Annotated in this window: 45 protein-coding genes and 1 pseudogene (2 of these 46 running past the window's edge); 35 read left to right on the top strand and 11 right to left on the bottom strand. The window is 53.9% G+C overall.

What is annotated here, in order from left to right; genetic code table 11:
* The 3 genes from sseA to AB6731_RS20400 form a co-directional block, all read right to left on the bottom strand.
* Nucleotides 1-252: the 5' end (the start) of a 3-mercaptopyruvate sulfurtransferase gene (gene sseA / locus AB6731_RS20390; RefSeq protein ID WP_050737167.1), read on the bottom strand. The gene continues 597 nt to the left of window position 1, outside the view; only the first 252 of its 849 coding nucleotides appear in the window; it begins with the start codon at nucleotides 250-252; its stop codon lies off the left edge, out of view.
* Between the two features lie 90 nt (nucleotides 253-342).
* Entirely contained in the window at nucleotides 343-1,710 is a 1,368-nt protein-coding gene (locus AB6731_RS20395; protein WP_014171173.1) for a 6-phospho-alpha-glucosidase, read from the bottom strand.
* Nucleotides 1,711-1,722: 12 nt separating this feature from the next.
* Nucleotides 1,723-3,267 (bottom strand): PTS transporter subunit EIIC, encoded by a 1,545-nt coding sequence (locus AB6731_RS20400; RefSeq protein ID WP_371006739.1) that lies wholly within the window; start codon nucleotides 3,265-3,267, stop codon nucleotides 1,723-1,725.
* 285 nt (nucleotides 3,268-3,552) lie between these two features.
* On the opposite strand from AB6731_RS20400, the gene AB6731_RS20405 reads away from it, so the two are divergent.
* The 13 genes and pseudogenes from AB6731_RS20405 (at nucleotide 3,553) to AB6731_RS20465 (ending at nucleotide 23,189) form a co-directional block, all read left to right on the top strand.
* Nucleotides 3,553-8,505, top strand: coding sequence for an alpha-2-macroglobulin (locus AB6731_RS20405; RefSeq protein WP_371006740.1), 4,953 nt, complete (start codon nucleotides 3,553-3,555; stop codon nucleotides 8,503-8,505).
* A gap of 1 nt (nucleotide 8,506) precedes the next feature.
* Entirely contained in the window at nucleotides 8,507-10,831 is a 2,325-nt protein-coding gene (gene pbpC, locus AB6731_RS20410; RefSeq protein WP_032678687.1) for a peptidoglycan glycosyltransferase PbpC, read from the top strand.
* Between the two features lie 156 nt (nucleotides 10,832-10,987).
* Entirely contained in the window at nucleotides 10,988-11,419 is a 432-nt protein-coding gene (gene ndk / locus AB6731_RS20415; RefSeq protein WP_003860625.1) for a nucleoside-diphosphate kinase, read from the top strand.
* A 169-nt stretch (nucleotides 11,420-11,588) separates the two neighbouring features.
* On the top strand, nucleotides 11,589-12,755 hold the full coding sequence (locus AB6731_RS20420; protein ID WP_014171168.1) for a bifunctional tRNA (adenosine(37)-C2)-methyltransferase TrmG/ribosomal RNA large subunit methyltransferase RlmN: 1,167 nt from the start codon (nucleotides 11,589-11,591) through the stop codon (nucleotides 12,753-12,755).
* 293 nt (nucleotides 12,756-13,048) lie between these two features.
* Nucleotides 13,049-14,065, top strand: a complete 1,017-nt coding sequence (gene rodZ, locus AB6731_RS20425) for a cytoskeleton protein RodZ (RefSeq protein ID WP_138278305.1) — start codon at nucleotides 13,049-13,051, stop codon at nucleotides 14,063-14,065.
* Between the two features lie 26 nt (nucleotides 14,066-14,091).
* Nucleotides 14,092-15,210, top strand: a complete 1,119-nt coding sequence (gene ispG, locus AB6731_RS20430) for a flavodoxin-dependent (E)-4-hydroxy-3-methylbut-2-enyl-diphosphate synthase (protein ID WP_014171166.1) — start codon at nucleotides 14,092-14,094, stop codon at nucleotides 15,208-15,210.
* Nucleotides 15,211-15,291: 81 nt separating this feature from the next.
* The gene (gene hisS, locus AB6731_RS20435; RefSeq protein ID WP_020883031.1) at nucleotides 15,292-16,566 is read left to right on the top strand and encodes a histidine--tRNA ligase; all 1,275 of its coding nucleotides are present in this window, start codon (nucleotides 15,292-15,294) and stop codon (nucleotides 16,564-16,566) included.
* Nucleotides 16,567-16,579: 13 nt separating this feature from the next.
* Entirely contained in the window at nucleotides 16,580-17,200 is a 621-nt protein-coding gene (locus AB6731_RS20440; protein WP_020883032.1) for a YfgM family protein, read from the top strand.
* 10 nt (nucleotides 17,201-17,210) lie between these two features.
* On the top strand, nucleotides 17,211-18,389 hold the full coding sequence (bamB, locus tag AB6731_RS20445) for an outer membrane protein assembly factor BamB (protein ID WP_014171163.1): 1,179 nt from the start codon (nucleotides 17,211-17,213) through the stop codon (nucleotides 18,387-18,389).
* A gap of 112 nt (nucleotides 18,390-18,501) precedes the next feature.
* Nucleotides 18,502-19,974, top strand: a complete 1,473-nt coding sequence (gene der, locus AB6731_RS20450; RefSeq protein WP_020883033.1) for a ribosome biogenesis GTPase Der — start codon at nucleotides 18,502-18,504, stop codon at nucleotides 19,972-19,974.
* Between the two features lie 300 nt (nucleotides 19,975-20,274).
* Entirely contained in the window at nucleotides 20,275-21,816 is a 1,542-nt protein-coding gene (locus AB6731_RS20455) for a peptide MFS transporter (RefSeq protein WP_025203468.1), read from the top strand.
* Between the two features lie 65 nt (nucleotides 21,817-21,881).
* Nucleotides 21,882-22,915 (top strand): annotated as a pseudogene (locus tag AB6731_RS20460) (oxidoreductase).
* A 52-nt stretch (nucleotides 22,916-22,967) separates the two neighbouring features.
* On the top strand, nucleotides 22,968-23,189 hold the full coding sequence (locus AB6731_RS20465) for a zinc ribbon domain-containing protein (protein ID WP_025203470.1): 222 nt from the start codon (nucleotides 22,968-22,970) through the stop codon (nucleotides 23,187-23,189).
* Here the strand turns inward: AB6731_RS20465 and AB6731_RS20470 are convergent.
* The 3 genes from AB6731_RS20470 to xseA form a co-directional block, all read right to left on the bottom strand.
* Nucleotides 23,186-23,536, bottom strand: a complete 351-nt coding sequence (locus AB6731_RS20470; RefSeq protein ID WP_020883037.1) for a protealysin inhibitor emfourin — start codon at nucleotides 23,534-23,536, stop codon at nucleotides 23,186-23,188. The genes AB6731_RS20465 and AB6731_RS20470 overlap by 4 nt on opposite strands.
* A complete protein-coding gene (locus tag AB6731_RS20475) occupies nucleotides 23,537-24,556 on the bottom strand; it encodes a M4 family metallopeptidase (RefSeq protein WP_014171157.1) in 1,020 nt (339 codons plus the stop codon). It abuts the gene before it with no gap.
* A 72-nt stretch (nucleotides 24,557-24,628) separates the two neighbouring features.
* Nucleotides 24,629-26,002, bottom strand: coding sequence for an exodeoxyribonuclease VII large subunit (gene xseA, locus AB6731_RS20480; RefSeq protein WP_371006742.1), 1,374 nt, complete (start codon nucleotides 26,000-26,002; stop codon nucleotides 24,629-24,631).
* A 162-nt stretch (nucleotides 26,003-26,164) separates the two neighbouring features.
* On the opposite strand from xseA, the gene guaB reads away from it, so the two are divergent.
* From guaB to AB6731_RS20500, 4 genes are all read left to right on the top strand, one after another.
* Nucleotides 26,165-27,631 (top strand): IMP dehydrogenase, encoded by a 1,467-nt coding sequence (gene guaB, locus AB6731_RS20485; RefSeq protein ID WP_020883040.1) that lies wholly within the window; start codon nucleotides 26,165-26,167, stop codon nucleotides 27,629-27,631.
* Between the two features lie 67 nt (nucleotides 27,632-27,698).
* Nucleotides 27,699-29,276, top strand: a complete 1,578-nt coding sequence (guaA, locus tag AB6731_RS20490; protein WP_014171154.1) for a glutamine-hydrolyzing GMP synthase — start codon at nucleotides 27,699-27,701, stop codon at nucleotides 29,274-29,276.
* 307 nt (nucleotides 29,277-29,583) lie between these two features.
* Nucleotides 29,584-30,774 carry a site-specific integrase gene (locus AB6731_RS20495; protein ID WP_032652999.1) on the top strand — a complete coding sequence of 397 codons (1,191 nt, stop codon included), beginning with the start codon at nucleotides 29,584-29,586 and terminating at the stop codon, nucleotides 30,772-30,774.
* 123 nt (nucleotides 30,775-30,897) lie between these two features.
* Entirely contained in the window at nucleotides 30,898-31,527 is a 630-nt protein-coding gene (locus AB6731_RS20500; RefSeq protein WP_371006743.1) for a hypothetical protein, read from the top strand.
* Nucleotides 31,528-32,104: 577 nt separating this feature from the next.
* Here the strand turns inward: AB6731_RS20500 and AB6731_RS20505 are convergent.
* Nucleotides 32,105-33,076 carry a LuxR family transcriptional regulator gene (locus AB6731_RS20505; RefSeq protein WP_371006768.1) on the bottom strand — a complete coding sequence of 324 codons (972 nt, stop codon included), beginning with the start codon at nucleotides 33,074-33,076 and terminating at the stop codon, nucleotides 32,105-32,107.
* A 77-nt stretch (nucleotides 33,077-33,153) separates the two neighbouring features.
* Between AB6731_RS20505 and AB6731_RS20510 the strand changes: the two genes are divergently transcribed.
* From AB6731_RS20510 to AB6731_RS20545, 8 genes are all read left to right on the top strand, one after another.
* The gene (locus AB6731_RS20510; RefSeq protein WP_023308174.1) at nucleotides 33,154-33,384 is read left to right on the top strand and encodes an AlpA family transcriptional regulator; all 231 of its coding nucleotides are present in this window, start codon (nucleotides 33,154-33,156) and stop codon (nucleotides 33,382-33,384) included.
* 5 nt (nucleotides 33,385-33,389) lie between these two features.
* Nucleotides 33,390-34,247 carry a helicase RepA family protein gene (locus AB6731_RS20515; RefSeq protein WP_371006745.1) on the top strand — a complete coding sequence of 286 codons (858 nt, stop codon included), beginning with the start codon at nucleotides 33,390-33,392 and terminating at the stop codon, nucleotides 34,245-34,247.
* Nucleotides 34,234-34,995, top strand: coding sequence for an ABC transporter ATPase (locus tag AB6731_RS20520; protein ID WP_105680506.1), 762 nt, complete (start codon nucleotides 34,234-34,236; stop codon nucleotides 34,993-34,995). The genes AB6731_RS20515 and AB6731_RS20520 overlap by 14 nt, the downstream gene beginning before the upstream one ends.
* Before the next feature lie 689 nt (nucleotides 34,996-35,684).
* On the top strand, nucleotides 35,685-36,038 hold the full coding sequence (traJ, locus tag AB6731_RS20525; RefSeq protein ID WP_110193261.1) for a conjugal transfer transcriptional regulator TraJ: 354 nt from the start codon (nucleotides 35,685-35,687) through the stop codon (nucleotides 36,036-36,038).
* An 80-nt stretch (nucleotides 36,039-36,118) separates the two neighbouring features.
* The gene (gene trbJ / locus AB6731_RS20530) at nucleotides 36,119-36,913 is read left to right on the top strand and encodes a P-type conjugative transfer protein TrbJ (protein WP_320731762.1); all 795 of its coding nucleotides are present in this window, start codon (nucleotides 36,119-36,121) and stop codon (nucleotides 36,911-36,913) included.
* A 187-nt stretch (nucleotides 36,914-37,100) separates the two neighbouring features.
* The gene (trbL, locus tag AB6731_RS20535; RefSeq protein ID WP_371006746.1) at nucleotides 37,101-38,492 is read left to right on the top strand and encodes a P-type conjugative transfer protein TrbL; all 1,392 of its coding nucleotides are present in this window, start codon (nucleotides 37,101-37,103) and stop codon (nucleotides 38,490-38,492) included.
* 81 nt (nucleotides 38,493-38,573) lie between these two features.
* Nucleotides 38,574-39,002, top strand: coding sequence for a HigA family addiction module antitoxin (locus tag AB6731_RS20540; protein ID WP_371006748.1), 429 nt, complete (start codon nucleotides 38,574-38,576; stop codon nucleotides 39,000-39,002).
* 163 nt (nucleotides 39,003-39,165) lie between these two features.
* The gene (locus tag AB6731_RS20545) at nucleotides 39,166-40,161 is read left to right on the top strand and encodes a PIN domain-containing protein (RefSeq protein ID WP_286462399.1); all 996 of its coding nucleotides are present in this window, start codon (nucleotides 39,166-39,168) and stop codon (nucleotides 40,159-40,161) included.
* A gap of 243 nt (nucleotides 40,162-40,404) precedes the next feature.
* Here the strand turns inward: AB6731_RS20545 and AB6731_RS20550 are convergent, their stop codons facing one another.
* From AB6731_RS20550 to AB6731_RS20565, 4 genes are all read right to left on the bottom strand, one after another.
* Nucleotides 40,405-42,126: an ABC-three component system protein gene (locus tag AB6731_RS20550; protein ID WP_286462397.1), complete on the bottom strand. Its 1,722-nt coding sequence runs from the start codon at nucleotides 42,124-42,126 to the stop codon at nucleotides 40,405-40,407.
* Entirely contained in the window at nucleotides 42,123-42,371 is a 249-nt protein-coding gene (locus AB6731_RS20555) for an ABC-three component system middle component 6 (protein WP_353622157.1), read from the bottom strand. Before AB6731_RS20555 ends, AB6731_RS20550 begins: the two co-directional genes overlap by 4 nt.
* The gene (locus AB6731_RS20560; protein ID WP_371006749.1) at nucleotides 42,368-43,288 is read right to left on the bottom strand and encodes an ABC-three component system protein; all 921 of its coding nucleotides are present in this window, start codon (nucleotides 43,286-43,288) and stop codon (nucleotides 42,368-42,370) included. Before AB6731_RS20560 ends, AB6731_RS20555 begins: the two co-directional genes overlap by 4 nt.
* A 698-nt stretch (nucleotides 43,289-43,986) precedes the next feature.
* Complete coding sequence (locus AB6731_RS20565) at nucleotides 43,987-44,817, bottom strand: MurR/RpiR family transcriptional regulator (protein ID WP_032680493.1); 831 nt, start codon at nucleotides 44,815-44,817, stop codon at nucleotides 43,987-43,989.
* Nucleotides 44,818-45,095: 278 nt separating this feature from the next.
* On the opposite strand from AB6731_RS20565, the gene AB6731_RS20570 reads away from it, so the two are divergent.
* From AB6731_RS20570 to iolB, 10 genes are all read left to right on the top strand, one after another.
* The gene (locus AB6731_RS20570) at nucleotides 45,096-46,601 is read left to right on the top strand and encodes a CoA-acylating methylmalonate-semialdehyde dehydrogenase (protein ID WP_270293070.1); all 1,506 of its coding nucleotides are present in this window, start codon (nucleotides 45,096-45,098) and stop codon (nucleotides 46,599-46,601) included.
* Between the two features lie 11 nt (nucleotides 46,602-46,612).
* Nucleotides 46,613-48,538: a 3D-(3,5/4)-trihydroxycyclohexane-1,2-dione acylhydrolase (decyclizing) gene (gene iolD, locus AB6731_RS20575; protein WP_371006750.1), complete on the top strand. Its 1,926-nt coding sequence runs from the start codon at nucleotides 46,613-46,615 to the stop codon at nucleotides 48,536-48,538.
* 300 nt (nucleotides 48,539-48,838) lie between these two features.
* A complete protein-coding gene (gene iolG, locus AB6731_RS20580) occupies nucleotides 48,839-49,825 on the top strand; it encodes an inositol 2-dehydrogenase (protein WP_337253527.1) in 987 nt (328 codons plus the stop codon).
* 31 nt (nucleotides 49,826-49,856) lie between these two features.
* Nucleotides 49,857-50,786, top strand: coding sequence for a substrate-binding domain-containing protein (locus AB6731_RS20585; protein WP_371006751.1), 930 nt, complete (start codon nucleotides 49,857-49,859; stop codon nucleotides 50,784-50,786).
* A 54-nt stretch (nucleotides 50,787-50,840) separates the two neighbouring features.
* Nucleotides 50,841-52,388: a sugar ABC transporter ATP-binding protein gene (locus AB6731_RS20590; protein WP_014171148.1), complete on the top strand. Its 1,548-nt coding sequence runs from the start codon at nucleotides 50,841-50,843 to the stop codon at nucleotides 52,386-52,388.
* 11 nt (nucleotides 52,389-52,399) lie between these two features.
* The gene (locus AB6731_RS20595) at nucleotides 52,400-53,428 is read left to right on the top strand and encodes an ABC transporter permease (protein ID WP_014171147.1); all 1,029 of its coding nucleotides are present in this window, start codon (nucleotides 52,400-52,402) and stop codon (nucleotides 53,426-53,428) included.
* Nucleotides 53,429-53,436: 8 nt separating this feature from the next.
* Nucleotides 53,437-54,570: a Gfo/Idh/MocA family protein gene (locus AB6731_RS20600; protein WP_020883047.1), complete on the top strand. Its 1,134-nt coding sequence runs from the start codon at nucleotides 53,437-53,439 to the stop codon at nucleotides 54,568-54,570.
* Nucleotides 54,571-54,582: 12 nt separating this feature from the next.
* Nucleotides 54,583-56,487 (top strand): 5-dehydro-2-deoxygluconokinase, encoded by a 1,905-nt coding sequence (iolC, locus tag AB6731_RS20605; RefSeq protein ID WP_371006753.1) that lies wholly within the window; start codon nucleotides 54,583-54,585, stop codon nucleotides 56,485-56,487.
* Between the two features lie 14 nt (nucleotides 56,488-56,501).
* Nucleotides 56,502-57,392: a myo-inosose-2 dehydratase gene (iolE, locus tag AB6731_RS20610; RefSeq protein ID WP_073396233.1), complete on the top strand. Its 891-nt coding sequence runs from the start codon at nucleotides 56,502-56,504 to the stop codon at nucleotides 57,390-57,392.
* A gap of 9 nt (nucleotides 57,393-57,401) precedes the next feature.
* Nucleotides 57,402-57,671, top strand: the start of a protein-coding gene (gene iolB / locus AB6731_RS20615) for a 5-deoxy-glucuronate isomerase (protein WP_284942915.1). Its footprint extends 543 nt past the window's final position; the window shows 270 of its 813 coding nt (coding positions 1-270); its start codon is at nucleotides 57,402-57,404; its stop codon lies off the right edge, out of view.

Raw genomic sequence — 57,671 nt, forward strand, 5'->3', positions numbered from 1 at the left:
GCCAAGTTCGCGCATCGCCACGGAGAACGCTTCCGGGCGCGGCAGCATGTGCGGGAGAGGGGAGTTATGGTCGGACAGGGCTTCAATATCAAAAAATACCGCGCCCGGCAAATGCCCTGCGCGGTATTCTGCGACCATATCGCGAAGGTGTTCCTGCCCGGCAGGTGCCATTCGCGCGTCAATAATCTGTACTTCCGGATCGTCACCGTGCTCAATCAGCCAGTCGGCGGCGACAAAATATGAGGTGGACATGGGTTGCCTCCATTCTTTTCCGTAAAAAAGGATTGTCGGTGTTTTTTCTGACACCGACAAGCAAACCACGTTCAACTCGCGAGCACGACCCTATTTTTTCACCGCTTCACCGTTCTGCCAGGCTTTTTGCAGCGCAGGCCAGTAGTCACGGTTGGCGTCAATCATGTCATCGAGAATCGCTTTTGCGTGCTCCATGGTGGGCACGGTACGGTTCAGGGTGAACGCCTGCAGTGCTTTTTCGTAGCTGCCTTCAATGGTCGCTTCCACCAGCAACTGTTCAGAGGCGAGCTGCTGTTGTAGCAGCGTCTGATGGAACAGCGGGACCCGACCCACGCGGATAGGCTCTGGCCCTTCAGAGGTGATGTAGGCCGGGACTTCCACCACCGCGTCGTACGGCAGATTGGTTATCGCCCCGCGGTTTTCCACCATTACCAGATGGCGCTGACGCAGGTTAAATGCCAGCGAGCAGGCGACATCGACAATAAACTCGCCGTGGACGCCCACGTGGAAGGCATCCGGTAAAATCCCGGTACGCTTATACTCTTCTGCGGCGGCAAACAGCTTTTTCTCACGCCCGTTCATCACTTCGTTCGCGCGGGTATAGTCCGGGTTCTGATGCTCCACAATCTGGTTTGGCATCAGGTAGTACTGCAGATAGGGGTTTGGCAGATATTCCGGGAAGTTATCCATGATGGGCTTGATGTTGCGCCAGGTTTTCACCCACGACGGATCCGAGTGCTGCGGATCGGTTTTGGCCGCATCTTCCGTCAGCAGGCCGAACCTCGCGATATGCCGACGCAGTTCCGGCAGCTTGTCCTCGCCGTCCACCCGCACGCGGGTAAACCAGCCGAAGTGGTTCAGACCAAAGTAGTCCACCTCCAGCTTGTGGCGGTCCACACCCAAAATGGCCCCCATGTTACGCATCGCCGCCACTGGCATATCGCAGATATTAAGCACGCGGGCGTCCGGTCGCAGGCGGCGCACCCCTTCCGCAACGATCGCTGCCGGGTTGGAATAGTTCACGATCCAGGCTTTTTCATGCGCGTAGCGATCCACCAGATCGATCAGCTCGACCATCGGCAGGATCGTGCGCAGGCCGTATGCCAGCCCGCCAGGACCGCAGGTTTCCTGGCCCACCACGCCGTGGCGCAGCGGGATCTTCTCATCCTGCTCACGCATCCTGTACTGGCCGACACGCATCTGGGCGAAGACAAAGTGCGCCCCGCTGAACGCGACTTCCGGGTCTGTGGTCACGGTGAAGGTAATGCTCTGGCTATGGTCGCGAATGACCTTCTCCACCACCGGTGCAATGGTGTTCTGGCGTGCTTCGTCGATATCGTAGAGGCGAATCTCGGCCAGCGGGAAGTCCTGCAGGCGTACCATCAGGCTTTTCACGATACCTGGCGTATAGGTGCTGCCGCCACCGGCAATCGACAGAATAAAAGGGGGTGTAAACATCTTTAGCTCCTCTCAGAGAAACGTCTCAACGGCTTCTCGCATTTTTTTGACATGCAGCCCGTAGACCACCTGAACGTTGTTACCTTGTTTGATAATCCCTTTCGCGCCGGTCGCTTTCAGGCGCGGCTCGTCGATGATGGAGACATCCTTCACCGTGACGCGTAAGCGGGTGTAGCAGTTATCCACTACCTCAATGTTTTCCCGGCCTCCCAGCCCCACCACGATGGATTCACCCAGCCCGTCATTGTTCCCCTTCGCCTGATACTCCTGTTTGCTGTACAGGCGCGTCTCCTGATCGTCATCCTCGCGTCCCGGCGTCTTCATGTTGAAGCGCAGGATCAGGAAGCGGAACACCACAAAATAGAGCGCGAACATGATGAGCCCGACCACGATGTACATCGGCCAGTTGGACTTCTCCGTACCGAGCGGCAGGTTATAAAGAATAAAATCGATAATTCCGTCAGCGCCGATGGCATGAACACCGAACAGGGAGAAAAGCATCATGCCGATGCCGGTCAGCACCGCATGTACCACAAACAGTAGCGGAGCGACGAACAGGAACGAAAACTCAATCGGCTCGGTAACGCCCACCAGCAAAGAGGTTAATGCTGCCGGGATCAGGATGGCTTTGGCTGCCGCTTTGCGCTCCGGCCTGGCGGTCATGTACATCGCCAGCGCCGCCGCGGGCAGGCCAAATATTTTGCTGATGCCGCGCGCGTCCCACACTACCGTGCTGCTCAACTGCTTCACTTCCGGACAAGCCATTTCGGCGAAATAGATATTGCGTGCGCCCTGATAAACCGTGCCGCATACCTCTTGCGTACCCCCAAGTTCGGTATACAGGAAGGGGGTATAGACCAGATGATGCAGGCCGGTCGGCACCAGAATGCGTTCCAGGAAGCCGTAAATGGCCACCCCAAAAGGCCCGGAACCTTTGATCGCCAGCGCCAGTGCGCTGATGCCATGCTGGGCAAATGGCCACAGTTCGCTCATCACGACGCCGAGCAGCATTGAGACAGGAAGCATGACGATGGCGACGAAACAGTGGCCGGAATAGATGGCCATCGCGCCGTTAAACTGTACGCCGGAGTACTTGTTGTACAAGTATCCGGACAGCGCCCCTGTCAGGATCCCGGCGAAAACGCCCATCTCCAGCACCTGCACGCCCAGCACCATACTTTGCCCGGCGGCTTTCATCTGGTCAGCGGGGGCCAGTTCGCCCTGGAGCTGCAGCGTAACGTTCATCGCGTTAATGAAAACAACAAAGGTCACCAGGCCAATCAGGGCCGCATAGCCTTTATCACGCGTGGCCAGGCCAATCGGTATCCCGACGGCAAACACCAGCGCCAGGTTAACCAGTACTGACACGGCCGATTTCGCGATAAGCTGACCAACATGCTGAATCAGCGGATGGCCGAGAAACGGCACATACTCTGCGAGGTTACCGTTCCCCAGGACGTTACCGAATGCGATAAACAGACCGACGATCGGTAAGATAAGTACCGGTCCGTACAACGATTTTCCGAAATTTTGTAGGGCGTTCACGGCTCGTTTCATGACTGTCTCTCTTAGTGAACCGCGCACTCGGGGTGCGTCTTGAGCTTAAAGCTAGCAGGCTAAAGGCGAGGTAATCCAGCTATCTTCTTGTTTTAAAAACAAATGACGTAAAAGGTAACATGTGACGTTTGCGACTGTGATCGGCATAGCAGTGCCTGAGTAAAGGCGTCGTCGCTCTGCGAGGTGCTTTCCAGATTCTAAAATTAGACTTTTTGTATTAATGAAACTTGCGGATAATACTTATCCGGAAGACGACCAACAGGCTCCATGGGCCAGGGACAAAGGATGACACCGTTTCGCTTAGCCGCGATTTCTCTCGCGCTGCTTACCACATTTTCGCTTGTCGGCTTTGATAACAGCGACGATAACTCTCAGGTTGCGGCTCCCGCAGCATCCACAGCAACGACACCGAAAGCACCGGAAAAGCCGGACGCTGAAAAGCTGGCAACGCTGGCGGCACAGAGTCAGGGCAAAGCGCTCACCCTGCTGGATACCTCAGAGGTGCAGCTTGATGGCGCGGCCACGCTGGTGCTGACCTTCTCTGTTCCGCTCAATCCCGATCAGGATTTCGCCAAAACAGTGCATGTGGTGGATAAAAAAAGCGGCAAGGTTGACGGGGCGTGGGAACTCGCACCTAACCTGAAAGAGCTACGCCTGCGCCATCTGGAGCCCAACCGCAATCTGGTTGTCACCGTTGAACGTGATTTGCAGGCGCTGAACAAAGCGACATTTGGTATCGATTACGAAAAAGCCCTGACTACCCGGGATGTTGAACCGACGGTCGGTTTTGCCAGCCGTGGCTCGCTGCTGCCGGGCAAGGTGGTGGAAGGTCTGCCGGTAATGGCGCTCAACGTCAACAATGTTGACGTGAATTTCTACCGCGTGAAGCCTGAATCCCTGGCCTCCTTTGTCAGCCAGTGGGAGTACCGTAACTCCCTGACCAATTGGGAGTCCGATAATCTGCTCAAAATGGCGGACCTGGTGTATACCGGCCGGTTTGACCTCAATCCGGCACGCAACACCCGTGAAAAACTGCTGTTGCCGCTGCGGGATATTAAGCCGCTCCAGCAGTCAGGCGTGTACATTGCGGTCATGAATCAGGCCGGGCACTATAACTACAGCAATGCCGCGACGCTCTTTACCTTAAGTGATATTGGGTTGTCCGCTCACCGTTATCATAACCGTCTGGATATTTTCACCCAGAGCCTGGAAGATGGCGCGGCGCAATCCGGCGTTACCGTCACCCTGTTGAATGATAAAGGGCAGACGCTTGCCGAAGCGAACAGCGATGCTGACGGCCACGCAAAACTTGAGACTGACAAAGAAGCCGCGCTGATTCTGGCCAGCAAAGACGGACAGACCACGCTGCTTGACCTCAAGCTTCCGGCCCTCGATCTGGCGGAGTTTGATATCGCAGGTAACCCAGGCTACAGCAAGCAATTCTTTATGTTTGGCCCGCGCGATCTCTATCGCCCTGGCGAAACGGTGATCCTCAATGGTTTGCTGCGCGACAGCGACGGTAAACCGCTTCCTGCCCAGCCGGTTAAACTAGACGTACTGCGCCCGGACGGACAGGTGGCGCGCACGGTTGTCGTCCAGCCTGAGAACGGCCTCTATCGCTTCAATTATTCCCTGGACGGCGGGGCGCAGACCGGTATGTGGCATATCCGCGCCAATACCGGCGATAACCAACAGCGCCTGTGGGATTTCCACGTTGAAGATTTTATGCCGGAGCGTATGGCGCTTAATCTGACGGGACAAAAAGCGCCGGTTTCCACCGAGGATAACGTCGACTTTAACATTGCGGGTTATTACCTGTATGGCGCACCTGCCAACGGAAATTCCCTGCAAGGCCAGCTTTTCCTGCGACCGCTGCGCGAAGCCGTCGCTGCACTGCCGGGCTTCCAGTTCGGTGATATCGCCGAAGAGAACCTGAGCCGCAGCCTGGATGAAGTTCAGCTAACCCTTGATGAACAGGGGCGCGGACAGGTCTCGACCGAAAGCCAGTGGAAAGAGGCGCATTCACCGCTGCAGCTGATCCTGCAGGCCAGCCTTCTGGAGTCGGGCGGTCGCCCGGTGACGCGCCGTGCTGAGCAGGCCATCTGGCCGGCGGCTGAGCTGCCGGGTATCCGTCCTCAGTTTGCCAGTAAGGCCGTTTATGACTACCGCACTGACACCACCGTCAACCAGCCGATCGTGGATGAAAACGGCAATGCCAGCTTTGATATCGTCTATGCCGATGCCAGCGGGGCAAAAAAGGCGGTTTCCGGGTTACAGGTTCGCCTGATCCGTGAGCGCCGTGACTACTACTGGAACTGGTCAGAGAGCGATGGCTGGCAGTCACAGTTTGATCAGAAAGACCTGGTTGAGGGCGAGCAGGAGCTGACCCTTAAGGCCGATGAAACCGGTAAAGTGACCTTCCCGGTGGAGTGGGGCTCGTACCGTCTGGAGGTCAAAGCGCCGGACGATATGGTCAGCAGCGTGCGCTTCTGGGCCGGCTACAGCTGGCAGGATAATAGTGACGGCACCGGTGCTGCTCGCCCTGACCGTGTGACCATGAAACTGGACAAGCCTTCCTATCAGCCGGGAGATACCATCCAGCTGCATATCGCTGCTCCGGCGGCGGGTAAAGGCTATGCGATGATCGAGTCCAGCGAAGGGCCGCTGTGGTGGAAAGAGATCGACGTACCGGCCAACGGGCTCGATCTCTCAATCCCGGTGGATAAGGCCTGGAAACGTCACGATCTCTATCTCAGCACGCTGGTGGTACGCCCTGGCGATAAATCCAAATCAGCGACGCCGAAACGTGCCGTCGGGTTACTGCATCTGCCGATGGGCGATGAGAATCGCCGCCTGAATGTCGCGCTGGAAAATCCGCAGAAAATGCGGCCAAACCAGACGCTGTCCGTGAAGGTGAAGGCCAGCGTCAAAGAAGGCGCCGTTCCGCAGAAAGTGAATGTGCTGATCTCGGCAGTGGACAGCGGCGTGTTGAACATCACCGATTACGTTACCCCGGATCCGTGGGAAGCGTTCTTCGGTCAGAAGCGCTACGGCGCGGATATCTACGATATTTACGATCAGGTCATTGAAGGGCAGGGCCGCATGGCTGCACTGCGCTTTGGTGGTGACGGCGATGAGCTTAAGCGCGGCGGTAAACCACCGGTGAACCACGTGACTATCATTGCCCAGCAGGCGCAGCCGGTCGAGCTCGATGCTAACGGTGAAGGGACCGTGACGCTGCCCATTGGAGACTTCAACGGCGAGCTGCGTCTGATGGCGCAGGCCTGGACGGAAGATGATTTCGGCAGCAGCGAAGGTAAAGTGATTGTCGCCGCCCCAATCATTACCGAACTGAACACGCCGCGCTTCCTGGCAAGCGGCGATACCTCACGCCTGACGCTGGATGTGACCAACCTGACGGACCAGCCGCAAACGCTGAACGTTGCTTTTACCGCTACCGGCAAGCTGTCGCTTGAGGGCGCACAGCCGCAGCCCGTGAAGTTACCGCCGGGCGCGCGCAGCACTCTGTTTATCCCGGTACGTGCGCTGGATGGCTACGGTGACGGTGAAGTGACCGCTCAGGTGACCGGCCTGCAGCTGCCGGGCGAGACTTTCGCTGCACAACAGAAGAGCTGGAAAATCGGCGTTCGTCCGGCATTCCCGGCGCAGACCGTTAACACCGGTGCCATGCTGAATCCTGGTGAGTCGTGGAGTGCACCGGCGCAGCACCTTAATGGCTTCTCTCCTGCCACGCTACAGGGACAATTGCTGCTGAGCGGGAAACCGCCTCTGAATCTGGCGCGCTATATTCGTGAGCTGCAGGCATACCCGTATGGCTGTCTGGAGCAAACCACCAGTGGTCTGTTCCCGTCGCTCTACACCAACGCGGCGCAGTTGACCGCGCTTGGCATCAAAGGGGATACGGATGACAAGCGCCGTGCGGCCATTGATATCGGAATCTCCCGTCTGCTGCAGATGCAGCGTGATGACGGAGGTTTCGCGCTTTGGGATAAAAACGGTCCGGAGGAGTACTGGCTCACCGCCTATGTCACTGACTTCCTGGTTCGTGCAGGCGAGCAGGGCTACAGCGTGCCTGCTGAGGCGGTTAACAACGCCAACAGCCGCTTGCTGCGTTACCTGCAGGACCCGGGCATGATGTCCATCCGCTACAGCGATGATACCCAGGCCAGTAAATTTGCGGTGCAGGCCTATGCCGCGCTGGTGCTGGCTCGCCAGCAAAAGGCCCCGCTTGGTGCGTTGCGTGAAATCTGGGAACGTCACGGACAGGCCGCTTCCGGGCTGCCGCTGATGCAGCTGGGGATGGCGCTAAAATTGATGGGCGACGCACCGCGCAGCCAGCAGGCACTGGGTCTGGCCATCAAAACGCCGCGTAACGACAGCAAAAACTGGATGGCCGATTATGGCAGTGCGCTTCGTGATAATGCGCTGATGCTCTCTCTGCTTGAGGAGTACAAGCTTCTGCCGGATGCGCAAAATACGCTGCTGAACGCCTTGTCGGAACAAGCTTTCAGCCAGCGCTGGCTCTCGACCCAGGAGAGTAACGCCCTGTTCCTGGCCGGACGCTCGCTGCAAACTTTATCCGGCGCATGGCAGGCGCAAACGTCTCTGGCGGATACTGCATCAGGCGGTGATAAAGCCCTGGTACAGAACGTGAACGGCGACCAGCTTGGCGCGCTGCAGGTGACAAATACCGGTAGCACACCGCTGTGGGTACGCCTTGATAGCACCGGTTATCCGGCATCTGCACCTCAGCCATCGTCTAACGTGCTGCAGATTGAGCGCCATATTCTGGCAACCGACGGCAGCACAAAGTCGCTCACGTCACTGAAGAGCGGCGAGCTGGTGCTGGTATGGCTTGAAGTGAAGGCCAGCCAGAACGTGCCGGATGCGCTGGTTGTCGATCTCCTCCCGGCGGGACTGGAACTGGAAAACCAGAACCTGGCGAGCAGCAGCGCCAGCCTGCAGGACAGCGGCAGCGAAGTGCAGAACCTGCTCAGTCAGATGCAGCAGGCGGATATTCAGCATATGGAATTCCGCGACGATCGCTTTGTGGCGGCGGTGCCGGTTAACGAAGGGCAGCCGGTCACGCTGGTTTATCTGGCGCGCGCCGTGACGCCGGGAACCTATGAGGTGCCGGTCCCGATGGTGGAGTCCATGTATGTGCCGCAGTGGCGGGCAACAGGTGCGGCCAGTGACCCGCTGATTGTTGTACCGTAATATGCGGCTTGTACGTCTGATACGCTCCCGCTGGCTGTGGCTGGCGGGAGCGCTTCTCGTTTTATGGGGGCTGATCCTGGCCGCTGATCGCCTGTGGCCGTTGCCTCTGAAAGAGGTCAACCCCGCACGGGTGGTGGTGGACGAAAAGGGCACACCGCTCTGGCGTTTTGCTGACAGCGAAGGGATCTGGCGCTATCCGGTCACTCTCGAAGAGGTTTCTCCCCGCTATCTTGAAGCCTTGATCCAGTATGAAGATCGCTGGTTCTGGGACCATCCAGGCGTGAATCCGTTCTCTGTGCTGCGCGCCGCCTGGCAGGATCTTACCTCCGGGAGGGTTGTCTCAGGCGGCAGCACGCTCACCATGCAGGTGGCGCGCCTGCTGGATCCGCATCCGCGCACTTTTGGTGGCAAAATTCGTCAGCTCTGGCGAGCCATGCAGCTTGAGTGGCACCTCTCTAAGCGCGACATCCTCACGCTTTATCTTAACCGTGCCCCGTTTGGCGGTACGCTGCAGGGGATTGGTGCGGCAAGCTGGACCTATCTCGGCAAACCGCCTTCGCAACTCAGCTATTCCGAAGCGGCGCTGCTCGCCGTATTGCCGCAGGCGCCAAGCCGGTTGCGTCCTGACCGCTGGCCGGAACGTGCAGAAGCGGCACGCAACAAAGTGCTCGACCGGATGGTGACGCAGGGCGTCTGGTCGGCAAGCCAGGTTAAGGAGTCCCGTGAAGAAGCGGTATGGCTGGCGCCCCGGCAAATGCCGCAGCTGGCACCGCTCTTTTCGCGCATGATGCTCAGTAAAAGTCGCGATACTAAAATTGTGACTACCTTAGATGCGTCCCTGCAGAGGCAGCTTGAAGAACTGGCGATGAACTGGAAATCCCGCCTGCCAGCACGCAGTTCGCTGGCAATGATCGTCGTCGATCACACGGATATGAAAGTGCGTGGCTGGGTGGGATCGGTCGACATTAACGATGACACCCGGTTTAGCCATGTGGATATGGTGAATGCGATCCGATCGCCGGGATCGGTGCTCAAACCCTTTATCTACGGTATGGCGCTGGACGACGGTTTGATCCACCCGGCATCGCTGCTCCAGGATGTTCCAAGAAAAACGGGGGATTATCGCCCGGGTAATTTCGACAGTGGGTTTCATGGGCCGGTGAGTATGAGTGAAGCGCTGGTACGCTCTCTTAATCTGCCCGCCGTGCAGGTGCTCGAGGCATACGGACCAAAACGTTTTGCTGCGATGTTGAGTAATGCAGGTTTGCCGCTGATTTTACCTGCTGGCGCACAGCCGAATTTATCGCTGATCCTGGGGGGGGCAGGGGCGCGGCTGGCCGATATCACCGCGGCCTATAGCGCGTTCGCCCGACACGGTAAAGCGGGCCGGCTGCGCTTACAGCCAGGCGATCCCCTGTCAGAGCGGCCGTTGTTATCCCAGGGGGCGGCGTGGATCATTCGCCGTATTCTGGCCAATGAGGCGCAGCCGCTGCCGGACAATGCGCTGCCTCAGGTGGTACCTCTGGCATGGAAAACGGGAACCAGCTATGGCTACCGTGACGCATGGGCGGTAGGGCTGAATGCCCGTTACGTTATTGGGATCTGGACCGGACGACCGGACGGCACGCCTGTGGCGGGTCAGTTTGGGTTTGCGAGCGCGGTACCTCTGCTTAACCAGGTGAATAATGTACTGCAGTCTGGTTCAACGCTCGATCAGGCGCGTCTGCCACGCGACCCGCGTCCTGACGGTGTGGGGCGCGGCGTCATCTGTTGGCCGGGCGGCCAGTCGCTGCCGGAAGGGAGCGAAAATTGCCGTCGTCGCCTGGCGACCTGGCTGCTGGACGGCAGCGAGCCGCCGACGTTGCTCTTACCGGAACAGGAAGGTATTCGCGGGATCCGTTTCCCGGTCTGGCTGGATAAAGAGGGCAAACGCGTGGCGGCAGACTGCCCGGATGCGACCGAGAAAGTTCTGGATGTCTGGCCGCTGCCGCTGGAACCCTGGCTGCCTGCAGCCGAGCGGCGCTCAGCACGGATCCCTTCGCCATCGGCTACCTGTCCGCCCTTGTCGCAGGACTCACCTGCACCGCTGATGTTGACTGGCGTGCGTGAAGGCGCGGTTATCAAGCGTCTGCCGGGGGAATCCCGCGTCTCGTTACCGCTACAGGCCACCGGCAATAGCGGTGAACGCTGGTGGTTTTTGAATGGCGAACCGCTGGCGGTGAAGAGCCGGGTTTACACCTTGCAGCTTGATAAATCAGGCGATTATCAGGTGCTGGTGATGGATGAAGCGGGGCAGGTGGCAACGGTGAATTTCACGCTGCAGTAGCGTTAAACGTCTCTTCTGCTGTGAGCTGTTGCTAATCTTCGTCTCATTTTAAAAAAATGTTACCTGAATCCATAGGCAATGGCGCTATTGCTCATTATAATCCGCGCCACACCATACTCAGGTATGAAAAACAACAGAACATTTACAGAGGTTATCATGGCTATTGAACGTACTTTTTCCATCATCAAACCAAACGCGGTGGCAAAAAACGTTATTGGCAGCATCTTTGCTCGCTTTGAATCAGCAGGGTTCAAAATCGTTGGCACCAAAATGCTGCACCTGACCGTTGAGCAGGCTCGCGGTTTCTACGCTGAGCACGAAGGTCGTCCATTCTTCGACGGCCTGGTTGAGTTCATGACTTCTGGCCCGATCGTTGTATCCGTACTGGAAGGCGAAAACGCAGTACAGCGTCACCGTGACCTGCTGGGTGCGACCAACCCGGATAACGCACTGGCTGGTACCCTGCGCGCTGACTATGCAGACAGCTTCACCGAGAACGGCACCCACGGTTCCGATTCTGTTGAATCTGCCGCTCGTGAAATCGCGTTCTTCTTCGCTGAAGGCGAAGTGTGTCCACGTACCCGTTAATTTAACGGTTTCGTTTACACATTATTTTCGTAAATGCCGCGTGCAGACGTGGCATCCCTGCGCCAGACTTTGTACAATGCAACGCCCCGGACGAGCAGACTGCTTTCCGGGGCGTTTCTTTTCAACCCTCCATGGGCCATAACGTGTAACAACGAGGCCGGAAAAAATTATGTCTGAATTAGTGAATACCTCCGAAGTCGCCATTCCTGCGGTTCCAAATAAAAATGGAAAAATTAACCTGCTGGATCTGAACCGTCAGCAGATGCGCGAGTTCTTTAAAGAGATGGGCGAGAAGCCGTTTCGTGCCGATCAGGTCATGAAATGGATGTACCACTATTGCAGCGACAACTTTGATGACATGACTGACATCAACAAAGTGCTGCGCAATAAGCTCAAAGAAGTGGCTGAAATCCGTGCACCAGAAGTGGTGGAGGAGCAGCGCTCTGCCGATGGCACCATCAAATGGGCGATTGCCGTTGGCGATCAGCGCGTTGAAACCGTCTACATCCCGGAAGAAGACCGCGCCACGCTGTGCGTCTCCTCTCAGGTGGGCTGTGCGCTGGAGTGCAAGTTCTGCTCAACCGCTCAGCAGGGATTCAACCGTAACCTGCGCGTGTCTGAAATTATCGGCCAGGTGTGGCGTGCGGCGAAAATCGTCGGTGCGGCGAAAGTGACCGGGACCCGTCCAATCACCAACGTAGTGATGATGGGCATGGGCGAGCCACTGCTGAACCTGACCAACGTCGTTCCGGCGATGGAAATCATGCTGGATGACTTCGGCTTCGGTCTGTCCAAGCGTCGCGTAACGCTGTCGACGTCAGGCGTAGTGCCTGCACTGGACAAGCTGGGCGACATGATTGACGTTGCGCTGGCGATCTCCCTGCATGCACCGAACGACGAAATCCGTGACGAAATTGTACCCATCAACAAAAAGTACAATATCGAAACTTTCCTCGCCGCCGTGCGTCGCTACCTGGAGAAATCCAACGCGAACCAGGGCCGCGTGACGATCGAGTATGTCATGCTCGATCACGTAAACGACGGTACCGAGCATGCGCATCAGCTGGCTGAACTGTTGAAAGATACGCCGTGCAAAATCAACCTGATTCCATGGAACCCGTTCCCGGGCGCGCCTTATGGCCGTAGCTCGAACAGCCGTATCGACCGTTTCTCCAAGGTGCTGATGGAGTATGGTTTCACCACTATCGTGCGTAAAACCCGTGGTGATGATATCGATGCTGCATGCGGACAGCTGGCAGGTGATGTGATTGACCGTACCAAACGTACCCTGCGTAAACGCATGCAGGGCGAGACGATTGCGGTCAAAGCTGTTTGATTCTTATGCACTCACGGCGCATTATTTGCGCCGTGAAGCATAATCTTACTGAATAATCAGTCAGATTCGTGATGACTGATCAATAATTACGGTGCGTTTCATCCGACTTTCGGGCAGTATGTAACGACGTAACAACAGTTTATCCTGACGGGCAGGGCTGTGCTGTCATCTCCGGGCTGACAGTCTTATACTGTCTGTTCAAGGTTAACTGATCAGAACTTTCGCGGTGCGGGTGGCATTGTGACTTACCGGCACCTGAACCCTTTTTTTTCACGTACCAGTAGTTGTAGCGAATGAATACTGAAGCCACTCACGACCAACATGAAGCACTCTCCACTGGCGTTCGTCTTCGCAACGCCCGTGAACAACTCGGACTCAGCCAGCAAGCCGTTGCAGAACGCTTATGTCTGAAGGTTTCCACGGTTCGCGATATTGAAGAAGATAAGGCTCCGGCCGATCTGGCTTCAACATTTCTGCGTGGTTACATCCGCTCTTATGCAAAACTGGTGCATATCCCTGAAGAAGAATTACTGCCAATGATGGAGAAGCAGGCACCGGTCCGCGCAGCAAAAGTTGCGCCGATGCAGACCTTCTCCCTGGGAAAACGTCGTAAAAAACGTGATGGCTGGCTGATGAGCTTTACCTGGCTGGTGCTGTTTGTGGTGATCGGCCTGACGGGCGCATGGTGGTGGCAAAACCACAAGGCGCAGCAGGAAGAGATCACCACCATGGCCGATCAATCCTCCGCCGAGCTCAATCAGTCCGGAAATGACAACGCTCAGAGCGTGCCGCTGAATACCGACGGTGCTGCCACCTCCAGCGAGCCGCAGACTGCCGCGACCGATGCGCCTGCAACCGATGCCGGGCAGGCACCCGCCGCAACGGCTAATACCCCTGCGCCTCAGGCTCAGGATCCAAACGCGGTGGTGGCCCCTTCTCAGGCAAACGTGGATACCGCGACCAACGCGCCAGCGGCCACTCAGCCTGCGGACAACGGTGCTGCGTCACTGCCAACCAACCCGGCCGGAACGGCTGCGCCGGCGGCGGACCCAAATGCGCTGGTGATGAACTTCTCTGCTGACTGCTGGCTGGAAGTGACCGATGCAACAGGTAAAAAACTGTTCAGCGGTCTGCAGCGTAAAGATGGCACGTTAAACCTAACCGGCCAGGCACCGTATAAACTTAAAATCGGCGCTCCGGCAGCAGTACAGATCCAGTATCAAGGAAAACCTGTCGACCTGAGCCGCTTTATCAGAACTAACCAGGTTGCGCGTCTTACCGTTAATGCCGAACAATCAGCAGCACAGTAACAGACGGGCAACGCGGGAGATTTTTCATGCATAACCAGGCTCCGATTCAACGTAGAAAATCGAAACGGATTTACGTTGGTAATGTGCCAATCGGCGATGGGGCTCCTATCGCCGTCCAGTCGATGACCAACACGCGTACCACAGACGTGGAAGCGACGGTCAATCAGATCAAAGCGTTAGAACGTGTAGGCGCGGACATTGTTCGCGTCTCCGTGCCGACAATGGATGCCGCAGAGGCGTTCAAACTGATCAAACAGCAGGTCAGCGTTCCGCTGGTTGCTGATATCCACTTCGATTACCGCATTGCGCTGAAAGTTGCTGAATATGGCGTCGACTGCCTGCGTATTAACCCGGGCAACATCGGTAACGAAGAGCGTATCCGCATGGTGGTGGATTGCGCCCGCGATAAAAATATTCCTATCCGTATCGGCGTTAACGCCGGTTCCCTGGAAAAAGATCTGCAGGAAAAATACGGTGAGCCAACGCCGCAGGCGCTGCTTGAATCCGCGATGCGTCACGTTGATCATCTTGATCGTCTGAACTTCGATCAGTTCAAAGTCAGCGTAAAAGCCTCAGATGTGTTCCTGGCAGTAGAGTCTTATCGCCTGCTGGCAAAACAGATCGATCAGCCTTTGCACCTCGGGATTACGGAAGCCGGTGGCCTTCGTAGCGGTTCCGTTAAATCGGCGATCGGCCTGGGGCTGCTGCTCTCGGAAGGGATCGGTGACACCCTGCGCGTTTCGCTGGCGGCCGATCCGGTAGAAGAGATCAAAGTTGGTTTCGATATCCTCAAATCACTGCGTATCCGCGCACGTGGGATCAACTTCATTGCCTGCCCAACCTGTTCACGTCAGGAATTTGACGTGATTGGCACGGTGAATGCGCTTGAGCAACGTCTGGAAGATATCATCACCCCGATGGACGTCTCCATCATCGGGTGCGTGGTGAACGGTCCGGGTGAAGCCCTGGTGTCAACGCTCGGCGTCACCGGCGGTAACAAGAAAAGTGGTCTCTATGAAGATGGCGTGCGTAAAGATCGTCTGGATAATAGTGATATGATCGACCAGCTTGAAGCCCGCATCCGTGCCAAAGCAACAATGATGGATGAAGCGCAGCGCATCAGCATTCAGCAGGTTGAAAAATAACGTGATGGGAAGCGTGGCGCTTCCCATGTATGATTGAACCCATTCTTTGGGTTCTTTTTTGTATATAGAAAGAGAATAAACGTGGCAAAAAACATTCAAGCCATCCGCGGCATGAACGATTATCTGCCTGGCGAAACCGCCATCTGGCAGCGCATTGAAGGCACACTCAAACAGGTGCTCGGCAGCTACGGTTACAGCGAAATCCGTTTGCCGATTGTAGAGCAGACCCCGTTATTCAAACGCGCGATCGGTGAAGTGACCGACGTGGTTGAAAAAGAGATGTACACCTTTGAGGACCGCAACGGCGACAGCCTGACACTGCGTCCGGAAGGTACGGCGGGCTGCGTACGCGCCGGCATCGAACATGGTCTCCTGTACAATCAGGAGCAGCGCCTGTGGTATATCGGCCCGATGTTCCGCCACGAACGTCCACAGAAAGGTCGTTATCGCCAGTTCAACCAGCTGGGTGTGGAAGTCTTTGGCCTGCAGGGCCCGGACATTGACGCCGAACTGATTATGCTGACTGCCCGCTGGTGGCGTGCGCTCGGCATTGCTGAGCACGTCTCACTGGAACTGAACTCCATCGGTTCTCTGGAAGCACGCGCGAACTACCGTGACGCACTGGTTGCGTTCCTGGAGCAGCACAAAGAGAAGCTGGACGAAGACTGCAAACGTCGTATGTACAGCAACCCACTGCGCGTGCTGGATTCCAAAAACCCTGACGTACAGGCGCTGTTGAACGATGCTCCTGCATTGGGCGACTACCTGGACGAAGCGTCACGTGAGCACTTTGCGGGTCTGTGCAAACTACTGGAAGCCGCGGGCATTGCTTATACCGTGAACCAGCGTCTGGTGCGCGGTCTGGACTACTACAACCGCACCGTGTTCGAGTGGGTGACATCCAGCCTCGGTTCCCAGGGCACCGTGTGTGCCGGCGGTCGTTATGACGGTCTGGTTGAGCAGCTTGGTGGTCGTCCAGCCCCTGGCGTTGGCTTCGCCATGGGTCTTGAACGACTTGTTTTGCTGGTTCAGGCAGTTAATCCGGAATTTAAAGCAGATTCCGTTGTCGATATATACCTGGTAGCCTCAGGCGCGGAAACGCAGCCTGCGGCAATGCAGCTTGCGGAACGCGTGCGTGATGCACTGCCGGACGTGAAGCTGATGACCAACCATGGCGGCGGCAACTTCAAAAAACAGTTTGCTCGTGCCGATAAATGGGGCGCAAGTATTGCACTGGTGCTGGGCGAGTCCGAAGTGGCTAACGGCGAAGTGGTTGTGAAAGACCTGCGCTCTGGTGAGCAGACAACGGTAACGCAGGACGGCGTTGCGGCGCACTTGCGCACTCTATTGGGCTAAGGAGAAGGACTGCGTGGAAATTTACGAGAACGAACACGATCAGGTCGACGCGATTAAACGCTTCTTTGTCGAAAACGGCAAGGCGCTGGTTGTTGGGGTTATTTTAGGTGTCGGTGCGCTGGTAGGCTGGCGTTACTGGAACAGTCATCAGGCGGACTCCGCGCGTGACGCGTCGCTGTCGTATGAAAATACCGTTAGCGCAATCCGTGCCGATCAGCCGCAAACGCTGACGGCGGCAGAGAAATTTGCCGCTGACAACAAAAACACCTACGGTGCGCTGGCCGCACTGGAAGTGGCGCAGCAGTACGTTGATAAGAACGAGCTGGATAAAGCCGCTAGCCTGCTGTCACAAGGGCTAACCGCCGCCAGTGATGAAAATCTGAAAGCGGTAATCAATCTGCGCCTGGCTCGTATTCAGGTTCAGCAGAAAAAAGCTGACGATGCGCTGAAAACGCTCGATACCATCAAAGGTGAAGGTTTTGCTGCCATTGTTGCCGATCTGCGCGGTGAAGCACTGCTGAGCAAAGGTGACAAAGCGGGCGCGCGTAAAGCGTGGCAAGCTGGCGTAGAGAGCAAAGCTTCACCTGCGCTGAGCGAAATGATGCAGATGAAAATAAATAATTTGTCCGTCTGAGAGGGACCCGATGCAATTGCGTAAATTACTTCTGCCAGGACTGCTTTCTGTTACGTTATTGAGTGGCTGTTCACTGTTCAGTGGCGAAGAAGACGTTGTGAAAATGTCCCCACTGCCGACTGTTGAAAACCAGTTTACCCCGTCCACCGCGTGGAGCACCTCCGTGGGCGATGGTATTGGTGATTTTTATTCCAACCTGCACCCGGCTTTTGCCGACAGCGTTATCTATGCGGCTGACCGCAAAGGTACCGTGAAGGCGGTTAATGCCGATGACGGGAAAGAAGTGTGGTCGGTTAACCTGGCGGAAAAAGACGGCTGGTTCTCTCGTAAACCGGCACTGCTTTCTGGCGGTCTGACCGTTGCCGGTGGGCATGTGTACGTGGGTAGCGAAAAAGCCCAGGTCTATGCTCTCAACACCAGCGATGGTTCTGTTGCATGGCAAACCTCCGTGGCCGGTGAGTCTCTATCTCGTCCGGTCGTGAGCGACGGCATGGTACTGATCCACACCAGCAACGGCCAGCTGCAGGCGCTGAACGAAGCCGATGGTCTGGTGAAATGGACCGTGAACCTGGATATGCCTTCCTTGTCCCTGCGCGGTGAATCTGCGCCGGCTACCGCCTTTGGTGCCGCCATTGTTGGCGGTGACAACGGTCGTGTAAGCGCGGTACTGATGCAGCAAGGCCAGATGATCTGGCAGCAGCGTATTTCTCAGGCGACAGGCTCAACGGAAATCGATCGTCTGAGCGATGTCGACACGACCCCGGTTATCGTTGACGGTGTGGTTTACGCACTGGCCTATAACGGTAACCTGACCGCGCTGGATCTGCGCAGCGGCCAGGTCATGTGGAAACGTGAACTGGGTTCGGTAAATGATTTCGTGGTTGATGGCAACCGTATCTATATGGTCGATCAGAACGACCGTCTGCTGGCGCTCAGCACCGAAGGTGGTGTTACGCTGTGGACGCAAAGCGATCTGCTGCACCGTCTGCTGACCGCACCAGCACTGTATAACGGTAGCCTGGTGGTGGGTGATAGCGAAGGGTATATGCACTGGATTGACCCGGACAACGGTCGTTTTGTTGCTCAGCAAAAAGTCGACAGCTCAGGTTTCCTGACGGAACCGGTCGTGGCTGACGGCAAACTGCTGATTCAGGCAAAAGACGGCACGCTGTACGCGATCACGCGTTAATTACCCAGCGGTTGTAGTATACTAAACGGCTCCTGTTCACTCAGGAGCCGTTTTGACATTTTTAAAAACGCCGCAAATGCGACGTTTATTTGAATTTTATGAGGCTTCAAACATGGTACCTGTGGTCGCGCTTGTCGGGCGCCCTAACGTTGGAAAATCCACTCTTTTTAACCGTTTAACACGCACCCGTGATGCGCTGGTTGCGGATTTCCCGGGGCTGACGCGTGACCGTAAGTACGGTCGTGCAGAAGTAGAAGGACGCGAGTTCATCTGTATTGATACCGGTGGTATTGACGGGACAGAAGATGGTGTTGAAACCCGCATGGCGGAACAGTCGCTGCTGGCGATTGAAGAAGCTGATGTGGTTCTGTTTATGGTGGACGCTCGCGCAGGCCTGATGCCGGCGGACTCCGCTATTGCGAAACATCTGCGCTCGCGTGAAAAACCCACTTTCCTGGTGGCGAACAAAACTGACGGTATTGATGCAGACCAGGCGGTTGCGGATTTCTGGTCCTTAGGTCTGGGCGAAATCTACCCGATTGCGGCATCTCATGGTCGTGGCGTGACCAGCCTGCTGGAAACCGTTTTGCTGCCGTGGGTTGATGAAGTTAACCCGCCGGAAGAGATCGATGAAGACGCCGAATATTGGGCGCAGTTCGAAGACGGCGAAGCGGGCGAGGAAGAGCCTGAAGACGACTTCAACCCGCAGGATCTGCCGATCAAACTGGCTATCGTGGGCCGTCCAAACGTAGGTAAGTCTACACTTACTAACCGTATCCTCGGCGAAGAGCGTGTGGTCGTTTACGACATGCCGGGCACCACCCGCGACAGTATTTATATCCCGATGCAGCGCGATGAGCGTGAGTATGTGCTCATTGACACCGCAGGCGTACGTAAGCGCGGGAAAATCACCGATGTGGTGGAAAAATTCTCCGTTATCAAGACTCTGCAGGCGATTGAAGATGCCAACGTGGTCATGCTGGTCATCGATGCGCGTGAAGGTATCTCCGATCAGGACCTTTCTCTGCTCGGCTTCATTCTGAATAGTGGGCGCTCACTCGTTATCGTGGTCAACAAATGGGATGGCCTGAGTAATGAGGTGAGAGAGCAGGTGAAAGAGACGCTCGACTTCCGTCTGGGCTTTATCGACTTTGCTCGCGTGCACTTTATCTCTGCGTTACACGGCAGCGGTGTAGGTAATCTGTTTGAGTCCGTGCGTGAAGCGTACGACAGCTCCACCCGTCGTCAGAGCACCGCCATGCTGACCCGTATCATGAACATGGCAGCAGAAGACCATCAGCCGCCGCTGGTGCGTGGTCGTCGCGTGAAGCTGAAATATGCTCATGCTGGTGGTTATAACCCACCAATCGTGGTGATTCACGGCAACCAGGTTAAAGACCTGCCGGATTCCTACAAGCGCTATCTGATGAACTACTTCCGTAAATCACTGGACGTAATGGGCACGCCAATCCGCATCCAGTTCAAGGAAGGGGAGAACCCGTTCGCCAACAAGCGCAATACCCTGACGCCAAACCAGATGCGTAAGCGTAAGCGTTTGATTAAGCACATTAAGAAAAGCAAATAAGCGTTGCCGTTCTTTCTGAAGCCCGCGTTGATCGCGGGCTTTTTTTCGCCCGCTCATACCGCCAGTCCACTCTGTGTGATGTCAATCACTATTCACTTTTAACCAAGTTTAAATCTAAGAAAGTAGACAATCATCGAATTTTCATCTTAAAGTCCAGGGTCCGGTACTAGACAAAACTAGCGACTGGTTATCAAATGGTTAACTAACTTTTCACCGCATGTAAAAAATCGGTCAGATACGTAACTGGCCGGCGTACATGCTGGTGTTTACAAGCACGACACATACCTTCCTGGGAGAATTATGCAATCCTCTGTTAATCAAAAAGAAAGCCGAACGTTCTTCGGCCACCCTTATCCGCTCGGTTCGCTGTTCTTTACCGAGATGTGGGAACGTTTCTCGTTTTACGGCATTCGCCCATTACTGATCCTGTTTATGGCCGCCACCGTGTATGACGGCGGGATGGGGCTGGCACGTGAAAACGCGTCGGCAATTGTGGGCATCTTTGCCGGCACCATGTACCTGGCCGCACTGCCGGGTGGCTGGCTGGCGGATAACTGGCTCGGCCAGCAGAAAGCCGTCTGGTACGGTTCTATCCTGATTGCGCTCGGCCACCTGTCGATTGCGCTCTCGGCCATCATGGGCGATAACCTGTTCTTTATCGGCCTGATGTTCATCGTGCTCGGTTCTGGTCTGTTTAAGACCTGTATCTCGGTCATGGTGGGGACGCTGTACAAAAAAGGCGATGCGCGTCGTGACGGCGGTTTCTCGCTGTTCTACATGGGCATCAACATGGGCTCGTTTATCGCGCCGCTGATTTCCGGCTGGCTGATTAAATCTCACGGCTGGCACTGGGGCTTCGGCATTGGTGGCATCGGGATGCTGGTTGCCCTGATCATCTTCCGTGTGTTTGCCGTTCCGGCAATGAAACGCTATGACAGCGAAGTGGGGCTGGACTCGACCTGGAACAGCCCGGTGGTGAAAAGAAACGGCGTAGGCGCATGGTTGCTGGCGCTGGCCGTTGGGGTGGCTGTTATCGTTACGCTGATCGCGCAGGGTGTGATTGTGATTAACCCGGTTGCGGTAGCCAGCGTGCTGGTTTACGTGATTGCGGCGTCCGTTGCCCTCTACTTTATCTACCTGTTCCTTTTTGCGGGCCTGAATCGTAAAGAGCGTGCCAGACTTCTGGTCTGTTTTATTCTGCTGGTCTCCGCTGCGTTCTTCTGGTCCGCCTTCGAGCAGAAGCCAACGTCATTCAACCTCTTTGCCAACGACTACACTAACCGCATGATCGGTGATTTCGAAATCCCGGCGGTATGGTTCCAGTCGATTAACGCTCTGTTCATCATCCTGTTGGCACCGGTATTCAGCTGGGCCTGGCCGAAACTTGCCAGCATGAACATTCGTCCGAGCAGTATCACCAAGTTTGTTATTGGTATTTTGTGTGCCGCCGCAGGCTTTGGTCTGATGATGCTGGCTGCGCAGAACGTACTGAATAACGGTGGCGCGGGCGTGTCGCCATTCTGGCTGGTGGGGAGCATTTTGATGCTGACGCTGGGGGAACTGTGCCTGAGCCCGATTGGTCTGGCGACCATGACGCTGCTGGCACCGGAAAGAATGCGTGGGCAGATGATGGGCCTGTGGTTCTGCGCAAGTGCGCTGGGCAACCTGGCGGCAGGTCTGATTGGCGGTCACGTGAAGGCCGACCAGCTGGATATGCTGCCGGATCTCTTCGCACGTTGCTCCATCGCGCTGCTGATTTGTGCCGCGGTGCTGATCGTCCTCATTGTTCCGGTACGTCGCATGCTGGAAAATGCGCAGACTAAACCGGCCGCTAACGCCTGATAACGCCTTGCTCGTCAATACCGGGGCAGGCGTTTGCCCCGGTAATTTACTCGACGAGGTAGAACATGCTGTTAGGGTTTGTTGGTCTTGGCGCGGTGGTGGAAACCGCGTACTTACCCGCACTACACAATCTTTATGGCGATTCACTGCACTGCCTGGGTTTTGATGTTCAGCCAGGCAGACACCCTGAAGGCGTAACGCGCTGCGCCTCTCTCACCGAACTTCTCTCGCATCCTCTTGATACCCTGTTTATTACCACGGCTTCTCTGCAGCATCTTGAGGTGCTGGAGCACGCCCTGGCGTCTCCTGTGGTGCGGATCGTGGTTGAAAACCCATCGTCGCCACGCTCGCGCAGCTCGAAAAACTGAACAGGCTGCTGGCGTTGCCCGGTGCGGCGTCTCGTGTGCTCGCACTTGACCACTGGATGGCGCGCCTCGCAACGGTTCAGCTTGGTCTGATCGGGACTTTTGCTGATATCGCCAGAATTGACGGTTTTTTGCAGGAACCGAGCGGGTTTAACGCAAAAGGAGAACCTGTCGCGCTTAACTTCGCCACGGGTGAAGTGGACACCCGCACGCTTCGCCATCCTGACGGCGTTATCCTGGACATCGGCACGCATGTGCTGGCGATGCTGCGTGAAACGGTGCGTTATCTGGGGGGCGGGGATGATATGACGCTGCAGGTGGTGGCCGCTACTGACCGGCTTGGGCGTGAGATCAAACAGGGCGATCTCACCACGGCAGAGGGCAGCGCTCATCTTCGCGGGCAGCTTAGTGGCATTCCGGTGGAGATTTGGCTCAACAAATATGCGGGACCGTCAGGCGGGCAAAAAGGGTTACGGCTGTATCTGCATGACGGGCGCGTCATAAGCCACGATCGTCACGGAGCAGAAGATGTGCTCGTGCTGACGGACGGCGATCGGGTTCAGCGCTGGCATATTCCAGGCACGATTTATATGCACTGCCTGGCAGAGCGCATTCTGGGGCAGAAAAGTCTTTTCGAATGTGACCCGGAAGAAGTGAGCCGGACGACACGCCGTCGAATGGCGGAAGTAGAACTGCTGCTGACCTTACAGCAACAGCTGCGTGGCCCGCACTGAGTGCTGCGTGTTAATATCAACGTATTACAGAATGCCCAGCAAAGGAGTCATCATGTCGATTACCTGCCCGGATTGCCACGCAGAGCTTGAAGTGCAAAATGGCGTCGCCCACTGTGAGCACTGCGATAAGGATATCGCGCTCGAAGCCCGCTGCCCGGAGTGTCATCAGCCACTCCAGGTCTTAAAAGCCTGCGGTGCGGTGGATTATTTCTGCCAGAACGGCCACGGCCTGATTTCGAAAAAGCGCGTGGAGTTTGTCCCGGCTGAAGCTTAATCACACACGCAGCCTTCGCCTTTCTGCCATAGCTCGACCAGCGACTCAGGGGCTTCCTGCTCAGGCACCAGCACAATCATATCGGTGTACTGGGCCTGATTGTGCTGAGTCCAGATTATCTGGATGCGAAAATAACGCTGATCGCCACTCCCCGGCGAGGTGGGTTCACCCGGCGGCTGGCCGCGTGGAAATGCCTGCTCCAGGATGCTTACCACGCGCTGACGTTGGGCCTCATTGAGTGAAGAAAGCGTAATGGTGCGTTGGCCGCTTAGCTTAGGGATAAAAGCGACGCCGCCTTCCCGGGCCAGCTCAACGACGGCGTCATCTGTGAGTTCCGGAACCTGCATTTACAGCACTCCCACCTGTTCCCAGGCTTGTTTTATCGCAGCTGCCACGTCACCACCGGACCGTTTCTCGCCGTGGGCAACCGTCAGTTTTGCGAAGGCCTCAAAATCGGCATCTTGCGCCAGGTGACGGTCGCAAACTGTGTCGTACCAGGCATATCCCGCTTTTTCCCAGGCATGACCCCCAATCGCCTTCGCGGCCAGATAAAACGCCCGGTTGGGAATACCTGAATTCAGGTGTACGCCGCCGTTGTCTTCGCGCGTTTTGATAAAGTCTTTCATGTGCCCAGGCTGCGGGTCTTTACCGAGCAGAGGATCGTCATAGGCGGTGCCGGGCGCTGACATGGAGCGCAGCCCTTTGCCGTTAATACCGTCTGCCAGAAGCCCCTCACCAATCAGCCAGTCGGCTTCATCGGCGGTCTGTTTGAGGTGGTACTGTTTGACCAGCGAGCCAAACACATCTGACAATGATTCATTCAGTGCGCCAGACTGCTCAAAATAGATAAGCCCGGCTTCGGTCTCGGTGACACCGTGGCTTAGCTCGTGGGCCACTACGTCAATGGCAATGGTAAAGCGGTTAAATATTTCGCCGTCGCCATCGCCAAAGACCATCTGCTGACCATTCCAGAAGGCGTTCTGATATTCCCGGCCATAGTGCACGGTACCGGTCAGGATCAGGCCTTTATTATCAAGCGAATCGCGCTGATACATTTTCCAGAAGAAATCATGGGTGACCCCCAAATAATTGTAGGCTTCATCAACGGCCACATCGCCATTTGACGGCTGGCCCTCATAACGCACCTGGGTACCCGGCAGCTCCTGCGTCTGTCTGGCATCGTAAATATCACGCTCCAGTTGACCGGCTTTATTGACGTGCGGCGCGGCGGGTTTGCCCGGCATATGCGCCATGAGCGTTTGCACATGCGTTAACGTCTGACGGGCGCAGCGCTGCTGCGGCTCAGAGCCACTTTCGATAATGCGACGAAGAATATAGGGGGGAATGACGCTGTGAAGATAAGACATGCTGCTCTCCTTAGTTCGGGCAAGGCCAGATAAAAGGGAATAGCAGCAGTATAGTTTGTAACCGACGAAGAATTATCCGTTTTTTCGCTGGCGGGTTTTTTTCACCGGTTTAATCTCTTTCACTTCGCTCTCCACCCAGCCGTCTAACAGACGGGTGGTGAGAACATCTCCGGCTTTCACCTGCTTCGTTTGCTTCAGCACTTTACCGTCGGTGGCGGTCGTTACGCTATAGCCTCGTGCCAGCGTCGAGAGCGGGCTGACCGCCTCGAGGTGGGTCACCGCGTTGCCAAAGCGTTCACGTGTGGTGCTAAGACGTGCGCGGATAGTGTCTGCCAGTCGATACTCAAGCTGTTGGATACGCGTTTGCGCGCGATAAATCTTCGGCTGTGGGTTCTGCTGGTTCAGGCGCTGAGTAATACGCTGCTGGCGCGAGACCGCGCGCTTGAGCTGAATATCCAGTGCGACGTTCATTCGCTGACGCAGACGCTCCAGCACGGTTTGCTGACGGGCCAGCCGCAATTGCGGATGCTGCTGTTGCAGGCGATGATGAAGCTGGGTAAACCGGCGCGACCGGTTGGCCAGGAAATAGTCCATCGCCATTTCCAGACGCTGCTGACCATTCTGCAGCTGGCGCAGCAGCTCCAGCTGATTGCGGCTCACCACTTCCGCGGCTGCGGAGGGCGTTGGCGCGCGTAAATCCGCCACAAAATCAGCTATTGTCACGTCCGTTTCGTGGCCGACGGCGCTGACGACCGGGATCTGGCTTGCGAAAATGGCCCGTGCCACGCGTTCGTCGTTAAAGCTCCACAGGTCTTCCAGCGAACCGCCGCCACGCCCGACAATCAGCACGTCGCACTCCTGACGTGCGTTTGCAAGTTCAATAGCGCGGACAATCTGACCCGGTGCGTCATCACCCTGAACAGCGGTCGGGTAGATGATAACGGGCAGGGACGGGTCGCGGCGTTTGAGGACATGAAGTATGTCATGCAGTGCCGCCCCGGTTTTTGACGTAATCACCCCAACGCAGTGGGCAGGTGAGGGGAGCGGTTTTTTGAACTGCTGATCGAACAGACCCTCTTGCGAGAGTTTGTCTTTTAGCTGCTCGTACTTCTGCTGCAACACACCTTCGCCCGCAGGCTGCATACTTTCGACGATGATTTGATAATCGCCGCGCGGCTCATACAGGGTGATATTGGCGCGAACCAGAACCTGCTGACCATGCTGAGGGCGAAACGTCACGCGGCGGTTGCTGTTGCGGAACATTGCACAGCGCACCTGAGCGGTGTCGTCTTTTAACGTGAAGTACCAGTGACCAGATGAAGGCTGCGTGAAGTTAGAGATTTCACCGCTGATCCAGACCTGCCCCATTTCCTGCTCAAGCAGCAAACGAACCGTCTGATTAAGGCGGCTGACAGTAAAAATTGAGGGGGATTGAGTGGATAACATGTGAGCGGGATCAAATTCTAAATCAGCAAGTTATTCAGTCGATAGTAACCTGCTGAGAGGGGAGTGCAAGGTTTTTTTATAAAAAAGTGTGGATGCAATCGGTTACGCTCTGTATAATGCCACGGCAATATTTAACCACCCACCAGGTCAGAGATATTGCCCATGCTACGTATCGCTAAAGAAGCACTGACGTTTGACGACGTCCTCCTCGTTCCCGCTCATTCCACCGTTCTGCCGAATACTGCCGATCTCAGCACGCAGTTGACGAAAACGATTCGCCTGAACATTCCTATGCTCTCTGCGGCAATGGACACCGTGACTGAAGCGCGCCTGGCTATCGCCCTGGCACAGGAAGGTGGCATCGGCTTTATTCATAAAAACATGTCTATCGAGCGTCAGGCTGAAGAAGTTCGCCGCGTGAAGAAACATGAATCCGGCATCGTGTCTGACCCACAGACCGTTCTGCCAACCACCACCCTGCACGAAGTGAAAGCCCTGACCGAACGTAACGGTTTCGCCGGTTACCCGGTTGTCACCGAAGATAACGAACTGGTGGGCATCATCACCGGCCGTGACGTGCGTTTCGTGACTGACCTGAACCAGCCTGTCAGCGTATACATGACCCCGAAAGAGCGCCTGGTAACCGTCCGTGAAGGCGAAACCCGTGACGTCGTGCTGGCTAAAATGCACGAGAAGCGCGTTGAGAAAGCACTGGTTGTGGACGCGAACTTCCACCTGCTGGGCATGATCACCGTTAAAGATTTCCAGAAAGCAGAACGTAAACCTAACGCCTGTAAAGACGAGCATGGCCGTCTGCGCGTAGGTGCTGCCGTTGGCGCGGGTGCAGGTAACGAAGAGCGTGTTGACGCGCTGGTGGCTGCGGGCGTTGACGTACTGCTGATTGACTCCTCTCACGGCCACTCCGAAGGCGTTCTGCAACGTATTCGTGAAACCCGTGCGAAATACCCAGACCTGCAGATCATCGGCGGTAACGTTGCAACGGGCGCAGGCGCTCGCGCACTGGCTGAAGCAGGCTGCAGCGCGGTGAAAGTCGGTATCGGTCCTGGCTCTATTTGTACCACCCGTATCGTGACTGGCGTAGGCGTTCCGCAGATCACCGCGGTATCCGACGCGGTTGAAGCGCTGGAAGGCACCGGTATTCCGGTTATCGCTGACGGCGGTATCCGCTTCTCTGGCGACATCGCGAAAGCGATCGCTGCAGGTGCTGCAGCCGTCATGGTTGGCTCTATGCTGGCCGGTACTGAAGAATCCCCGGGCGAAATCGAACTCTACCAGGGCCGTTCTTACAAATCATACCGTGGTATGGGCTCCCTGGGCGCGATGTCCAAAGGCTCTTCCGACCGTTACTTCCAGAGCGATAACGCCGCTGACAAACTGGTACCGGAAGGTATCGAAGGCCGCGTTGCCTATAAAGGCCGCCTGAAAGAGATCATTCACCAGCAGATGGGCGGCCTGCGCTCCTGTATGGGTCTGACCGGCTGTGGTACCATCGACCTGCTGCGTACTAAAGCGGAATTCGTACGCATCAGCGGTGCGGGTATCCAGGAGAGCCACGTTCACGACGTGACGATCACCAAAGAGTCCCCGAACTACCGTCTGGGCTCCTGATAAATTTCCGCGCCCGGCTCATGCCGGGCGCTCTGTATTTGTTTCACTTGCCTCGGAATTAGCGTCAATGACGGAAAACATTCATAAACATCGCATTCTCATCCTGGACTTTGGTTCTCAGTACACTCAACTGGTGGCGCGTCGCGTGCGTGAACTGGGCGTTTACTGTGAACTGTGGGCATGGGATGTCACGGAAGCACAGATTCGCGAATTCAATCCAAGCGGCATCATCCTGTCCGGCGGCCCGGAAAGCACCACCGAAGAGAACAGCCCACGCGCACCGCAGTACGTGTTTGAAGCGGGCGTGCCGGTATTCGGCGTTTGCTACGGTATGCAGACCATGGCCATGCAGCTGGGCGGCCACGTAGAAGGGTCTAACGAGCGTGAGTTTGGCTACGCGCAGGTTGAAGTCGTCACCGACAGCGCGCTGGTTCGCGGTATCGAAGACTCCCTGACCGCAGACGGCAAACCGCTGCTGGACGTGTGGATGAGCCACGGCGACAAAGTCACCGCCATCCCGTCTGACTTTGTGACCGTTGCCAGCACCGATAACTGCCCGTTTGCGATTATGGCGAACGAAGAAAAACGCTTCTACGGTGTGCAGTTCCACCCGGAAGTGACCCACACCCGTCAGGGTATGCGCATGCTGGAACGCTTCGTGCGTGATATCTGCCAGTGTGAAGCACTGTGGACGCCAGCAAAAATCATCGACGACGCCGTTGAGCGTATCCGCCAGCAGGTTGGCAATGACAAAGTGATCCTCGGCCTGTCCGGCGGTGTTGACTCCTCTGTCACCGCGATGCTGCTGCACCGCGCAATCGGCAAAAACCTGACCTGTGTATTCGTGGACAACGGTCTGCTGCGTCTGAACGAAGCGCAGCAGGTTATGGATATGTTCGGCGACCACTTCGGTCTGAACATCATTCACGTGGAAGGCGAGAAGCGCTTCCTCGACGCGCTGGCCGGCGAGAACGATCCGGAAGCGAAACGTAAAATCATCGGTCGCGTCTTCGTTGAAGTGTTCGATGAAGAAGCGCTGAAGCTGGAAGACGTTAAATGGCTGGCGCAGGGCACCATCTACCCTGACGTGATTGAATCCGCGGCTTCCGCAACCGGTAAAGCACACGTCATCAAATCTCACCACAACGTGGGCGGCCTGCCGAAAGAGATGAAGATGGGTCTGGTTGAACCGCTGCGTGAGCTGTTCAAAGATGAAGTACGTAAGATCGGCCTGGAATTGGGTCTGCCATACGACATGCTCTACCGTCACCCGTTCCCGGGTCCAGGTCTGGGCGTGCGTGTGCTGGGCGAAGTGAAGAAAGAGTACTGCGACCTGCTGCGTCGCGCGGACGCTATCTTCATTGAAGAGCTGCACAAAGCTGACCTGTACAACAAAGTGAGCCAGGCGTTCACCGTGTTCCTGCCGGTGCGCTCTGTCGGCGTGATGGGCGATGGCCGTAAGTACGACTGGGTTGTTTCCCTGCGTGCGGTGGAAACCATCGACTTCATGACCGCGCACTGGGCGCACCTGCCGTACGACTTCCTGGGCCGCGTCTCTAACCGCATTATCAACGAAGTGAACGGTATCTCCCGCGTGGTGTATGACATCAGCGGTAAGCCACCGGCTACAATTGAGTGGGAATGATTTCGCGTCTGGCAACAGCCTGCACGTAAAAGCAGTAAAGTACCTCTAAGCCCGCGTAACTGCGGGCTTTTTTGTTTTTATGTCTGGCACTTTCTGGCAGCTGTTAGCAACGGGAAGCACGGTTTTTTCAATGGGATTTTTGATGGTACTCTCTGATTTCGAATTCAGGTTTGAAAAAGTACCATGTGATAAATTTCGGTTGAGTTATGGTATTTGTTTTTTATAACTCAATTAAAAACAGAGAGTTAAACAACTTTTCTGAATTTTTTACAACATGGTATTTTTTGATAAAGGAAAACAATAAACCATGTTGACTGACACCAGGCTGCGTCACCTTAAGCCGAAGGAGAAACTCTATAAAGTTAATGACCGTGATGGTCTGTATGTTGCGGTCACTCCGGCTGGAACTATTTCATTTCGTTATAACTATTCAATAAACGGAAGACAGGAGACCGTTACTTTTGGCCGCTATGGTGTTGGAGGGATCACGCTTGCAGAAGCGCGTGAACGGCTCAATGAAGCCAAAAAAATGGTTGCCAGTGGAAGATCGCCTGCGAGGGAAAAAGCCAGAGATAAAGCGCGTATCAAAGATGCGGAGACTTTTGGTGCGTGGGCTGAGAAATGGTTACGCGGTTATCAAATGGCTGAATCGACGCGTGATATGCGGCGTTCGGTATATCAAAGGGAGTTGAAGTCAAAATTTGCCCAGCAGAAACTTAGTGAGATTACACATGAAGACTTACGCGCATTAACCGATAACATTGTCGAGAGAGGGGCACCGGCGACAGCTGTACACGCCAGAGAGATTGTATTGCAAGTCTATCGCTGGGCTATTGAGCGCGGTCAGAAGGTGGAGAATCCAGCTGATCTGGTACGGCCTGCAAGCATAGCGAAATTTGAGCCTCGAGACAGAGCATTGACGCCAATTGAAATTGGTCTGATGTATCGGTACATGGAACGGGTAGGAACGACGCCATCAATCAGAGCAGCGGTTAAACTATTGCTGTTAACGATGGTACGTAAAAGTGAGCTTACTAACGCAACCTGGAACGAGATCAATTTTAGTGAAGCATTATGGACGATACCAAAGGAGAGGATGAAACGACGTAATCCACATTTGGTTTTTCTTTCCAGACAGGCAATGGATATTATGATTGCTCTCAAAACCTTTGCCGGTAGCTCTGATTTTATCCTTCCTTCGCGGTACGATTCCGATGCGCCAATGAGTAGCGCTACTTTAAACCGGGTTTTGACACTGACGTATCGCCTGGCTCAGAAAGAAGGGGAGTTGTTGCCTAAGTTTGGTCCCCATGACTTACGGCGTACAGCCAGCACCTTGCTACATGAGGCCGGGTACAATACTGACTGGATTGAGAAGAGCCTTGCCCATGAACAAAAAGGGGTACGAGCTGTTTATAACAAGGCTGAATATCGTGAGCAGAGGGCTGAGATGCTACAAGATTGGGCGAATATGATTGATGAATGGACTAGTAAGTAGTTAACAATCAGTAGGTTAAGTGGATATGCTTCTTTTATCTACGCTAGGAGAGCAATTTTAGCCGCTAAAATTTACTGAATCTTTACTGGTTTTATCTGGATTGCATAAAAAGGAAAAATAAGAGTGCCTGAGTTGTCTGTAATTATACAATGGATGAATCAATACCCTAAGACCGGCTGGCTATTGCTGTGTATCTATATTGCACTCGGTGTAGTTCGTCACAGAGTAATTAATGCTGAATCTGGAAGTGTATTTCGTGGACTATTCAATCTTAGGAAGCGCCGGCTAGAGCAAATGCTGACACAGCCATATTTGAATAAAAATGCGGTCCGTCTGGCAAAGCGTGAGCTTCGTCAGCGCAGCCTTTATCGGCTCACAGGCTTGTATAACTATCGGCTGCAGGATTTGGCTGTAATAATGTGTGATCGTTATGGGTTGCGGGCTGGTTATCTCAAGCCGTGGCGTAACTGGCTCGAAGAACGGGATGGACGGATTGTGTTCAACAGGAAATGGCATTGTTATCGCTGGCGTCTTTTTCTGGCAGGTCAGATTGCAAACGCAGTTCTACTGATAGTATTCATAGTCTATATAGTTTCTCATGCTTCGGCCGAAATGATCGCACCGCTTATGATGGCCTTCATGCTTGTATGGTGGTTTCCGTGGCTAATGGCCACCTCGGTACCTACCCCAAGGTGGACTCGCGAAATGGAAGTCTATCTGGAGAAATTTAACGCTGGACAAACTATGGTCTAAACTATCTTTTTTTGTCATACATTTAGAGTGAATTGTCAGAGTTTTGGAAGATTCCATCCTACGAGTAATACTCACAAGGTAATTCACATAATCAATAGGTTAAGTCATAAGCTTCTTGACCCTACATGAGAAAACGAATTTTAGCTGCTAAAATTTTGGGCATGTTTTGACCTAAATGCCACCGACATGATTCTAATAATTAAGCCAGTATCTAATGAGCCAAGATAAGACAACTGTAAACGCCCCTTGGCTTAGACTTGCTTTCAGGAAAGCGAATGCTTTTTATGGTCAGGGACAAGTAAGGGGATGAGCCATTGCATAACCATAAAACCAATTCGTTCTATGTCATTACAGATCGGCTTCAGTGATTTACTGGTGAGGTAGTATCACTGTGATCCGTTTTGCATAACGCTTACAGCTGCGCTACAAACAATAAACTATAATACTGTATTTTCAAAATCATCAATTTGAAGCAGGGTAATCGCGAAAAACCCTTGTAAGTGGCTGGTTATAATTCAATAAAGTGGATGATATTAAGACTTAAACTGCCACCATAATAGTTCGTGGATATACTATTTTAAATATAAAATTCTTTCCTCACCGACGCTAAGGCCTTGGACACAGCCTGCTTTGTCATAGTTGTGTAGTGATTTTTTTCTAAAACCTGTGCGGTTTCAAACTGGTTAAAACCTTGGTGTTTTAATATGATTATTTTTTTCTTAGTATCAGTGAATTTGGAGTCAACCATTCGTCTGGCGATATTCCTAAGTTTATCTAGATCTGCTGGGGTTAAAGTTTGACCCTGTATCCACTCATGAAAATATGTATCAATCAATATATCCCCTGTGTTTGCGTTAGCTTTATGCGGTTTAGCGCATTGCCGTCTAAGCCTTATTAATTCTTTATTGAACTGTTCGAGAGACCGCTTTCCTTGTCTGTATTTGGGATTCCATAGACCATTGATGAGTTTGGGCCTATGGTCAGAACAATATCGATGACTAAGGACCTGTTTTTCATGAACGGGGAACTCATTATCGTTAGCAACAAATTCTGATATCTCACTGATCAACTTGGAAAATTCGGTTAGATTACCGCAGAACTCGCAATAACCGAGCTTACGCTGTGAATTTATAGTTACTCCTTTTGCAGGAGAGGATTTCTTCGGCCGCTTGGATGCGCACTCACTGACTAATTCAATAAGAGACTCAATCGTAGCGGTAAAGCATTTATCAAGAGAAGTTTGTTGATCTAAAGTCAGAACGAAATTACGCAAAAGAAGTCTTTGTGCCTGTACTACGACGTTTAAGCCCACTTTTTTAAGTACTTCGCTAAATCCTAGATTTACTCCAGAAATGTAGTCTTTATGACTTGGTGGCAGGGAATTTACATAAGCAGCTACTGCTGGATCAATAACTTCCTGTATGAGACGCAGTATTGGATACCTCCGTGAAAATATGGAGTACGGAGAACTACGCTCTACAAATAATTTAATTGCAGCTGCAACTGTGAGGTCACAGCCTTCCCAGATAGTAATTTTCATGTCAACCATTTTAGCCAATGAATAGGTTTTAGCAAGTGGTAATGCTTGGCATTGTATAGGCCTGATTGGAAACAGGAGGAAGGCAGATGCAAACAAAAGCACATAGCACGCTCATTAACAGAAAAACACTTCTGGAAATGATCCCATTGTCAGCCCGCACTATTTATAACCTTGAACAGCGAGGCGAGTTTCCTCGCCGTATAGCACTTACTAGCCGAAATGTTGCATGGCAGTTATCTGAAGTAGAGCAGTGGATTGCGGATCGTAAATCAGCAATGTTTAAAGCGGCCAGACCCGGTGTTGTTTTAGGTAGGTAACAGCAATGTCATTGAACATAATGGAAGCATTTGAAGCTAAGCCACAACCAATTGATTACGTCTTGCCTAATTTGGCTATTGGTACTATCGGAGCGATTGTTTCTCCGGGAGGCGTTGGAAAGTCAATGCTGGCATTACAATTGGCTGTGCAGATTACTTGTGGTGTAGATCTTTTAAACTTTGGTGAATATCCGACTGGGTTGGTGGCATATTTACCTGTGGAGGACTCTGAAACCATCGTTCACCATCGTTTATATTCTTTGGGAAAATATCTAACAGCACGTCAGCAGCAGATTGTAGCTGATAAGCTATTGGTCGAACCTTTAGTAGGGAAGTGTCCAAATATTTTCTTGCCGGATTGGAGCAACTTGATCAATGAAGTTTCAAAAGGTAGACGTTTAATAATTTTGGATACTCTTCGCCGTTTCCACCAGGAGGATGAGAATAATAGCGCAGCAATGTCCAAAGTCATTGGAAAGCTAGAAGGTATTGCTGCTGATACTGGATGTTCGATTATATTTCTACACCATTCAAACAAAGGCGCTGCCACGATGGGAGTTGGTGATATACAGCAGGCAAGCAGGGGTAGTAGCGTCCTGGTTGATAATATACGGTGGCAATCTTATCTGGCGGGCATGACCGCCTTAGAAGCGAAGGCGTATGGTATTTCTGATGATGTTCGAGGTCAATTTGTTAGATTTGGAATAAATAAAGCAAATTATGGAGAACGTGCGCCAGAGCGTTGGTTACAGAGACATGAGGGTGGAGTATTAAGGATAACGCAACTCAAATCGAAGAATAAAAAACAAATAGCAAAAGAATGTATGTCTTCATTGAGTGGTGCAGAAAATGATAACTGGTAATAAGGTTACACCTACTAGTACAGCTCTGCAGGCTAGAGTCATTCTGTACCAACCAAGTCAACGTCCCTTGGCGCTGAAGGGACAGTGGATGGAGACTAGTTTTGGTCGTTGTCGAGTTACCGGAAGACTAGGACAACGTCATGCGGATATTGTCGAAACAATGCTCTATGTGGCCGAGAAACGTCGAGAAATTTCTGATGGAGGAATCGAATTATTAGTAGATCCAGCGAAAGTACGCCGAACTCTATCCGATGCACAATACAGTTATGATCGAATTAAAAAACTACTTGTTGATCTACGAGTGGCAACTGTTGAAATAGTAACACCAGATTTAGAAAAACACGGTTATTCCATTCTAGGTGGTTTAATTGACCATGTCGTGCCCTCACCAATGACTAGGCGTAATCCTCTAACTGGTGGTGAACGTAACCTGTGGAGAGTGCGATTAGGTGTTGCATTAGTAATGTTGTTGAAGCGAGATTTGCATTTTCATCATGATCCAGGCCCCATTGCTCGTCTTCAGCATGGTATTAGCCAAGCAGTTGCACGTCATATATTAACACATAAGCACGATCCTAAAGGCGGCTGGCATATTGATACATTAATTTTAGCTGTCAGTGGGGAAGGTACTAATAATATGACATTGCGTAACTATCGGAGAAGATTAAAAGAAGATAGCAAAAAATTTCTAGCAATTGGTATTGAGATACAAAACTCCAGGATAAAACGAGCTACAACGGCCCGGTAGTGTGTCGTTACGGCCCGGCGATGTGCTGTAACGGCCCGCTAGTGTGCTACAGAGGCCTGATTTTTTATCTGGTGTGCAGGTTATTCAGGATCAATCAGTATCTTCAGGCTTTGAAATCACCTGCCTGAGCAGGCGCTTTCAAATCTAGAATCGGCCAAAGGCCGATGGTTGTACGCCAGAAGAAGAGATTACTTACACGCTTGGTATATTGACACTTGAGGTAGATTTTATGACATATGAGGTACGCCCCTAGCTTTAGGCATAGGGAGGCAGATTTTAGCCGCTAAAATCTGCAATGCACATGCTCTGACAAGGTAAGTAAAAAAGTGCATGAGAAAATAATAGACTTCTTACACTATATCGAAACATAAATACAGTTGGTGGACGCCCATTTATGACTACTAAAGGTCATTATCAAAAGGTAGAAATAAAGTTTTCTTGCAAAAAACACATTTGCTGCAGATCTTTACACGAGTAATCCTATATTAATACGCTAAGAAAACACATCCTGTACACTGAAATACACATTGATGTGCACAGATATACTACGGCAACTGGAGGGCAGGATATGTAAAGTAGGCCCACCGTTTACGGTGGGCCTACTTTACCTTCCCTTATTCGCAGCTGGGCTGCTCAACGGGAATCCTGCTCTGCGAGGCTGCCAGGCTACCGCCTGTATGGAGAGCTATATGAAAGTTACTCAGACTAGAAAAAATAGTACGCCAATAAAAGTTTATTGTTTACCCGAAGAAAAAATGCTCATCCAAGAAAATGCAGAAGCATCTGGATTAAGTGTTGCCTGTTTTGTTCGTAGAGTTGCAATGGGTTATCAGGTTGATTCTATCGCAGATATAAAACAGGTTAATGAACTTAGCCGAGTAAACGCTGATCTTGGACGACTTGGCGGATTACTTAAATTATGGCTCGCAAATGATCCTCGAACAGTTGATTTTTCACCCACACTGATAAGAACCTTGCTTGCGAAAATAGAATCAACTCGGCAAGAACTAAGGAACATTATGGATAAAATTTTGGATAAATAAATGTGTGGTTCCTATATACCTGCGTCTGCTAACAGACAGTGTGTTAAATATTACTGAACTGATGAAGAAGAGGTGAGAAAATGAATTTAATGTTCCGAGTGGTTTCATTACAAAGAGGGATTTTAGCCGCTAAAAAAGCTTTAATAGTTCCTTTCGTGGCGTCCGTCATGGCATTACCGGTGAAGGCCGGAATTCCCGTTATTGATGGCACTAATGTGGTTCAGACCACAATCAGCGCAGTTAACAACGTTCAGGCTGTGACTAAACAAATCCAGCAGTACCAGACGCAGCTGCAGCAGTATGAAAACATGTTGCAGAACACCGTAGCTCCTGCGGCCTATATCTGGGACCAGGCAAATTCAACAATTAATAAATTGTTGCAGGTGCAGAATACCCTTACTTACTACAAGAATCAGGCCGGGAGTCTCGATGCATACCTGAAACGATATCAGGATGTCAACTACTACAGGACGTCACCTTGCTTTAACAGCAATGTTGAATGTACCGCGTCTGAAATTAGTGCACTGCGTGAAGCTGAACAGAACAGCTCAGGGGCGCGTAAAAAGGCCAATGACGCAGTATTTAAGGTAATTGACGAACAGCAGAACACCCTGCAGAGCGATGCTGATAATCTTGCCGAATTACAAACTCAGGCAAGCGGCGCACAAGGGCAAATGGAAGCTATTCAGGCGGCAAACCAGCTTGCCAGTGCACAGACAAATCAGTTACTGCAAATCCGCTCACTTCTGGTAGCCCAACAAAACGCTGCAGCAACACTGGCACAGGCTCAGGCAGATAAAGAATCACAACAGATAGCCGCTGATGAAAAAGCGTTAGCTGGAGAGAATACACCAAGCCCGAAGCGAATTTGGTGAGGAAACGCAGAATGAAAGATAATCTTTTGATTGTATTTATTCTGATCAGTTTATTGGCCATATGTTCTTGCGATAAAAATGATAAAGATTGTTTATCGACGCCAGATAATAAATTTGGTGAACATAAATACGATAAATGTGCTCTACGGAGTAATAATAAACCAAGCCCTAAACGAGAATGGTAATCATGAAAATAGTAAGTAAGCTCACCTTTTTAGGTATCATACTTTTCTTTTCTATAAATGCCTATGCTGGTCAATTAGATAGTAGCGGGCTACTTGATTCTTTATTAGATAAGTTTCATCAAGTAGCCAGTACATGGACAACAGTAATTGCTGACTATGCAAATTGGCTCTTCTGGGGGCTGGTATTAATAAGTATGGTTTGGACATTTGGTATGATGGCGATGCAAGGGGAAGGGTTGACAGGCGTACTTGCTGAAATAGTTCGCTTTTTTGCTGTCATTGGTTTTTTTTACTATCTTTTAATCAACGGCCCATCCATATCGCAATCCATAATTAATTCAATGAGACAACTTGCAGCAAACGCTTTAGGAATAAGTACTGGTATTTCGCCCTCAAGCATAGTTGATATGGCGTTTGCGATATTAACAAAGGTCAGCTCAGCCGCATCAATTTGGTCGCCAATGATATCCACCATTATGATAACAGTCGCGATAATCGTTTTGGTAGTGATGTCCCTTATAGCGATAAATATGCTAATCATGTTGATTTCTGCATGGGTGTTATGTTATGCAGGAGTTATATTGCTTGGATTTGGTGGTTCGAAATGGACCTCTGATATAGCAATTAATTACTTACGAACTGTTTTATCGATTGGCATTCAATTATTCACGATGACATTAATTATTGGGATTGGACAATCATTTATAGATCAATATTTTTCTCTTATTAAAGATGATGTTCCTGATCTTAATAGTCTTATCGTTTTGCTTTTGGCGTCAATTATCCTATTAGTATTAACGAATAAGCTACCACTGTTGTTATCAGGTGTTGTAGGAGGGAGTTCTTTACAAGGGATTGGTGGATTTGGGGCGGGTATGATTACCGGCGCTGCCGCTACTGCCATCAGCGGTGCTGGAGCAATGGCAATGGGGGCATCAGCTCAACTCAGCGGCGGAGCCTCTGCATTAAAGGCAGCGTTCGAGTCTGCGCAAGCTGCCATGGCCGAAGAATCTGGTTCAGGCGGTGGAGGCAGTTCCGGTGGAGGATTTGGCGGCGGGGAAGATACCGGTTCTGTAGATACTTCTGGAGGCCAACCCTCAGGCAGTTCCGGTGGTTCGTCAGCAGGGAGCAGTTCAGTTAGCACCAGTGGAGGAAGTCAGGGGTTTGCTTCATTCTCACGAGCTGGCCGCATGGCAAGCCATATGGGAAGCAGCATGGCCAACGGAGCTGCTGAGTACCAGAAAATGAAGCGAAGTAGCAATTCTTCTCGTGTCCAACAAACTATTGGAGGGGAGTTGGCGACTCAGATACGTAAGCAGACAGCTACTCATCGGGATAACCGCGAACATGATGATTTTGCCGATGATAGCTTATCGGGTAATAATAAATCTTGAGTCACGTGCGTCAGTTAACGAGGTAGCGTGAGCTGACGCTTTCACTGTGCGAACTTTGCTCATGCAATTCAAAGGAAAAACATGTCCAGGACTCCCTATACACGGTTACGCATTGAGGGCTTCCGCAAAGCAGAGGCTTCCCTGAGACTTGAAGGAATGGACCCCAGTGGTACGCCACTGTACGAGTCCATTAAGGCACGTATTATTTCAGGTGAGCTTACTTATGAGCAGGGGCGTTCAGAGATTCTTGCATACTACACAAAAGCAGATACCGCCGGGCCTGTGACAGTGGGAGAAATTCTGACAGAAGAATTTTTGAAACCGCTGAACATGTCTAATGATGAACTGGCGGAAGCTATGGGTAGCTGCAAGCAGTATATTGACGATATTCTCTGCGGCTTGCGTCGTCTTACGGATGATGAGGCTCACGTTCTTGCTGCCATATTTGGTACTGATGAAGACTTCTGGAGTAATCTGCAGAAGTTGCAAGATCGGAAGAAACGATGGTAGAGATAATAACTCAATGCCATGATATCTGCGCAGCCCCTCAAGTGTCATGAAAGTAGTTCTTCAAGTCATAGCATCTTGAAATACCTTAGATTATTAGGTAACGATCTTGTATAATATAACTATTTGATTTTCATTGCTTTTGGGGACTTTAATGCATCTAATAATGCTCGATACATGTGTTTGGCTTGATATTTCCTCTAAAAAAGCTGAATTGCCAATGCTTACTGCCATCGAGCACCTGGTTGAGGCTGGGAGTATCAAAATACTACTGCCCGATCTGATACGTGCCGAGTACGAACGAAATAAAGATAGGGTGATTGAGGCTACGCGAAAACGACTCTCCAGTGAATTTCGAGTAATTAAAGGGTTAGTTGACTCTTTTGGCGGTGAAGGTAAAGATACAGCGCTCAGGACCTTAGATGATGTTAATCACAGATTGCCTATTCTTTCCGAAGTTAATCAAAATACAGTAAATCGTGTTACCAAACTTTTTGACATGGCCCACGAAGTTATAATCTCTGATGCAGCAAAAATAAGAGCGGCAGAGCGGGCTATCGCTAAGAAGGCACCGTTCCATAAGCAGAAGAATAGTGTGGCTGATGCAATGTTAGCAGAGACTTTCCAAGAGTTTCGGCTGTCGCATATAAGTGAGTACGAAACCTTTAGATTTGTCACTCACAATGTGACGGATTTTTCCGGCAAAGACCACAGGCAGCCACACGACGATTTCGCAGATATTTTTGACGGCAACAGCTCTTTATTCTTTAACGCCACGAGCTCTGCCATCGAGGATCTGCTCGATCTTGAAGAATTTCACTATGAGAATAGCTTTGCTTGGGAGGACGAAACTCGTGGGCTTCAGGAAATCATGTCTGCGATGGACGAGCTCTTCGATAAAGTTTGGTACAACCGCCATATGAATATGATGTATCACCTAGATAATGGTGATATAGAGGTAATCCCCGCTGGTACAAAACGCCACGGTAATGATGTGATTCACGAAGATACCCTCGACCAAGCAAAAATTGCAGCTCAACGGGTCAGGGATAAATATGAAGATACTGGGCCTTGGAGCGACTTTGAATGGGGGATGCTCAATGGGAAACTCTCTGCCCTGCGATGGGTCTTGGGCGATGAGTGGGACATGCTTGACACATAAGCAATAATCCATAGTCTGAACTGAGCAGGTTAAGCAATATCTTGAAGATTTTCATTCATTATATTTATTAGCTCAGACCTGATCTGACAGTTACCGGTTATTTATACAGGTGTCTGTCAGGTCTGAGCTAGTACAAATGTTGTTCCTTATACGCTAAGCGCGGCGTTTCTATGTTTACCGATAGTTCCTGTGACTTCTATGTTCAGGTGCTTGCTTGGAAGCCAATCTCTACCAATCGGGTGTTTATCCAAATCTTAGGCCAAACAGCCCGCCATCTTCCGTAGCATCGGTCAAGCGTGTAGGTAGTACATATTTGTTTAAATCGAAACCATCAATGGTTTCTTTAAAAGCATCGTCCTCGTTCATCGTCACGATATACTGGAAGCCGAGTTCTTGCGCAATTTCTGCTCCAAGGCGTAAGGCACTAATAACCTGACGCCCGTCAACGCCATCAAACAGATGGCTATCATGGATCAGGAATCCCGGCCCCATCTTCCTTTTGGCACACAAACGCATAAGCATCATATCAAAGCAGAAGATCTGCATATTCTTGATGCCTTTGCTGCGTTGGCCCTGCATCGGAAACTTGAAGACCGGTCCGTTAGAGGTTTCATCAATAGTCATGCTACCGGCCGACTCATAGAGACGTTGCGAGGTCTCCTCAAAAGCGACGATGGCTTCCGCCAGTCGATCCTTTTGCTCAGCGAAATCACGCCGTAAGCGGATCGTGAGGCGGTTGCGCTCAATTTCTAACTCATTTTTAGTGCCTTCGAGCTGCTCGGCAGCTGCGAAACGTTGCCGCAGCGATTCAACTTCGGATTCTAGGCGCCCTAATTCTCCCTGCAGCTTGAGAAATTGTTCGAGTGCACCGTGGCTTTTGAGTATACCGAGGATTTCGCCACGTCGTTGATCGAGCTGCGCTTTTTTACTGTCACGTAATTCTATACGTAGTTTTGCAGCTTCAAGTTCGCTGGATAGATAGTCCTTGCGATTGCGCACCACCGATTCGTGAAAACTTTTCACGTCTTCGTAGCGGCGTTTAACCAAGCCCGGAAGCATGATACCCGCCTCTCGATATACAGCCTGAAGGTCTTCAAGGTCCGGTGGAACTTCGGAGGTGAGGGCGTTTTCCAGATCACGCATAGCCGAGAAGTCAATGGTATTAGCATTGGCCAGGTCGTTGAGTTGGCGGGTAAGCATTGCGCTTTCGACTTCCAGTTCCCGGTATTCCGGCAGTATCTGGAAATTTTCAACTTCTGCATGAAGTTTCTTGAGGCGGGATTCCTGAATTGTAAGCTCGGTACGCAATTCGGCAGCTTTGCCAATGATCGAACCAAAAACACCGTTGTTTGCCGCCTTCTTTAGCTCTTCAAGTGTTTTTTCTCGATCACGTACAGCTTGCCAATCTCTAGCAATCTGCCAGTCCAATCCCAGTAGGAACATCAGTGCCATCTGCATGTCACCAGTTCCCTGCATCGTAGCCTGCTTTTCTGGCGTCATAAAGGCACCGCTTGCCTGTCGGCGCACAAAATATGCAAACAGTGAGCGGAACGAAGGCGGCTTGCTGCCTGCAGCTTCAAGGCTGCTCAGGCCAAACATTTGTTCGCCGAGAAAGTTACACCATTCGGTGGCCGAGAACTTGACCTTCGCAGCAGGCGGAGCTGTTACAAATATTTTGGCTTTGGAACCACCACTACGCTCGACGACTGTTCGTTCCAATTTAAGATCGAAGTCCATTCTGAAGGTGTGTTCAGTCAGCTCCGGGGTACGAAAAATCGACTCAGGGCCGGCATCGGCACCGAGCAGAAAATGCACTAATTCAACGAAGCTGGTTTTGCCTGCACGATTTCGCGTTTGCTTGGTGGTTGCCCCATCAGTTTTTTGAGCGAGCAACACATTCAGGCCGGGCTTCAAACCCTCTAGGTTTTTGAAGCTAGGCAGCGTGCTGAAAATATGATGAATCACTCTGTTCTCCGGGCCACAAGGCCGCTTTCTAGTTCGATGGTTCCAAGTGTATATAGAAGGTCTAGGGAGAGCAAAAACCAGTCGTATGTGATTCGCCGAGGCGTTACGGTCAAGCCTGTATCGTGTCTGTTCAATTCATCCCAAAGCGCGGAGACAGTTTTTGGACGAGCGAGGAACGTCAAAACACGCGCACCGACAGTCAGAAGAGCACGCTCCTGAGGCAGATGTTTAGATGGCAGGATCATTCAGTCCCCACAGTTTGAGCATCTTCAAAAATTTCGCATTTGTCGAACAAATAGGCCATTACGGCTAACACGGCCGCCTTGTGAGCAGGCGTGGTATTCATAGTCCCCCCAGCCCATGCTTCTAAGCGGCCGAATATTTCATCTGGATGAAGTTGAGGAGTTCCATCCCGCAGACCTTCATATTTGCTCTTGAAAGCCTGTGCGATCTGCTCGCCGTAGGAAGGATTCTTCCAGCTATTAAAGAACTGCGCAACGAGAGGAGACTTCTGCATACCTATCTTCAGGAAGTCTGCAACAGCTTGAGATAGAAGGTTTGCTTCGATCTTTCCGCGCGAAACATCTTTCACATCACTCGCAGTAGGGATGGGGGTGATGCTAATGTGGGTGAGCACTGCAGCTAAGTCGGCGAAGCCCAGATTTATATTTGCTTCCATTGTTAACGAAGGGCCAAACCAAGATTCGAGATCCTGAAGTTTTAGTTGACGGAACTTCGCTAGCATTTCCTCGTACCCACAATGCCCTATCTTAATCTGCGGGTTGTCCTGAGCTAGTTTGGCTAAAGCTTCAATGATGTGCGGACCTAGCCGCCCATCCGGTGCGTTATGGACGAAGGTCCATTCATTGAAATAATCTTCCCAGTGCTCCTTGGCCCCTTCGAAGTCTTCGTTGATCTTCTTGATGGCCTCAGCAGCGCTTAAATCATTAGGGGCATAGCTCTGGAACAGTATTCGCGCGGAAGGCAGATATCCGTCGTTTTTCCGGTCCCCAACATTGCCCCAAGGCCGACATGCCATGAAGTCGTTGGGATGTGCCTTCGACATCAGCTTCTCAAATAAACGTTGAAAACCGTCCCCCTTAGATTCTAAGAAGGCAATGCGGAAATCCTTTTCGTAGTTGAGTTGTTGTATGCGATCCATACGCTAGGCTCTGACCCTATGTTTTTGAAATTCTTCAGGCTGTCGCTCATGGTTTCCTGAAGCTGCGGTAAAGGTGCACACGATTGATATCAAGGGGAGAAAATTTGGCGGCCGCAATTAGTATGAATTACATGAGAATGGCGCCCGGGGCAGATATGCCCATTAATACCAATACGTTTGTGGCTTCCTCTTTAAATGCTCATCAATCCGAGTGCGAATGGCATACTCAATGCTTGCCGTAGCACATTTTGGGCTTTGTTGTCGTTAGATTCTGCTTCATTTGCGCATAGATGTCATTTGATTTTTGACGCAGACTTACGAGCATTGTGGCATCGATGGGCGTGGATTATTACTCGCTTCAAACGTGCTGTATCGCGCCAATTCAGCTTCATCACTGGCTCCCGCTGCCCCTCGCAGTCCAGCATTATGCTAATGTGTTTCGCCATAAAGGGAGTTGCATACTGGCGTAACCTCTAGCTTCAAACTGTGGAGGCTTGGGCTATGTCGCTCCTTGGCTCTAACTCAGGAACAAAATTTTTTTCGCCGTTCTGGTATTTTCAATGGTATTTGGATTTAAATCACACTCAATCTACTGATTTGTATTGGTTTTATCTTATGGTTAATAATTGAGTGGGAATGATTTTCCCCTGATATCACCCCAAACCCTCTGCTTGCGCAGGGGGTTTTTTTATTCTCCGTTACTTCCCACTGCCCAGCCGATACGCCAGCGCTACCACCAGCGACTGCACGAGGCACAGCGTCGCCGACTGCGAGCGAAACGCGTCAACCTGCGCCTCTTTCACCACAAAACAGAGATCGCTGAAGGTGGCCAGCGGGCTTATCTGGCTGTCGGTGATCACAATCTGCCGCGCGCCGACGCTGGCGGCGGTTTCGCTGACCATCACCGTCTCTTCCGCATACGGCGAGAAGCTGATCGAGACCACAATGTCCTGCGCCTTGATGCGGTTGATCTGCTCACGCAGCATCCCCCCCATTCCGTCGAGCAGAATAGGGCGGCACTCCAGGTGGCTCAGGGCGTAGGTCAGATAGGCGGCGACGCTAAACGAGCGGCGTAACCCGGCGATATAGATTGTGTCGGCTTCGGCCAGCAACTGCACGGCGCGTTCCAGCATCTCCGGCTCGGCGCGGGCGGCCAGCTGCTGGAGGGCCTGCGCATTTGAACGGGCGAACTCCTGCAGAATATCGAGCGGGGTTTCCGGGACGGCCTGACTTTCCATTTCGCGAAACAGCCGGGCGCGGTCACTGTAGCTGGCGGTCTCTTCCACCAGGTTCATGCGAAACAGCTGTTTCATCTCGTTGAAGCCGGTGAAGTCAAAAGCATTGGCAAAACGGATCAGCGTTGACGGCGGCACATCGGCACGCTCGGCAATGACGGCGACCGTATCAAAGGCCACGCTGTTGGTATTATCCAGCACATAGCGGGAGACCTGCTGCAGCCTCTTGCTCAGGCTATCGTAGCGATCGCGGATTTGCTGCTGCAGCTCATTCAGGCTGGTTGCTGTGGTCATTTTACCCCCTATGCATAGTTTTATGATTCTAAACGCAAAACCGCGTCTTTTAAATGCCGGCCGTCCATCTGGCCTCAAAAATGAAACAGAAGCTTCACGCATTTCAACGCCTGAAATGCCTTAATAGCGCAGGCTGCACCAGTGATGGTGGCTGTTAACATAAAAATCCATCCTTGATCACAATAATCATCATTTATTTTATTTCAACTTAAAATGGAATGTTTGTTTCATATATAGTGTTCAGGTAACAGTCACGTATCAACAGCGAGAGGTTAAGGATGGAGACGGTAGCGAATTTTATTCACGGCGAGTGTGTCACCGGTTCAGGCCAGCGCGTTCAGGCAATCTTCAACCCGGCCACCGGAGAGCAGATCCGCCAGGTGGTGATGAGTACGGCACAGGAAACCGAACAGGCGATTGCCGCAGCACAGCAGGCTTTTCCTGGCTGGGCGCGTCATTCTCCACTTAAACGCGCACGCGTGATGTTCCGCTTCAAAGCGCTGCTGGAAGAGAACATGGAGCGCCTGGCCCGCATCATCAGCGAAGAGCATGGCAAAGTCTTCTCCGACGCGGTGGGCGAGCTGACCCGCGGCCTGGAAGTGGTGGAGTTTGCCTGCGGCATCCCGCATCTGCAAAAAGGTGAGCATTCCGCTAATGTCGGCACCGGTGTCGACAGCCACTCGTTGATGCAGCCGCTCGGCGTATGTGCCGGGATCACGCCGTTTAATTTCCCGGCAATGGTGCCGATGTGGATGTTCCCGATTGCGCTGGCCACCGGCAACACGTTCGTGCTGAAACCGTCGGAAAAAGATCCCTCTCTGGCGCTCGCGCTGGCAAAACTGCTGAAAGACGCCGGCCTGCCTGACGGCGTGTTTAACGTGGTGCAGGGTGATAAAGAGTCGGTTGACGTGCTGCTGACTGACCCACGCGTGCAGGCTGTGAGCTTTGTCGGTTCAACGCCGATCGCCCAATACATTTACGAGACCGCCTCCGCCCACGGTAAACGCTGTCAGGCGCTGGGCGGGGCAAAAAACCACTGCATCTTAATGCCGGATGCCGATATGGATATGGCGACGAACGCGATTATGGGCGCTGCCTTCGGCGCGGCGGGAGAACGTTGCATGGCGCTGTCGGTGGTGCTGGCGGTGGGGGATAACACCGCTGATGAACTCTGTTCCCGGCTGGAAAAACAGATTGCCGCGCTGCGCGTCGGACCGGGTCTGGACCAGACGCCAGAGAACGAAATGGGGCCGCTTATCTCCTCGGCACACCGTAACAAAGTGCTGGGCTATATCGGCAGCGGGGAAACCCAGGGAGCCCGCCTGCGCGTGGATGGCCGTGGGTTCAGCGTGAAAGGCCACGAGCAGGGCTATTTTGTCGGACCAACGCTGTTCGATAACGTCACGCCGGAGATGACCATTTATAAAGAAGAGATTTTCGGGCCGGTACTTTCTGTGGTGCGTGTTGCAGATTACAGCAGCGCGGTGGACCTGATTAACCGGCATGAATATGGTAATGGCTCGGCAATATTTACCCGTGACGGTGGCTGCGCGCGCCGCTTCTGCGAAGAGGTGCAGGCGGGGATGGTTGGGGTGAACGTGCCGATCCCGGTGCCGATGGCGTTCCACAGTTTTGGTGGCTGGAAGCGTTCGATCTTTGGTGCGCTGAATGTCCACGGCAACGACGGCGTGCGTTTCTACACCCGAATGAAAACCATCACCGCACGCTGGCCGGAAATGCAGCAGGAGACTGGCGCTGCGTTCTCCATGCCGACGCTGGGCTGACAGGAGGTTTTATGCAAACCGAACGTATGACCATGGCTCAGGCCCTGGTCAGATTCCTTAATCAACAATATGTCTCCATTGATGGACAAGAAACGCCCTTCGTGGAGGGCGTGGCGACCATTTTTGGTCACGGCAACGTGCTGGGTATCGGCCAGGCACTGGAGCAGGATCCTGGCCACCTGCAGGTGATGCAGGGGTGTAACGAACAGGGCATCGCCCATATGGCGACCGGATTCGCCAAACAGCATCGCCGTCGGCGCATTTTTGCCGTCACCTCATCCGTCGGGCCCGGCGCGGCGAATATGGTGACGGCCGCGGCGACCGCCACCGCGAACCGCATTCCGCTCCTGCTGTTACCGGGGGATATCTATGCCAGCCGCCAGCCCGATCCGGTTTTGCAGCAAATCGAGCAGTACCACGATCTCAGTATCAGCACCAACGACTGCTTCCGTCCCGTTTCACGCTACTGGGACCGCATTAACCGTCCGGAACAGTTAATGAGCGCGATGTTAAATGCGATGCGTACGCTTACTGACCCCGCAGCGACGGGGGCAGTGACCATTTGCCTGCCGCAGGACGTACAGGGCGAAGCCTGGGATTATCCCTTGAGCTTCTTTGCGCGTCGCGTGCATCACATTGAACGCCGTCCGCCTGACCCCCAGCGTCTGGCCCAGGCACAGGCGTTGATTGCCCGTAAACGCCGTCCGCTGGTGGTGTGTGGCGGGGGCGTGCGTTATTCCGGCGCGCATGAGGCATTTCGGGAATTTGTCGAGACGCTGCAACTGCCGTTTGCCGAAACCCAGGCCGGAAAGGGGGCGCTGGTAAGCGATCATCCCCTTAATCTGGGAGGGATCGGTGTGACGGGCGGAATGGCCGCTAACCAGCTTGCACCCAGGGCGGATTTGGTGATTGGCATCGGCACGCGCCTGACGGACTTTACCACCGGCTCCAAAGCGCTCTTTTCCCATCCGGACGTCGAGTTCCTGCTTTTGAACGTCGCCGAGTTTGATGCCCTGAAACTGGATGCCACGGCGCTGATTGCCGATGCGCAAACCGGGCTGCACGCGTTAACGCAGGCGCTCCCGGCGTACCGAAGCCACTGGGGAGAGGAGATCGCTCAGGCGAAATCTGCCTGGCATGCGGAGTGCCAGCGCTTATGGGGCCGTCAGTGGCATCCCGACGATGCGCCTGAAGTGGCAGGGCACCTTGATGCGCAGCTGGCGGAATACGGTGAGGCGCTCAACACCCGCCTGACCCAGACGCGGGTGCTGGGGCTTATCAATCAACATATCGAAGATAACGCCATCGTTGTGGGCGCGGCCGGATCGCTGCCCGGGGATTTACAGCGCCTCTGGCAGGTGAAGACGCCGGACAGTTACCACCTGGAGTACGGCTACTCCTGCATGGGGTATGAGATTGCCGCGGCGATAGGCGCGAAGCTTGCCAGCCCGCATCAGCCGGTTTACGCCATGGTGGGGGATGGCTCCTACATGATGCTGCACTCCGAGTTACAAACCGCGGTGCAGGAGGGGATCAACGTCACCGTCCTGCTGTTTGATAACGCCAGCTTCGGCTGCATTAATAACCTGCAGATGGGGCATGGGATAGGGAGCTTCGGTACGGAAAACCGTCATCGAAATCCAGATTCAGGCCGGCTTGACGGACCGCTGGTGAAAGTCAATTTCGCCCAGAACGCGGAAAGCTACGGCTGCCGCGCGTGGCGGGTCCACGACGAGCAGAGTCTGCTGGCGGCGCTGGCGGCGTCGCGGGCGCATCCTGGCCCAACGCTGCTGGATATCAAAGTGCTGCCGAAAACCATGACCCATGATTACGCGTCATGGTGGCGAACCGGTGATGCGCAGGTCGCGGGATCGTCTGCGGTGCGCAAAGCCGCCGAGCAAACTCAGGCGCAGGTGAAAAAAGCACGCCAGTATTAAGTTTTCCCGCCGTAACGAAATTTTCATTTCATTTTCCCCTCACCCTAACCCTCTCCCCAAAGGGGAGAGGGGATGGTGTGGTGCACTCTTTTCTCCCTCGCCCCTTTGGGGAGAGGGCAGGGGTGAGGGGTTAGTAGCACCTTCTTCCATGTTGTGAGATTGATAACAAAATTTGTCTCAATCATCTCAAAAGTGTTAACCCACACTCAAAAATATAATTTTCACTATTTATAAAAATGAAATAAATGTTTTATTTAAGGGGTCGTTAGTTCACAGCATTCACCAACACCGGGAGCCGTTATGTTTAACATTGCTTTACTGGGCGCTGGCCGAATTGGCCAGGTACATGCAGCTAACATCGCCAGCCACAGTGAGACCACGCTCTGGTCTGTGGTCGACCCGAATCAGGAATTTGCCACCCGCCTCGCCGCGCAATATCAGGCTCGTCTGCAGAGCCTGGAGGACGCGATGAGCGACCCAAACGTTCATGCCGTACTGATCGCGTCTGCGACGGACACCCACGCGGATCTGATTGAGATGGCCGCCCGCCACGGCAAAGCGATCTTCTGTGAAAAGCCGGTACACCTGGATCTTGCCCGCGTGCGCGACTGCCTGAAAGTGGTTAACGAGTACAACGTACCGCTGTTTATCGGTTTTAACCGCCGCTTTGACCCGCAGTTTCGCCGGGTCAAAACCGAGGTGCAGGCCGGGCGGATCGGTAAGCCCGAATCGCTGCTGATTATCTCCCGCGACCCGTCCCCGCCACCGGCGCAATATGTGCGCGTTTCCGGCGGTATGTTCCGCGACATGACCATTCACGATTTTGATATGGCGCGCTTCATCATGGGCGAAGAGCCGGTGTCGGTGTATGCCCAGGGCAGCAATCTGGTGGATCCGGCGATTGGCGAGGCGGGGGATATCGATACCGCGTTTATCGTACTGAAGTATGCCTCCGGCGCGATGGCGACCATCGTCAACAGCCGCCGCTCTTCTTATGGCTACGACCAGCGCCTGGAACTGCACGGCTCAGAAGGCCTGCTGTGTGCGGGCAATATTCTTGAAAATCAGGTGCAGCACTACGGCAAACAGGGCTGCACCGGCGCGCTGCCGGAACACTTCTTCCTGCAGCGCTACAAATCCGCTTACGCCGCGGAATGGGAACACTTTGTTGCGGTGCTGCGCGGCGAAGCGACGCCTGACTGTAGCGGCAATGATGGTGAACGTGCGCTGTACCTGGCGGATAAAGCGCTGGAATCCCTGCGTAGCCAGCGTGAGATCGTCCTCTAAACACAACAACCCTACACAGAGAGACATAATAATGAAAAAACTGATCTTAGCCGCCCTCATCGCCATGACCGCCGGGGCAGCAATGGCCGAAAACGAGCAAATTGTTTTCAGTACACCAAACCTGGCGATGCCGTTTGAAGTTCACATGCAGCGTACCGCGGTAAAAGCCGCAAAAGAGATGGGCGTAAAGCTTCAGGTTCTGGACGGGCAGGGCAGCTCGCCGAAACAGGTCGCTGACCTGGAAAACGCCATCACCCGTGGTGCGCAGGGGTTCATCGTCTCCCCGAATGACGTCAATGCCGTCTCCAGCGCGGTGGATGAAATTCAGGATGCGAATCTGCCCGTTGTGACGCTTGACCGCTCCGTCGACAGCCAGAAGAAGGTGCCGCATTTTGGTGCCAACAACTACAAAGGCGGCCAGGCGATTGGCGACTTCGTTAAAAGCAAATTCCCCAACGGGGCAGACATTATTCTGCTCACCGGCCAGCCAGGTTCCTCCTCCAACATTGAACGTACCAAAGGGATCCGCGACAGCCTGAAGACGGGCGGGGACAAGTACAAGATCGTTGCCGATCAGACCGGTAACTGGATGCGTTCTGAAGGGATGCGCATTGTGGAAAGCGTTCTGCCGTCACTGCCGAAACGCCCACAGGTGATCCTCTCCGCCAATGACGACATGGCACTGGGCGCAATTGAAGCGCTGCAGGGCCAGGGCGTGAAGCCAGGCGAAATTCTGGTGACCGGATTTGACGCGGTACCTGAGGCGCTGGCGCGCGTGCGCGACGGCTGGCTGGCGGTCACGGCGGATCAACGCCCGGGCTTCGCGGTACAAACGGCGATGAGCCAACTGGTGGCCAACGTGCGTGAGAAGAAAGCCATCACCGGCGCGGACTACCCGCCAACGCTTATCACCAAAGAAAATCTGCAGCAGGCTGAGCGCATCAGTGAGGCCGGTAACTGATTTATCCTGAGCCGCCGCGCAGGTGGCGGCTCACTATTAAGGAGGAGCAGACCGATGTCGCAACCCTTACTGAAAGTGACCGACCTGGCAAAAAGCTTTTCTGGTGTCTGGGCGCTGAGCAGCGCACAGCTCACCGTCGGTGCCGGGGAGATCCACGCGCTGCTGGGTGAGAACGGAGCGGGGAAATCCACGCTGCTGAAAGCCCTGGCGGGCGCACAGCCGCAAACGCGCGGGGATATCTGGTTCAACGGCGACACGCTGCCGGTGGACGATTCACCGGTTGAGCGGCAGAACAAGGGCATTATCACTATCTATCAGGAATTTAACCTGCTGCCCAATATGACCGTCGCGGAAAACATGTTTCTCGGGCGTGAGCCGCGTAAACGTAACCTGATTGTCGACGAAAAAGCGGTGAACCAGGAGGCGCAGGTGATCCTCGATTATCTGCAGCTGAACGTTGCGCCAACCACGCCTGTTGCCCGTCTGAGCGTAGCCCAGCAGCAGATGGTCGAGATTGCCCGGGCGCTGACGCTGAACGCCAGGCTGATCATCATGGATGAACCCTCCGCGGCGCTGAGCGACAGCGAGGTGGAAAGCCTGCACCGCGTGGTGCGCGAGCTGAAAAACCGGGGGGTGAGCATTATTTACGTTACCCACCGACTGCACGAAGTTTTCCAGCTTTGCGATCGCTTTACCGTTTTCCAGGACGGCCGTTTCACCGGCAGTGGCGCCGTGGCGCAAACCAATGTCGAGCAGCTGATCCGTCTGATGGTGGGGCGTGACGTGGCCTTTAATCGTCGTCCCGCCAGCGAAACCCATCATGAAAACAAGCCGGTTCGTCTGGCAGTAAAAGGGCTGAGCCGCGAAAAACCGCCGCTGGATCCGCACGGCATTGCCCTGCATGACATTAGCTTCCATGTCCACGCCGGAGAAGTACTGGGCATTGCCGGCCTGGTGGGTGCAGGGCGCACCGAAGTGGCGCGCTGCCTGTTCGGGGCGGATGCCTTTACCTCGGGCAGCTTTGAACTGGACGGCGTCCCGTATCAACCGCGCGACCCGATGTACGCCCTTGAGCAGGGCATCGCGCTGGTCCCGGAAGATCGCAAGAAAGAGGGGGCGGTGCTGGGGTTATCGATTCGCGACAACCTTTCGCTCTCCAGTCTCTCTTCTCTGATGCAGTGGCGCTGGTTTGTGAATACCCGCAAAGAGGACGATCTGATTGAGTCCTACCGCAAGGCGCTGCAGATCAAAATGGTCAACAGCGCGCAGGAGGTGCGCAAGCTCTCCGGCGGTAACCAGCAGAAAGTTATCCTGGCGCGCTGCATGGCGCTGAACCCTCGGGTGCTGATTGTCGATGAGCCGACGCGCGGTATCGACGTGGGCACCAAGTCGGAAGTACACCAGGTGCTGTTTGATATGGCCAAACAGGGCGTGGCGGTGATCGTGATCTCCTCCGATCTGCCTGAAGTGATGGCGGTATCCGATCGGATCATCACGCTCAGTGAAGGCCGGGTGACCGGTGAGATCCACGGCGACGACGCTAACGAAGAGCGGCTGATGACGATGATGGCCATCAACCACAACGCCCTCAACGCGGCATAACGGAGTTTTCCATGACGCAGATGATTTCTAAAACGCAGGTTCCGGTGAAACGCAGCGGACGCCTCGATCCCATCGCCTTCTTCGAGCGCTTCGGGGTACTGATTTTCATGATCCTGCTGCTGATTTTCTTTCAGTCGCAGAACAGCAATTTTTTCTCTGAACGCAATATTTTCAACATCCTGACCGAGGTGTCCATCTACGGGATCATGGCCGTGGGGATGACCTTCGTCATTCTGACTGCCGGTATCGATCTTTCAGTCGGCTCCATCCTGGCGGTCTGCGCCATGACCGCTGCATACGTGATTAAGGGCGACAACTTCACCACCGTTGATCCGAACGCCTGGGGCGGCATGAGCTGGCTGATTGGGCTGGGGATTTGTCTGGCGATGGGCACGGCGATTGGCTTCCTGCACGGCCTGGGCGTAACCCGCCTGCGCCTGCCGCCGTTTATCGTCACGCTCGGCGGGATGACCATCTGGCGTGGCCTGACGCTGGTGATCAACGACGGCGCGCCCATTGCAGGTTTCGACCCGGGTTACCGCTGGTGGGGACGCGGGGAGCTGCTTGGCATCTCCATTCCAATCTGGATTTTCGCCATCGTGGCGCTTGGCGGGTATCTGGCGCTGCATAAAACCCGCTGGGGACGCTTCGTCTATGCCATCGGCGGTAACCCGGAGGCAGCGCGCCTGGCGGGGGTCAACGTGAAGCGCGTGCTGGTGAGTGTCTATGTGCTGATTGGTTGTCTGGCGGGACTGGCGGGCTTCATTCTCAGCGCACGTCTTGGCAGTGCGGAAGCGGTCGCCGGGATCTCCTTTGAACTGCGCGTTATCGCCTCGGTGGTCATCGGCGGCACTTCGCTGATGGGCGGCTATGGACGCATCGGCGGCACCATCATTGGTTCCATCATTATGGGGATCCTGATTAACGGTCTGGTGCTGATGAACGTCTCGGCCTATTACCAGCAAATAATCACCGGATTAATTATCGTTCTGGCGGTGGCATTCGACACCTATGCCAAGAGCCGTCGCGGCGCATTGTGAGGATCAGGATGAAAGAGGTTCGTATTGGATTGATTGGCACCGGGTATATCGGCAAGGCACATGCCATCGCCTATGCCCAGGCGCCGACGGTATTTACCCTGCGCGGCAAACTGGTGCGCGAGATGGTGGCGGAAGTGACGCCCGCGCTGGCGGCAGAGCGGGCGCAGGCCTTTGGCTTCAACCGCTCAACCGGCGACTGGCGGGCACTGGTGGCTGACCCGGCGATTGATGTCGTGGATATATGCTCCCCCAACCATCTGCATAAAGAGATGGCGCTGGAGGCCATTCGCCACGGTAAGCATGTCTACTCGGAAAAGCCGCTGGCGCTGAATGCCCATGACGCACGTGAAATGGTGGACGCCGCGAAGCGGGCAGGGGTGAAAACGCTGGTGGGTTTTAACTACATGAAAAACCCGACGGCACAGCTGGCGAAAGAGATCATCGCCCGCGGCGAGATTGGCGAGGTGATCCACTTCTACGGTACCCACAACGAAGATTATATGGCCGACCCGCTTTCTCCCATTCACTGGCACTGTTTTAAAGAGACCGCCGGGCTGGGTGCTCTGGGGGACCTGGCGGCGCATATCGTCAACATGGCGCAGTATCTGGTCGGGGACATTCAGCAGGTCTGCGGTGATTTAAAAATTGTTGTGCCTGAGCGCCCGGCGCAGGCCGGTTCGTCGCAAAACGTTGCGGTTGAAAACGAAGATCAGGCACACGCGATGGTCCGTTTCGCCGGCGGAGCACAAGGGGTGATTGAAACGTCCCGCGTCGCCTGCGGGCGCAAGATGGGACTGTCGTACGTGATAACCGGCACCAAAGGGGCCATCAGTTTTACCCAGGAGCGGATGGCGGAACTGAAGCTCTATCTGCATGACGACCCGGTAAACCGCCAGGGATTCCGCACGCTGCTTGTGGGTCCGTCACATCCGGACTATGGCGCGTTTTGCATGGGGGCGGGTCATGGTATCGGCTTTAACGATCAAAAAACGGTGGAAGTACGCGACCTGGTCGACGGTATTGCCGCTGATGTGCCGATGTGGCCGGACTTTGAAGAGGGCTGGAAGGTTTCGCGGGTGCTGGACGCCATCGCACTCTCGCACCAGGAAGGCCGCTGGCTGAACGTGAACGACATTGTCTGATGAGGTATCAACGTGGAAAAGCAGTTTGATGTGATATGCATGGGCCGCGTGGCGGTAGACCTCTACAGTCAGCAAATTGGTGCCCGTCTTGAAGATGTGTCGAGCTTCGCGAAATATCTCGGCGGCTCGTCCGGCAACGTGGCCTACGGCACGGCGCGTCAGGGGCTGCGCTCATCGATGCTGGCACGCGTCGGTGATGAACATATGGGACGCTTCCTGCGAGAAGAATTACACCAGGTGGGCTGCGATACCAGCCATCTGATCACCGACAAAGAACGCCTGACGGCGCTGGTGCTCCTCGGCATTAAAGACCGGGACACCTTTCCACTGATTTTTTATCGCGATAACTGCGCGGATATGGCCATCACGGCCAGCGATGTGGATGAACGCTATATTGCCTCCGCACGGTGCCTTGCCATCACCGGGACCCATCTCTCGCACCCTCAAACCCGTGACGCGGTGCTGACGGCGCTTAACTATGCCCGCCGTCACGGTGTTCGCACGGTGCTGGATATCGACTACCGGCCGGTACTGTGGGGGCTGACCTCATTAGGGGACGGGGAGACGCGCTTTATTGCCGCGGAAAACGTGACCCGTGAACTGCAGGAGGTGCTGCACCTTTTCGACGTCATTGTCGGCACCGAAGAAGAGTTTCACATTGCAGGTGGCAGTACCGATACCCTGCAGGCGCTGGGTCGCGTGCGCGCCGTGAGTAACGCCACGCTGGTTTGCAAGCGTGGAGCGCTTGGCTGTTCGGTGTATACCGACGCTATACCGCCCCGGCTGGATGAGGGTCTGACGGTGACCGGCGTGCGCGTTGAGGTGCTGAACGTGCTCGGTGCGGGCGACGCGTTTATGTCCGGCCTGCTGCGCGGCTACCTTAACAACGAAGGCTGGGAGCAGGCCTGCCGCTATGCCAACGCATGTGGTGCGCTGGTGGTTTCCCGCCACGGCTGTGCCCCGGCGATGCCGAGCAAGGCTGAGCTGGACGACTACCTGAGGCGTGCGGCGTCGGTGCCGCGTCCCGATCTTGACGCGCGCCTGAACCATCTGCACCGCGTCACTACCCGCCGCCGCGAGTGGCCGGAGCTGTGCGTGATGGCCTTCGATCATCGCAGCCAGTTGGAAGATATGGCGTTGCAGTGCGGGGCATCCCTGAAGCGCATCCCGGCGCTGAAGCAGCTTATTCTGCAGGCCAGCCGTGAGGCGGCCAGCAGCGCAGGGCTTGAGGGCAAAGCCGGTCTGCTGTGTGACGGCACTTTTGGTCAGGACGCCCTGAACGCGATTACCGGTGAAGGGTGGTGGATAGGCCGCCCTATTGAGCTGCCGGGCTCCCGGCCGCTGGAGATGGAGCACGGTAACATCGGCACGCAGCTCATCAGCTGGCCGCAGGAGCATGTGGTGAAATGCCTGGTCTTTTTCCATCCGGAAGATGCGCACGGCCTGCGTCTGGAGCAGGAGCAGAAAATCGCAGAGGTCTACCACGCCTGCTGCCAGTCCGGTCATGAACTGCTGCTGGAGGTGATCCTGCCTGCCAGCATGCCGCGCAGCGATGAGCTTTACCTGCGCGCCATCTCGCGTTTTTACAACCTGGGGATTTATCCCGACTGGTGGAAACTGCCGCCGCTCTCTGCCGATGGCTGGACGGCGCTGAGCGAGATTATTGAACGTCGGGATCCACACTGCCGTGGCGTGGTGATCCTCGGGCTGGACGCCCCGGCTGAGCAGCTTCGCGCTGATTTTAAAGCCGCCTCGGGACACGCGCTGGTGAAGGGCTTTGCCGTAGGACGTACGCTGTTTGGCGATGCGTCCCGTGCATGGCTGAAACACGATATTGACGATGCGCAGCTGGTGGCACGCATCCGGGACAATTACCTGCAGCTTATCGCCTGGTGGCGCGAGCGCGGACACGCATAATTCAGGAGACGACAATGAGTGTGCAATTAGGCATTAACCCGCTGACATGGACGAACGACGATCTGCCTTCACTCGGCGCGGAGACGCCGCTGGATACCTGTCTGAGCGAAGGGAAAGAGGCCGGTTTTGCCGGTTTCGAACTGGGCAATAAATTCCCGCGTGAGGCGCGTCTGCTTGGCCCCATTTTGCAGCGCCACGATCTGCAGCTGGTCTCCGGCTGGTATTCAGGGCGTCTGCTGGAGCGTAGCGTGGAGGAGGAGATTGCCGCCGTGCAGTCCCACCTGACGCTGCTGCGCGAACTGGGGGCAAAGGTGCTGGTATTCGCCGAAGTGAGCGGCTGTATTCACGGCGAGCAACAGACGCCGGTTCATCTTCGCCCGCGCTTCCCGCACGCGCGCTGGAAAGAGTACGGCGAGAAGCTGACCGCTTTTGCCCGCTACACGCAGCAGCAGGGGGTGCAGATTGCCTACCATCACCATATGGGAACGGTCATTGAGTCCGCTGAAGATGTCGATAACCTGATGACCCATACCGGTGAAGAGGTGGGCCTGCTGCTGGACACGGGCCATCTGACCTTTGCCGGGGCTGATCCGCTGGCGGTGGCCCAGCGCTGGGCATCGCGCATTAACCATGTTCACTGTAAAGACGTGCGCGCCGACGTGCTGGCGGACGTCAAAAACCGCAAAACCAGCTTCCTTGATGCGGTGCTGAGTGGGGTCTTCACCGTACCGGGTGACGGCTGCGTGGACTATCCGCCCATCATGCGACTGCTGAAGGCGCAGGATTATCACGGCTGGCTGGTGGTGGAGGCGGAGCAGGATCCTGCTATCGCTCACCCGCTGACCTACGCCCGTCTGGGGTATAACAACCTGAGCCGTCTGGCGCGCGACGCCGGGCTTATCTGAGGAGGTGACATGTCACGTCTGTTATCACGCTGGCAACCGCCGAGTGCGGAGGGCCGTACCCAGTCCGTCACGCCGGAACGCGCGGGCTGGGGATACGTTGGCTTTGAAGCGTATGAACTGCAGGAAGGGCAGACGCTGACGCTGCCCGCCGTCAGCGAAGAGCGCTGTCTGGTGCTGGTGGCCGGACGGGCCTCTGTCAGCACACCTACCGCGCAGTTTACTGACATCGGCGAGCGGATGAGCCCGTTTGAGCGCATAAAGCCCTGGGCGGTCTACGTC

Origin of the sequence: Enterobacter sp. RCC_40, assembly GCF_041360735.1 — a bacterium.
Classification (GTDB): Bacteria; Pseudomonadota; Gammaproteobacteria; order Enterobacterales; family Enterobacteriaceae; genus Enterobacter; species Enterobacter ludwigii.

Bases quoted from the DNA above. Each gene is read 5' to 3' on its own strand.
- AB6731_RS20395 (WP_014171173.1), bottom strand. From the start codon at position 1,710: ATGTTTACACCCCCTTTTATTCTGTCGATTGCCGGTGGCGGCAGCACC.
- AB6731_RS20400 (WP_371006739.1), bottom strand. From the start codon at position 3,267: ATGAAACGAGCCGTGAACGCCCTACAAAATTTCGGAAAATCGTTGTAC.
- AB6731_RS20405 (WP_371006740.1), top strand. From the start codon at position 3,553: ATGACACCGTTTCGCTTAGCCGCGATTTCTCTCGCGCTGCTTACCACA.
- pbpC (WP_032678687.1), top strand. From the start codon at position 8,507: ATGCGGCTTGTACGTCTGATACGCTCCCGCTGGCTGTGGCTGGCGGGA.
- ndk (WP_003860625.1), top strand. From the start codon at position 10,988: ATGGCTATTGAACGTACTTTTTCCATCATCAAACCAAACGCGGTGGCA.
- AB6731_RS20420 (WP_014171168.1), top strand. From the start codon at position 11,589: ATGTCTGAATTAGTGAATACCTCCGAAGTCGCCATTCCTGCGGTTCCA.
- rodZ (WP_138278305.1), top strand. From the start codon at position 13,049: ATGAATACTGAAGCCACTCACGACCAACATGAAGCACTCTCCACTGGC.
- ispG (WP_014171166.1), top strand. From the start codon at position 14,092: ATGCATAACCAGGCTCCGATTCAACGTAGAAAATCGAAACGGATTTAC.
- bamB (WP_014171163.1), top strand. From the start codon at position 17,211: ATGCAATTGCGTAAATTACTTCTGCCAGGACTGCTTTCTGTTACGTTA.
- der (WP_020883033.1), top strand. From the start codon at position 18,502: ATGGTACCTGTGGTCGCGCTTGTCGGGCGCCCTAACGTTGGAAAATCC.
- AB6731_RS20455 (WP_025203468.1), top strand. From the start codon at position 20,275: ATGCAATCCTCTGTTAATCAAAAAGAAAGCCGAACGTTCTTCGGCCAC.
- AB6731_RS20465 (WP_025203470.1), top strand. From the start codon at position 22,968: ATGTCGATTACCTGCCCGGATTGCCACGCAGAGCTTGAAGTGCAAAAT.
- AB6731_RS20470 (WP_020883037.1), bottom strand. From the start codon at position 23,536: ATGCAGGTTCCGGAACTCACAGATGACGCCGTCGTTGAGCTGGCCCGG.
- AB6731_RS20475 (WP_014171157.1), bottom strand. From the start codon at position 24,556: ATGTCTTATCTTCACAGCGTCATTCCCCCCTATATTCTTCGTCGCATT.
- xseA (WP_371006742.1), bottom strand. From the start codon at position 26,002: ATGTTATCCACTCAATCCCCCTCAATTTTTACTGTCAGCCGCCTTAAT.
- guaB (WP_020883040.1), top strand. From the start codon at position 26,165: ATGCTACGTATCGCTAAAGAAGCACTGACGTTTGACGACGTCCTCCTC.
- guaA (WP_014171154.1), top strand. From the start codon at position 27,699: ATGACGGAAAACATTCATAAACATCGCATTCTCATCCTGGACTTTGGT.
- AB6731_RS20495 (WP_032652999.1), top strand. From the start codon at position 29,584: ATGTTGACTGACACCAGGCTGCGTCACCTTAAGCCGAAGGAGAAACTC.
- AB6731_RS20505 (WP_371006768.1), bottom strand. From the start codon at position 33,076: ATGGTTGACATGAAAATTACTATCTGGGAAGGCTGTGACCTCACAGTT.
- AB6731_RS20510 (WP_023308174.1), top strand. From the start codon at position 33,154: ATGCAAACAAAAGCACATAGCACGCTCATTAACAGAAAAACACTTCTG.
- AB6731_RS20515 (WP_371006745.1), top strand. From the start codon at position 33,390: ATGTCATTGAACATAATGGAAGCATTTGAAGCTAAGCCACAACCAATT.
- AB6731_RS20520 (WP_105680506.1), top strand. From the start codon at position 34,234: ATGATAACTGGTAATAAGGTTACACCTACTAGTACAGCTCTGCAGGCT.
- traJ (WP_110193261.1), top strand. From the start codon at position 35,685: ATGAAAGTTACTCAGACTAGAAAAAATAGTACGCCAATAAAAGTTTAT.
- trbJ (WP_320731762.1), top strand. From the start codon at position 36,119: ATGAATTTAATGTTCCGAGTGGTTTCATTACAAAGAGGGATTTTAGCC.
- trbL (WP_371006746.1), top strand. From the start codon at position 37,101: ATGAAAATAGTAAGTAAGCTCACCTTTTTAGGTATCATACTTTTCTTT.
- AB6731_RS20540 (WP_371006748.1), top strand. From the start codon at position 38,574: ATGTCCAGGACTCCCTATACACGGTTACGCATTGAGGGCTTCCGCAAA.
- AB6731_RS20545 (WP_286462399.1), top strand. From the start codon at position 39,166: ATGCTCGATACATGTGTTTGGCTTGATATTTCCTCTAAAAAAGCTGAA.
- AB6731_RS20555 (WP_353622157.1), bottom strand. From the start codon at position 42,371: ATGATCCTGCCATCTAAACATCTGCCTCAGGAGCGTGCTCTTCTGACT.
- AB6731_RS20560 (WP_371006749.1), bottom strand. From the start codon at position 43,288: ATGGATCGCATACAACAACTCAACTACGAAAAGGATTTCCGCATTGCC.
- AB6731_RS20565 (WP_032680493.1), bottom strand. From the start codon at position 44,817: ATGACCACAGCAACCAGCCTGAATGAGCTGCAGCAGCAAATCCGCGAT.
- AB6731_RS20570 (WP_270293070.1), top strand. From the start codon at position 45,096: ATGGAGACGGTAGCGAATTTTATTCACGGCGAGTGTGTCACCGGTTCA.
- iolD (WP_371006750.1), top strand. From the start codon at position 46,613: ATGCAAACCGAACGTATGACCATGGCTCAGGCCCTGGTCAGATTCCTT.
- iolG (WP_337253527.1), top strand. From the start codon at position 48,839: ATGTTTAACATTGCTTTACTGGGCGCTGGCCGAATTGGCCAGGTACAT.
- AB6731_RS20585 (WP_371006751.1), top strand. From the start codon at position 49,857: ATGAAAAAACTGATCTTAGCCGCCCTCATCGCCATGACCGCCGGGGCA.
- AB6731_RS20590 (WP_014171148.1), top strand. From the start codon at position 50,841: ATGTCGCAACCCTTACTGAAAGTGACCGACCTGGCAAAAAGCTTTTCT.
- AB6731_RS20595 (WP_014171147.1), top strand. From the start codon at position 52,400: ATGACGCAGATGATTTCTAAAACGCAGGTTCCGGTGAAACGCAGCGGA.
- AB6731_RS20600 (WP_020883047.1), top strand. From the start codon at position 53,437: ATGAAAGAGGTTCGTATTGGATTGATTGGCACCGGGTATATCGGCAAG.
- iolE (WP_073396233.1), top strand. From the start codon at position 56,502: ATGAGTGTGCAATTAGGCATTAACCCGCTGACATGGACGAACGACGAT.